This window comes from Streptomyces sp. NPDC046939, assembly GCF_040644575.1.
In the GTDB taxonomy this organism is placed as follows: Bacteria; Actinomycetota; Actinomycetes; order Streptomycetales; family Streptomycetaceae; genus Streptomyces.
This window is the reverse complement of sequence record NZ_JBEYWV010000005.1, coordinates 55,771-110,999: the sequence shown is the minus strand read 5'-3', so window position 1 is coordinate 110,999 and position 55,229 is coordinate 55,771. Positions and strand designations below refer to the sequence as shown.

The 55,229-nt window shown below is 69.7% G+C and carries 53 protein-coding genes and 3 pseudogenes (1 of these 56 running past the window's edge); 26 read left to right on the top strand and 30 right to left on the bottom strand.

Annotated elements, in window-relative coordinates; translation table 11 throughout:
• Positions 1 to 39 precede the first annotated feature (39 nt).
• From ABZ877_RS07450 to ABZ877_RS07430, 5 genes are all read right to left on the bottom strand, one after another.
• Entirely contained in the window at positions 40 to 1,011 is a 972-nt protein-coding gene (locus ABZ877_RS07450; protein WP_361065878.1) for a zinc-binding alcohol dehydrogenase family protein, read from the bottom strand.
• A gap of 120 nt (positions 1,012 to 1,131) precedes the next feature.
• Positions 1,132 to 2,307 carry a zinc-dependent alcohol dehydrogenase gene (locus ABZ877_RS07445; RefSeq protein ID WP_361065875.1) on the bottom strand — a complete coding sequence of 392 codons (1,176 nt, stop codon included), beginning with the start codon at positions 2,305 to 2,307 and terminating at the stop codon, positions 1,132 to 1,134.
• Positions 2,304 to 3,242, bottom strand: a complete 939-nt coding sequence (locus ABZ877_RS07440; RefSeq protein WP_361065872.1) for an SRPBCC family protein — start codon at positions 3,240 to 3,242, stop codon at positions 2,304 to 2,306. Before ABZ877_RS07440 ends, ABZ877_RS07445 begins: the two co-directional genes overlap by 4 nt.
• A 234-nt stretch (positions 3,243 to 3,476) precedes the next feature.
• Positions 3,477 to 4,652, bottom strand: a complete 1,176-nt coding sequence (locus ABZ877_RS07435; protein ID WP_361065869.1) for a glutathione-independent formaldehyde dehydrogenase — start codon at positions 4,650 to 4,652, stop codon at positions 3,477 to 3,479.
• A 220-nt stretch (positions 4,653 to 4,872) separates the two neighbouring features.
• Positions 4,873 to 5,988, bottom strand: a complete 1,116-nt coding sequence (locus ABZ877_RS07430; RefSeq protein WP_361065866.1) for a hypothetical protein — start codon at positions 5,986 to 5,988, stop codon at positions 4,873 to 4,875.
• A gap of 336 nt (positions 5,989 to 6,324) precedes the next feature.
• On the opposite strand from ABZ877_RS07430, the gene ABZ877_RS07425 reads away from it, so the two are divergent.
• Positions 6,325 to 8,823, top strand: a complete 2,499-nt coding sequence (locus ABZ877_RS07425) for an ATP-dependent Clp protease ATP-binding subunit (protein WP_361065863.1) — start codon at positions 6,325 to 6,327, stop codon at positions 8,821 to 8,823.
• On the opposite strand, the gene ABZ877_RS07420 is transcribed toward ABZ877_RS07425, so the two are convergent.
• Together ABZ877_RS07420 and ABZ877_RS07415 are read right to left on the bottom strand one after the other, a co-directional pair.
• A complete protein-coding gene (locus tag ABZ877_RS07420) occupies positions 8,810 to 10,033 on the bottom strand; it encodes a cytochrome P450 (RefSeq protein WP_361065860.1) in 1,224 nt (407 codons plus the stop codon). The two genes, ABZ877_RS07425 and ABZ877_RS07420, sit on opposite strands and share 14 nt — an antisense overlap.
• Before the next feature lie 155 nt (positions 10,034 to 10,188).
• Positions 10,189 to 11,400: a cytochrome P450 gene (locus ABZ877_RS07415; protein ID WP_361065856.1), complete on the bottom strand. Its 1,212-nt coding sequence runs from the start codon at positions 11,398 to 11,400 to the stop codon at positions 10,189 to 10,191.
• A 286-nt stretch (positions 11,401 to 11,686) separates the two neighbouring features.
• Between ABZ877_RS07415 and ABZ877_RS07410 the strand changes: the two genes are divergently transcribed.
• On the top strand, positions 11,687 to 12,529 hold the full coding sequence (locus ABZ877_RS07410) for a phosphotransferase (RefSeq protein ID WP_361065853.1): 843 nt from the start codon (positions 11,687 to 11,689) through the stop codon (positions 12,527 to 12,529).
• 49 nt (positions 12,530 to 12,578) lie between these two features.
• Here ABZ877_RS07410 and ABZ877_RS07405 read toward each other — a convergent pair whose 3' ends face one another.
• Entirely contained in the window at positions 12,579 to 13,421 is an 843-nt protein-coding gene (locus ABZ877_RS07405) for a helix-turn-helix transcriptional regulator (protein ID WP_361065850.1), read from the bottom strand.
• A 226-nt stretch (positions 13,422 to 13,647) separates the two neighbouring features.
• Here ABZ877_RS07405 and ABZ877_RS07400 point away from each other — a divergent pair, with 226 nt between their 5' ends.
• Positions 13,648 to 15,066, top strand: a complete 1,419-nt coding sequence (locus ABZ877_RS07400; RefSeq protein WP_361065847.1) for an MFS transporter — start codon at positions 13,648 to 13,650, stop codon at positions 15,064 to 15,066.
• 90 nt (positions 15,067 to 15,156) lie between these two features.
• Here ABZ877_RS07400 and ABZ877_RS07395 read toward each other — a convergent pair whose 3' ends face one another.
• Together ABZ877_RS07395 and ABZ877_RS07390 are read right to left on the bottom strand one after the other, a co-directional pair.
• On the bottom strand, positions 15,157 to 15,777 hold the full coding sequence (locus ABZ877_RS07395; RefSeq protein WP_361065844.1) for a histidine phosphatase family protein: 621 nt from the start codon (positions 15,775 to 15,777) through the stop codon (positions 15,157 to 15,159).
• Positions 15,778 to 15,794: 17 nt separating this feature from the next.
• Positions 15,795 to 16,163: a MerR family transcriptional regulator gene (locus ABZ877_RS07390; RefSeq protein WP_361065841.1), complete on the bottom strand. Its 369-nt coding sequence runs from the start codon at positions 16,161 to 16,163 to the stop codon at positions 15,795 to 15,797.
• 666 nt (positions 16,164 to 16,829) lie between these two features.
• Between ABZ877_RS07390 and ABZ877_RS07385 the strand changes: the two genes are divergently transcribed.
• Positions 16,830 to 17,255 (top strand): DUF3592 domain-containing protein, encoded by a 426-nt coding sequence (locus tag ABZ877_RS07385; protein WP_361065838.1) that lies wholly within the window; start codon positions 16,830 to 16,832, stop codon positions 17,253 to 17,255.
• 34 nt (positions 17,256 to 17,289) lie between these two features.
• On the opposite strand, the gene ABZ877_RS07380 is transcribed toward ABZ877_RS07385, so the two are convergent.
• Positions 17,290 to 17,829 carry a dihydrofolate reductase family protein gene (locus tag ABZ877_RS07380; RefSeq protein WP_361065835.1) on the bottom strand — a complete coding sequence of 180 codons (540 nt, stop codon included), beginning with the start codon at positions 17,827 to 17,829 and terminating at the stop codon, positions 17,290 to 17,292.
• A gap of 46 nt (positions 17,830 to 17,875) precedes the next feature.
• Between ABZ877_RS07380 and ABZ877_RS07375 the strand changes: the two genes are divergently transcribed.
• Positions 17,876 to 18,376, top strand: coding sequence for a hypothetical protein (locus tag ABZ877_RS07375; RefSeq protein WP_361065833.1), 501 nt, complete (start codon positions 17,876 to 17,878; stop codon positions 18,374 to 18,376).
• On the opposite strand, the gene ABZ877_RS07370 is transcribed toward ABZ877_RS07375, so the two are convergent.
• Positions 18,373 to 18,582, bottom strand: a complete 210-nt coding sequence (locus ABZ877_RS07370; RefSeq protein WP_361065829.1) for a hypothetical protein — start codon at positions 18,580 to 18,582, stop codon at positions 18,373 to 18,375. The genes ABZ877_RS07375 and ABZ877_RS07370 overlap by 4 nt on opposite strands.
• On the opposite strand from ABZ877_RS07370, the pseudogene ABZ877_RS07365 reads away from it, so the two are divergent.
• Positions 18,546 to 18,719, top strand: a pseudogene (locus ABZ877_RS07365) (hypothetical protein); the annotation flags it as partial. The gene ABZ877_RS07370 and the pseudogene ABZ877_RS07365 sit on opposite strands and share 37 nt — an antisense overlap.
• A gap of 181 nt (positions 18,720 to 18,900) precedes the next feature.
• On the opposite strand, the gene ABZ877_RS07360 reads toward ABZ877_RS07365, so the two are convergent.
• The 5 genes from ABZ877_RS07360 to ABZ877_RS07340 form a co-directional block, all read right to left on the bottom strand.
• On the bottom strand, positions 18,901 to 19,917 hold the full coding sequence (locus ABZ877_RS07360) for an NADPH:quinone oxidoreductase family protein (RefSeq protein WP_361065825.1): 1,017 nt from the start codon (positions 19,915 to 19,917) through the stop codon (positions 18,901 to 18,903).
• Positions 19,918 to 19,963: 46 nt separating this feature from the next.
• The gene (locus tag ABZ877_RS07355) at positions 19,964 to 20,329 is read right to left on the bottom strand and encodes a MerR family transcriptional regulator (RefSeq protein WP_361065822.1); all 366 of its coding nucleotides are present in this window, start codon (positions 20,327 to 20,329) and stop codon (positions 19,964 to 19,966) included.
• 109 nt (positions 20,330 to 20,438) lie between these two features.
• Positions 20,439 to 21,107 (bottom strand): Type 1 glutamine amidotransferase-like domain-containing protein, encoded by a 669-nt coding sequence (locus tag ABZ877_RS07350; RefSeq protein ID WP_361065819.1) that lies wholly within the window; start codon positions 21,105 to 21,107, stop codon positions 20,439 to 20,441.
• A 56-nt stretch (positions 21,108 to 21,163) separates the two neighbouring features.
• Positions 21,164 to 21,472: a hypothetical protein gene (locus tag ABZ877_RS07345; protein WP_361065816.1), complete on the bottom strand. Its 309-nt coding sequence runs from the start codon at positions 21,470 to 21,472 to the stop codon at positions 21,164 to 21,166.
• A 90-nt stretch (positions 21,473 to 21,562) separates the two neighbouring features.
• A complete protein-coding gene (locus ABZ877_RS07340; protein WP_361065814.1) occupies positions 21,563 to 23,758 on the bottom strand; it encodes an MMPL family transporter in 2,196 nt (731 codons plus the stop codon).
• 322 nt (positions 23,759 to 24,080) lie between these two features.
• On the opposite strand from ABZ877_RS07340, the gene ABZ877_RS07335 reads away from it, so the two are divergent.
• Positions 24,081 to 25,283 (top strand): histidine kinase, encoded by a 1,203-nt coding sequence (locus ABZ877_RS07335; protein WP_361065811.1) that lies wholly within the window; start codon positions 24,081 to 24,083, stop codon positions 25,281 to 25,283.
• Here ABZ877_RS07335 and ABZ877_RS07330 read toward each other — a convergent pair.
• Positions 25,258 to 25,938: a response regulator transcription factor gene (locus tag ABZ877_RS07330; RefSeq protein WP_361065810.1), complete on the bottom strand. Its 681-nt coding sequence runs from the start codon at positions 25,936 to 25,938 to the stop codon at positions 25,258 to 25,260. The two genes, ABZ877_RS07335 and ABZ877_RS07330, sit on opposite strands and share 26 nt — an antisense overlap.
• Positions 25,939 to 26,159: 221 nt before the next feature.
• A complete protein-coding gene (locus ABZ877_RS07325; RefSeq protein ID WP_361065807.1) occupies positions 26,160 to 27,491 on the bottom strand; it encodes an aspartate aminotransferase family protein in 1,332 nt (443 codons plus the stop codon).
• 90 nt (positions 27,492 to 27,581) lie between these two features.
• On the opposite strand from ABZ877_RS07325, the gene ABZ877_RS07320 reads away from it, so the two are divergent.
• On the top strand, positions 27,582 to 28,496 hold the full coding sequence (locus ABZ877_RS07320; protein ID WP_361065804.1) for a LysR substrate-binding domain-containing protein: 915 nt from the start codon (positions 27,582 to 27,584) through the stop codon (positions 28,494 to 28,496).
• On the opposite strand, the gene ABZ877_RS07315 is transcribed toward ABZ877_RS07320, so the two are convergent.
• From ABZ877_RS07315 to ABZ877_RS07305, 3 genes are all read right to left on the bottom strand, one after another.
• Positions 28,387 to 28,785 (bottom strand): prolyl oligopeptidase family serine peptidase, encoded by a 399-nt coding sequence (locus ABZ877_RS07315; protein ID WP_361066369.1) that lies wholly within the window; start codon positions 28,783 to 28,785, stop codon positions 28,387 to 28,389. The genes ABZ877_RS07320 and ABZ877_RS07315 overlap by 110 nt on opposite strands.
• 77 nt (positions 28,786 to 28,862) lie before the next feature.
• The gene (locus tag ABZ877_RS07310) at positions 28,863 to 30,113 is read right to left on the bottom strand and encodes an MFS transporter (protein ID WP_361065801.1); all 1,251 of its coding nucleotides are present in this window, start codon (positions 30,111 to 30,113) and stop codon (positions 28,863 to 28,865) included.
• A complete protein-coding gene (locus ABZ877_RS07305; protein ID WP_361065799.1) occupies positions 30,110 to 30,820 on the bottom strand; it encodes an FCD domain-containing protein in 711 nt (236 codons plus the stop codon). The genes ABZ877_RS07310 and ABZ877_RS07305 overlap by 4 nt, the downstream gene beginning before the upstream one ends.
• A gap of 48 nt (positions 30,821 to 30,868) precedes the next feature.
• Here ABZ877_RS07305 and ABZ877_RS07300 point away from each other — a divergent pair, with 48 nt between their 5' ends.
• Both ABZ877_RS07300 and ABZ877_RS07295 read left to right on the top strand, forming a co-directional pair.
• Positions 30,869 to 31,390, top strand: a complete 522-nt coding sequence (locus ABZ877_RS07300) for a CbrC family protein (RefSeq protein ID WP_361065796.1) — start codon at positions 30,869 to 30,871, stop codon at positions 31,388 to 31,390.
• A complete protein-coding gene (locus ABZ877_RS07295; protein WP_361065793.1) occupies positions 31,311 to 32,048 on the top strand; it encodes a glucose 1-dehydrogenase in 738 nt (245 codons plus the stop codon). Before ABZ877_RS07300 ends, ABZ877_RS07295 begins: the two co-directional genes overlap by 80 nt.
• Positions 32,049 to 32,100: 52 nt before the next feature.
• Here the strand turns inward: ABZ877_RS07295 and ABZ877_RS07290 are convergent, their stop codons facing one another.
• A complete protein-coding gene (locus ABZ877_RS07290; RefSeq protein ID WP_361065790.1) occupies positions 32,101 to 33,126 on the bottom strand; it encodes a hypothetical protein in 1,026 nt (341 codons plus the stop codon).
• 289 nt (positions 33,127 to 33,415) lie between these two features.
• Between ABZ877_RS07290 and ABZ877_RS07285 the strand changes: the two genes are divergently transcribed.
• Together ABZ877_RS07285 and ABZ877_RS07280 are read left to right on the top strand one after the other, a co-directional pair.
• The gene (locus ABZ877_RS07285; protein WP_361065787.1) at positions 33,416 to 34,090 is read left to right on the top strand and encodes a hypothetical protein; all 675 of its coding nucleotides are present in this window, start codon (positions 33,416 to 33,418) and stop codon (positions 34,088 to 34,090) included.
• 105 nt (positions 34,091 to 34,195) lie between these two features.
• Positions 34,196 to 34,969 carry an alpha/beta hydrolase gene (locus tag ABZ877_RS07280; protein WP_361065784.1) on the top strand — a complete coding sequence of 258 codons (774 nt, stop codon included), beginning with the start codon at positions 34,196 to 34,198 and terminating at the stop codon, positions 34,967 to 34,969.
• Between the two features lie 36 nt (positions 34,970 to 35,005).
• Here the strand turns inward: ABZ877_RS07280 and ABZ877_RS07275 are convergent, their stop codons facing one another.
• Entirely contained in the window at positions 35,006 to 35,557 is a 552-nt protein-coding gene (locus tag ABZ877_RS07275; protein ID WP_361065781.1) for an EF-hand domain-containing protein, read from the bottom strand.
• Between the two features lie 300 nt (positions 35,558 to 35,857).
• Between ABZ877_RS07275 and ABZ877_RS07270 the strand changes: the two genes are divergently transcribed.
• Positions 35,858 to 36,916, top strand: a complete 1,059-nt coding sequence (locus tag ABZ877_RS07270) for a chitinase (protein ID WP_361065778.1) — start codon at positions 35,858 to 35,860, stop codon at positions 36,914 to 36,916.
• A gap of 201 nt (positions 36,917 to 37,117) precedes the next feature.
• Positions 37,118 to 37,621: a hypothetical protein gene (locus ABZ877_RS07265; RefSeq protein WP_361065775.1), complete on the top strand. Its 504-nt coding sequence runs from the start codon at positions 37,118 to 37,120 to the stop codon at positions 37,619 to 37,621.
• A gap of 82 nt (positions 37,622 to 37,703) precedes the next feature.
• Here ABZ877_RS07265 and ABZ877_RS07260 read toward each other — a convergent pair whose 3' ends face one another.
• The 3 genes and pseudogenes from ABZ877_RS07260 to ABZ877_RS07250 all read right to left on the bottom strand — a co-directional run bounded on the left by ABZ877_RS07260 (position 37,704) and on the right by ABZ877_RS07250 (position 40,747).
• The gene (locus tag ABZ877_RS07260; RefSeq protein ID WP_361065773.1) at positions 37,704 to 38,774 is read right to left on the bottom strand and encodes an amidohydrolase family protein; all 1,071 of its coding nucleotides are present in this window, start codon (positions 38,772 to 38,774) and stop codon (positions 37,704 to 37,706) included.
• A gap of 224 nt (positions 38,775 to 38,998) precedes the next feature.
• Positions 38,999 to 39,416: pseudogene (locus ABZ877_RS07255) on the bottom strand (nuclear transport factor 2 family protein); the annotation flags it as partial.
• A gap of 404 nt (positions 39,417 to 39,820) precedes the next feature.
• Positions 39,821 to 40,747, bottom strand: coding sequence for a helix-turn-helix domain-containing protein (locus tag ABZ877_RS07250; RefSeq protein ID WP_361065770.1), 927 nt, complete (start codon positions 40,745 to 40,747; stop codon positions 39,821 to 39,823).
• Between the two features lie 298 nt (positions 40,748 to 41,045).
• Between ABZ877_RS07250 and ABZ877_RS07245 the strand changes: the two genes are divergently transcribed.
• The 3 genes and pseudogenes from ABZ877_RS07245 (at position 41,046) to ABZ877_RS07235 (ending at position 42,390) form a co-directional block, all read left to right on the top strand.
• On the top strand, positions 41,046 to 41,468 hold the full coding sequence (locus ABZ877_RS07245) for a glycosyl hydrolase (RefSeq protein ID WP_361065766.1): 423 nt from the start codon (positions 41,046 to 41,048) through the stop codon (positions 41,466 to 41,468).
• A gap of 157 nt (positions 41,469 to 41,625) precedes the next feature.
• Positions 41,626 to 41,847 (top strand): annotated as a pseudogene (locus ABZ877_RS07240) (chloramphenicol phosphotransferase); the annotation flags it as partial.
• A 66-nt stretch (positions 41,848 to 41,913) separates the two neighbouring features.
• Positions 41,914 to 42,390, top strand: a complete 477-nt coding sequence (locus ABZ877_RS07235; protein WP_361065763.1) for a hypothetical protein — start codon at positions 41,914 to 41,916, stop codon at positions 42,388 to 42,390.
• Here the strand turns inward: ABZ877_RS07235 and ABZ877_RS07230 are convergent.
• On the bottom strand, positions 42,347 to 42,985 hold the full coding sequence (locus tag ABZ877_RS07230; protein WP_361065760.1) for a histidine phosphatase family protein: 639 nt from the start codon (positions 42,983 to 42,985) through the stop codon (positions 42,347 to 42,349). The two genes, ABZ877_RS07235 and ABZ877_RS07230, sit on opposite strands and share 44 nt — an antisense overlap.
• A gap of 204 nt (positions 42,986 to 43,189) precedes the next feature.
• Here ABZ877_RS07230 and ABZ877_RS07225 point away from each other — a divergent pair, with 204 nt between their 5' ends.
• The 8 genes from ABZ877_RS07225 (at position 43,190) to ABZ877_RS07190 (ending at position 53,056) form a co-directional block, all read left to right on the top strand.
• Positions 43,190 to 43,741: a hypothetical protein gene (locus ABZ877_RS07225; RefSeq protein WP_361065757.1), complete on the top strand. Its 552-nt coding sequence runs from the start codon at positions 43,190 to 43,192 to the stop codon at positions 43,739 to 43,741.
• The gene (locus ABZ877_RS07220; RefSeq protein WP_361065755.1) at positions 43,738 to 44,157 is read left to right on the top strand and encodes a hypothetical protein; all 420 of its coding nucleotides are present in this window, start codon (positions 43,738 to 43,740) and stop codon (positions 44,155 to 44,157) included. The genes ABZ877_RS07225 and ABZ877_RS07220 overlap by 4 nt, the downstream gene beginning before the upstream one ends.
• A 329-nt stretch (positions 44,158 to 44,486) precedes the next feature.
• On the top strand, positions 44,487 to 45,713 hold the full coding sequence (locus ABZ877_RS07215; RefSeq protein ID WP_361065752.1) for a hypothetical protein: 1,227 nt from the start codon (positions 44,487 to 44,489) through the stop codon (positions 45,711 to 45,713).
• A gap of 92 nt (positions 45,714 to 45,805) precedes the next feature.
• The gene (locus ABZ877_RS07210) at positions 45,806 to 46,813 is read left to right on the top strand and encodes a diiron oxygenase (RefSeq protein WP_361065749.1); all 1,008 of its coding nucleotides are present in this window, start codon (positions 45,806 to 45,808) and stop codon (positions 46,811 to 46,813) included.
• Positions 46,814 to 46,921: 108 nt separating this feature from the next.
• Positions 46,922 to 47,923, top strand: coding sequence for a PDR/VanB family oxidoreductase (locus tag ABZ877_RS07205; RefSeq protein ID WP_361065746.1), 1,002 nt, complete (start codon positions 46,922 to 46,924; stop codon positions 47,921 to 47,923).
• A gap of 42 nt (positions 47,924 to 47,965) precedes the next feature.
• Positions 47,966 to 48,667, top strand: a complete 702-nt coding sequence (locus ABZ877_RS07200) for a glutamine amidotransferase (protein ID WP_361065743.1) — start codon at positions 47,966 to 47,968, stop codon at positions 48,665 to 48,667.
• A 332-nt stretch (positions 48,668 to 48,999) separates the two neighbouring features.
• Positions 49,000 to 52,038 (top strand): BTAD domain-containing putative transcriptional regulator, encoded by a 3,039-nt coding sequence (locus ABZ877_RS07195; RefSeq protein WP_361065740.1) that lies wholly within the window; start codon positions 49,000 to 49,002, stop codon positions 52,036 to 52,038.
• A gap of 673 nt (positions 52,039 to 52,711) precedes the next feature.
• Positions 52,712 to 53,056 carry a hypothetical protein gene (locus ABZ877_RS07190; RefSeq protein ID WP_361065737.1) on the top strand — a complete coding sequence of 115 codons (345 nt, stop codon included), beginning with the start codon at positions 52,712 to 52,714 and terminating at the stop codon, positions 53,054 to 53,056.
• A gap of 39 nt (positions 53,057 to 53,095) precedes the next feature.
• On the opposite strand, the gene ABZ877_RS07185 is transcribed toward ABZ877_RS07190, so the two are convergent.
• Positions 53,096 to 54,010: a LysR substrate-binding domain-containing protein gene (locus ABZ877_RS07185; RefSeq protein WP_361065735.1), complete on the bottom strand. Its 915-nt coding sequence runs from the start codon at positions 54,008 to 54,010 to the stop codon at positions 53,096 to 53,098.
• 122 nt (positions 54,011 to 54,132) lie between these two features.
• Here ABZ877_RS07185 and ABZ877_RS07180 point away from each other — a divergent pair, with 122 nt between their 5' ends.
• Positions 54,133 to 54,963: an oxidoreductase gene (locus tag ABZ877_RS07180; protein WP_361065732.1), complete on the top strand. Its 831-nt coding sequence runs from the start codon at positions 54,133 to 54,135 to the stop codon at positions 54,961 to 54,963.
• A gap of 55 nt (positions 54,964 to 55,018) precedes the next feature.
• Here ABZ877_RS07180 and ABZ877_RS07175 read toward each other — a convergent pair whose 3' ends face one another.
• Positions 55,019 to 55,229, bottom strand: partial view of an RNA polymerase sigma-70 factor gene (locus ABZ877_RS07175; RefSeq protein ID WP_361065729.1) — the 3' portion only. 689 nt of this gene lie beyond the right edge of the window; the window shows 211 of its 900 coding nt (coding positions 690-900); its start codon lies off the right edge, out of view; it ends in the stop codon at positions 55,019 to 55,021.

Here is a 55,229-nt window from a genome sequence, read left to right as displayed (position 1 = left end):
GAAAGGCCCTTCCATCGGAGAGGCCCTTCGCGCGGGCGGTCAGTGGCCGTCGCTCGTCATGTCGAGCACGATCTTGCCCACCGCCGCGCCCGTGCGGAGCCGGTCGACCGCCTCGCCGAGCGCGTCCATCCCGTAGCTCTCGTACGGCAATGTCAGCGCGCCCGAGGACAGCTCCGGCAGCAGGCGCAGTACCTCGGGGGCGACCGCCGCGCCGCGGCTGATCATGTTCACCGGGAGGAGGGAGACGTCGGCGAGGAAGAAGTCGGCGAGGTCGAGGGTGAGTTCGCGTCCGGCCGTGTAGCCGAGGAGTGCTGCCCGGCCGCGCGGGCGGACCAGGGTGAGGGCGTCGCGCAGGATCGGGCCGCCGACCGTGTCGATCAGCACGTCGACCTTGCCGCCGATCGCCTCCTCGGAGAGGTCCGAGGCGAGCAGCGCCTTGGCGACTGCGGGCACGTGTTCCAGCTTCGCCGGGCGGCCGACCGCGCCGACGACCTCCGCGCCGACCCGCGCCGCGAGCTGGACGGCCATGGCGCCGACCGCGCCGGACGCGCCGGTGACCAGGACCCGCTCCCCCGGCCTCACCTGGGCGATGGCGTGCACGGTCGCCCAGGCGGTGCCGACCGGCGAGAAATAGGTGCAGGCCAGCGCGGGGTCGGTGCCCTCGGGCATGACCTCGGCGGCGGCGTCGGGCACGAGCACGTGCTCGGCCCAGGCACCGTCCCGACTGAGGCCGAGCCCTTCGCCGCGCAGCCGGACGAGGGCGCCCTCGGGGTGTGTGTCCGAGGCGAGCACATGGCCGCTGCCCTGGGTGCCGGGGATGAACGGCAACTCGGGCAGGATGCCGAACTGTCCGTCGAGGATGTTCAGGTCCAGGTGGGCGACGGTGGCCGCGGCGACCCGTACGAGGGTGTGGCCGGGGCGCGGCTCCGGGACCGGCCGTTCCTGGAGCCGCGGCGGCGTGCCGAACTCCTCCAGGTACAGGGCGCGCGAGGTGTTGGAGGAAGTGCTCACGTGCGGTGCTCTCCGTTCCTCCCCCGTGGACGAGGGCGCTGACCCCGTTCTTGACACCTTAGCCCCGTACGTGTGCAGTACACGCACCGCGACCGGTCGATACGGCCGCGGCAGTGACCCTCAGGGCGTGAGGACGACCTTCTCGCAGTGTTCCTTCTTGTTCTTGAACAGGTCGTAGCCGGTCGGCGCCTCGCTCAGGGGCAGCCGGTGGGTGATGATCCGGGTCGGGTCGAGCTTGCCCTGTTCGATCATGCCGAGGAGCGGCTTCATGTACTTGTGCACGTGGCACTGGCCGGTGCGCAGGGTCAGGGACCTGTTCATCCAGGCACCCGCCGGGAACTTGTCGATCAGCCCGCCGTAGACGCCGATGACCGAGACCACGCCGCCGCTGCGGCAGGACATGATGGCCTGGCGCAGGACGTGGGGCCGGTCGGTCTCGGAGCGGACCGCCTGCTTGGCGCGGTCGTAGAGGTGGACGTGGGAGGCGCCGTGGGTGGCTTCCAGGCCGACCGCGTCGATGCACTTGTCGGGGCCGCGGCCACCGGTGAGTTCGAGGAGGGCCGACCGTACGTCGGTGTCCTCGAAGTTGATGGTGGTGTAGCCCTGGGCGGCGGCCATGTCGAGGCGGTAGGGCTCCTTGTCGATCGCGATGACCTTCTCGGCGCCGAGGACCCGGGCGCTGTCCATGGCGAACTGGCCGACCGGTCCGGCGCCCCAGACGGCGACGACGTCACCCCGTTCGATGTCGCACATGTCGGCGCCCATGAAGCCGGTCGGCAGGATGTCGGAGAGGAACAGCACCTGCTCGTCGGTGAGGTCCGACTCGATCTTCAGCGCGTTGGCGTCGGCCAGCACCACGCGGGCGTACTCGGCCTGGCCGCCGGCGAAGCCGCCGGTGAGGTGGGAGTAGCCGTAGATGCCGGCGGTGGGGTGGCCGAAGAACTTCTCCGACATCCCGGCGTTCGGGTTGGTGTTCTCGCAGCACGAGTACAGCTCCGCGCGGCAGGACGCGCAGGCGCCGCAGGCGATGGGGAAGGGTACGACGACCCGGTCGCCGACGCGCAGTTTGTCGGGGCTGATGCCGGGGCCGACCTCGACGACCTCCCCCATCCACTCGTGGCCCAGGATGTCGCCCTTCTCCATGGTGGGGACGTAGCCGTCGACCAGGTGGAGGTCGGATCCGCAGATCGCCGTCGAGGTGATCCTCACGATGGCGTCGCGGCTGTTCAGGATGGAGGGTTCGGGGACGTCGAGGACCTCGACGGAGTTGCGTCCAGTCCAGCAATTGGCCTTCATGCGAGGGCCTCCTTCAGTTCGTCCGCGGTCAGGGGTTGGGCCGGGTGCTGCGGGAACTCGCCACGGGCCCGCTTGCCGCCGGGTGCGCCTTCGGAGCGGACGACCTCGCCGGTCTCCACGATCTGCTTGAAGCGGCGCAGATCGTCGTCGAGTTGCTGGTGCGGCTCCTCGCCGAAGTAGCGCGCCACGGCCTTGCCCAGCGGCCCGGCGGGCACGTCGTAGCGCAGCTTGACCCGGACCTCCGTGCCCCGGTCGCCGGGGGCGGGTACGAAGCGGACCTCGCCGGAGTTGTCGATGTCGGCGCCGTCCACCGACCGCCAGGCGATCAACTGGTTGGGGATGTCCTCGGTGGTCTCGGCGTCCCATTCGACCGTCTTGCCGAACGGCGCGTCGGCCCGCCAGTGGCTGGTGCGTGGGCCCGTGACGCGTACTTCTTCCAGGTGTGCCATGAAGTCCGGCAGTCCCGCCAGGTTGCTCCACAGGGCGTAGACCTCTTCGGGAGGCCGGCCCACGGTGGTGGCCGCGGTGAGTTGCATGGGGGTCCTCCTACGGGTACGGGTCACGGCCGCGTAGACGTCCGTGGCCGTGATGGCGGTGACCGCGGCGGTCGCGGCGACGGTGCGGCCGAGGCCACGGCCGTCATGGTTCTTCAGGGCCCGGGTCAGCATCGTCAGATCCATGAGGTCGCCGCCGACACGGCCCCAGAGCCAGGCCGGGTGCGGCCGGGTCAGCAACGCGGTGGCCGCCGCCAGTTCGCGCACGCCGACGGCGGTCGTGGCCGCACGGTGCCGGGTGGCGTCACCGACCCCCAGGGTCCGGGCGAAGGCCGCCGGGGCCGCGACCTGGGGCACTCCCAGGAGCGCGCTGGCCCAGCCGAGTCCCCGGACGAGCGGGTCGTGGTGCGGGCGAGAAGTGGAGCGGGTGTCTGTCTTCATCAGTGCTCCCCACGTGCGGAGAGGTGTATGGACGGCCCTTCACCGGATGAATCGTGACGAAGTGGAGGGCGCGAAGCGGACAACACCGGGGGTTTCCACGTCGCACGGGTCTAATCCCGAATTGCCGCATCAAGTGACCCGTGTGCTCCGTCGGTTGCGGCCGTGGGGGCGCACTCCTACGCAACCGACCCCGGCCGGAACCGGGGTCGGGCATACTTCGTCGGATCCCTTTCGCTACTTGTGCCGGCCGTTGCCGTGGCCGTCGGGGTGCAGGACCACCTTCGTCCAGCCGTCGTCACGGGCGTCGAAGTGCTTGTAGGCGTTCGGGGCCTCGTCCAGGCCGAGTTCATGGGAGACGATGAAGCTGGGCTTCGCCTTTCCACCGGCGATCAGATCCCGCAGTGCCCGGTTGTACTTCTTCACCGGCGCCTGACCGGTACCCATGCACTGGCCCTTGAACCACATCTTCCCGAAGTCGAGGGGGACCTTGCCCTTCGCCTCCAGCTCGTTCTGGGCGTCCTTGCCGCCGGGGTCCTCCGGCAGGAACACGCCCACCACTCCGATGTCGCCCGTGAACCTGACCGTGTCGATCAGTCCGTTGAGCGTCAGACTCGCGTCCTCCTGTCCTTGGGGATCGTGCGCCTGGTAGCCGACGCATTCGCAGCCGTTGTCGGCGCCCAGGCCGAGGGTGGCCTCCTTGACGACCTCCGACGGGTCCTGCTCGGCGGTGTTGATCGGGATGGCGCCGATCTCCTCGGCCCTGCTCAGCCGGTCGGGCTGGTGGTCGGCCACCCATACGCGGCCGGCGCCCTTGAGGACGGCGGAGTAGGCCGCCATCAGCCCGACGGGACCGGCCCCGAAGACGATGGTCTGGTCACCCGGCTTGACGTGGGCCATCTCGGTGGCGTGATAGCCGGTGGGGAAGATGTCGGCGAGCATCACGTAGTCGCTCTGCCGCTCGGCTGCGTCCTCGCCCAGACGCAGCGCGTTGAAGTCGCCGTAGGGCACGCGCAGCAGTTCGGCCTGGCCGCCCTGGTAGGGGCCCATGTCGGCGAAGCCGTACGCGGCTCCGGCGAGGTCCGGTTCCGGCTGCATGGTCAGGCAGTAGTTGGTCAGTCCCCGCTCGCACTGCTTGCAGAATCCGCAGGCGATGTTGAAGGGCAGGACGACGTACTCGCCGACCTGCACCTTGCGGACGGCCGAGCCGACCTCCACGACCTGGCCCATGTTCTCGTGGCCCAGGGTGCGGCCGGTCTCGAACGAGGTACGGCCCTCGTACATGTGCAGGTCCGAACCGCAGATGTTGGTGACGGTGATCTTGACGATGATGTCGCAGGGGTGCTCGATCGTGGCGTCCGGCACGTCCTTCACTGTGACCGTGCGCGGTCCGTCGTATACCGCTGCTTTCATGTTGACTCCCCTTGGTGTCATGACGCGGCGATGACGGCCCGATGCGCCGTCTGCGAAAGATCTGGGGAAAGGGGTTCGCGGCTCAGGACTCTGGCGAACCTAGGGCGTGGATCGAAGGAACGGCCAATGCATGACGTCGTCTCGTCCCGGAGGGATCGCTCGGCCGATGTTCTGCTGTCCAACGGTCGGCACTGGATGCGCGTCCGGCCCAAGTCACCCGCTAGTCGCCGTGGTCACTTTCCAGCATACGGCGGCGTTCCTGTTCACGCTTGGAGTAGGCGGCCGCCCGGATCGCCTCGTCGCTCTCCAGGCCCGACCCCAGCGCACCGCCCACGGTGGCGATCGAGGCGACGAACCATGCCAGCGTCACGTAGTCCACCGGGTCCAGCGGGGAGCGCGTCATGGACGTGAAGACGCGGTCGTTCAGGATGAACAGCCCCCACACGTAGTTGATGACCATCAAGCCGGCGTAACAGACGAGTACGCCGATCGCGACGGTCACGACCGTCGAGGCGTTGAACAGCCTCGCCCGCTGCCTCGCCTCCCGCGAGCCCTTGGACGGGCGGTGCCACAGCTCCGCGTCCACGATCAGCCATCCGATCATGGTCGCGAGGGATCCGACCGTGGCGATGACCAGGCGGGGTGTGCTCAGTGCGCCGGCCAGACTCCAGACGGTCGAGTCCACGGTGGCGATGGCCCCGCTCGCCAGCGCGGCCGCCAGCGCCTTCGACAGCCCCGGCACCAGCCGCCAGGGCCGGTTGGCGCGGACCATCCCCATGAGCACCCGCAGACGTCCCTGGTGGCCGCTGACGACGTAATGGAGATCAGCCGCGTCCTCGTCACCGGCAGGGTCCGGGTCGACCGGCACGATGCGTCCGGCGAGCGGCGCCCTCAGCGGCCGGCGTCGCTCGTTCTCCTCGTCCTCACCTGCCTTCGCCTTCACCAGGCCGAGCACGGTTTCCTCCACGGCCTCCCGGGCCCTTGTCTGCAGCCGCCAGCCACCGAGCGACGGCAGGGACAGCAGGGCCAGGCCGTGCCCGCGGTGCACATCCACCACCAGCGTGTGCCCGTCGGCGTGCAGGGGGAGGTCGGTGAGAGCCACCACGACGTCCCAGTCCTCCGTGCTCGCGCGGTCCCTGATCCGCCTCATCAGCGTGGGCGGGTCCTCGCTGCCCGAGGTGAGGGGCTCGCTCACCACCTGGACGTCGAACTGTCGCCCCGGGCCGGATCTGTCGGCGAGCCGCGCCGGGAGGACGCGTGCCATGCGCTGCGCGACCTCTGTCGGCGCGTCCGGATCCGCGAGAAGCGCGACGACGATGACACTCGGAGACGACATCCGTACGACCCGACCCCTCACGGCTGCTGCTGAGGCACATGTGCCGCCAGGATGCCCCACCGGGGGCCGTGAAGCGCGGTGACACGCTTCCCCGGCCACGCGCGGCACCCAGGACGACGGACCGCACGCCCGAGCCACTCGCGTGGGCGAACGGTGCGGTGGCTGACGTGCGCGGAGACCGCTCGGCTTCCAAGGTGGGGAAAGGCGCGCGCACCGGCAAACCCTGACCCCGCCGGACAGCATCAGTTATCCCCCGCGAGCCACCTCCTTCTCGACAACGAACGCGGTGTCCGGTTCGTCAGGTGGACCGGCTGCCGTCAGGATCGGACAGCCGCTGTGACCACTTCCCCCTTCGGGTCCGGTGACCCTTTCTCGGACCTGTTCAACCGCTTCTTCGGCACGAGCCCCGCGGCCTCCCCGCCGGCGGTCCAGCGCGTGCCCATCGGTCGTCTGCTCAGTGACGCCTCGCAGGAACTCCTGGCGACGGCAGGCGGGCGTGCCGCCGAGGACGGCGCCGATCTCGACACCGTGCACCTGTTGTGGGCCGCGACCCAAGTCGATCCCGGTCGCCAGCTCCTCGCGCAGGCGGGCGCCGACCCCGACGCGCTGGCGGACCAGGTGGAACAGTCGCTGCCCACCGGCGGCACGGTGGAGGAACCGCGGCTGACCCCGGCGGCGAAGCGGGCCCTGCTCAGGGCCCACGCCAAGTCCCAGGAGGCGGGTGCGTCGTACATCGGGCCGGAGCACATCCTGGCCGCGGTCGTGGAGGACCCCTCGTCCGGCGCGGCCGGCGTCCTGGGCTCGGACAGTGGCGCGGGAACCCGCCGCGGACGCGGGGGCCAAGGCGGGGCGGGCGGTTCCGCGGCGGGCGGGTCCACCGCCACGCCCACGCTGGACGAGTACGGCCGTGACCTCACGGAGGAGGCGCGCGCGGGGCGGTTGGACCCGGTGGTGGGCCGGGCGCAGGAGATCGAACAGACGGTGGAGATCCTCTCCCGGCGTTCGAAGAACAACCCGGTCCTGCTCGGCGACCCTGGGGTCGGCAAGACCGCCATCGTGGAGGGTCTCGCGCAGCGCGTCGTCTCCGGCGACGTGCCCAAGACCCTGCGGGACCGCCGGGTGGTGGCCCTGGACCTGTCGGGTCTGGTGGCCGGTTCGAAGTACCGCGGCGAGTTCGAGGAGCGCCTGAAGAAGGTCATCGACGAGGTGACCGAGGCGCAGGAGAGCATCATCCTGTTCATCGACGAACTCCACACGGTCGTCGGCGCCGGTGGCGGCAGTGAGGGCTCCATGGACGCGGGCAACATCCTCAAACCCGCTCTGGCGCGCGGCGACCTCAGCCTGGTCGGCGCCACGACCCTGGACGAGTACCGCAAGAACATCGAGAAGGACGCCGCGCTCGCCCGCCGCTTCCAGCCGGTGATGGTGCCGGAACCGACGGTCGAGGAGACCGTGGAGATCCTCCAGGGTCTGCGCGACTCCTACGAGGCCCACCACGGCGTACGGTTCACCGACGCGGCGCTGGAGAGCGCGGCGACCCTCTCCGACCGCTACATCACCGACCGCTTCCTGCCCGACAAGGCCATCGACCTGATGGACCAGGCGGGCGCCCGGGTGGCGCTGCGCGGCGGTGCCGACAGCCCCGAGGCGGACGAGATCCACCAGGAGCTGACCCGGCTGAACCGGGAGAAGGACGAGGCCGTCCACAACGAGGACTATGAACGCGCCGCCGGGCTCAAGAGCCGGATCAGCGAGACGCAGGACAGGCTCTCGGGACTGGACGGCGGCGGACGGGAACCCGCGGCCGAGGTCACCGAGGAGGACATCGCCGAGGTCGTCGCCCGGCGCACGGGCATCCCCGTCGCCCAGCTGACCGCGAGTGAACGCGAACGCCTGATCCGCCTGGAGGAGACCCTGCACGAGCGGGTGATCGGCCAGGACGAGGCGGTCACCGCGGTGGCGCAGGCGGTACGGCGCGGCCGTGCCGGGATGGGCGACCCCGACCGCCCCACCGGCAGCTTCCTCTTCCTCGGTCCCACCGGCGTCGGCAAGACCGAACTCGCCAAGGCCATCGCCGACATCCTCTTCGGGCAGGAGGACCGGCTGATCCGCTTCGACATGAGCGAGTTCCAGGAGCGCCACACCGTCTCCCGCCTCGTCGGCTCGCCCCCCGGCTACGTGGGCTACGACGAGGCCGGCCAGCTCACCGAGGCCGTCCGCCGCAAGCCGTACAGCGTGGTGCTGTTCGACGAGGTGGAGAAGGCGCACCCGGACGTCTTCAACCTGCTGCTCCAGGTCCTCGACGACGGGCGGCTGACCGACGCGCAGGGCCGTACCGTCGACTTCCGCCAGACCGTCGTCATCATGACCAGCAACCTCGCCTCGCAGCTCATCCTGAGCCACCAGGGCGCCGTGGACGAGATCCGCGACGAGCTGATGGCCGAACTGCGCGGCCACTTCCGTCCCGAGTTCCTCAACCGCATCGACGAGGTGGTCGTCTTCCACGCGCTCACCCGTGAGGACCTCGTGCGGATCGTCGATCTGCTCCTCGAGCGCAGCCGCCGCAGGCTGCACGCGCAGCAGGTCACGCTCCAGGTGACCGACGCGGCCAAGGAGTGGCTCGCGGAGCAGGGCTACCAGCCGGAGTTCGGGGCCAGGCCGCTGCGCCGCACCATCCAGACCGAGCTCGACAACCGGCTGTCCACCATGCTCCTCGACGGCCAGGTGGACCCCGGCGACACCGTCGTCTGTGACGTACGGGACGACCGGATCGAGTGCACGGTCTCACCCGGCGACCACCGGGAGGCGGACGAGCCGGCCGTCAGCGCAGACTGAGGCGGCCATGGAAGTTCTCCGGTACGGGTGCGAAGCGCAGGGCCATCGTGACGTCCTTCGGCCGGTTCACGGTCAGGCGGTACCGCGTGCACAACTGGTGACAGAGCGCCATCAGTTGGACCGTGGCGATGTTCGCACCGATGCACTTCTTGGGCGCCCAGCCGAAGGGTACGTAGCAAGTGCGGTCCGCGGGGCCGTGTGGAGCGCCGGGCAGGAAGCGGTCGGGGTCGAAGACGTCGGGCTGCTTCCAGACCCGTTCGTCGCGGTGGATCATGTGCGGGCTGAGCAGATACCACTCCCCCGGCTCCAGCCGTTCCCGCCCCAGGTCGAAGGCGTACTTGGAGCGGCGTACGAGGAGGAGCGGCGGGCTCCACAGGCGCAGCACTTCCTTGACGAACCGGTGGGTCGCGGGTGCCTCGCTCGTCGGTGCCGTACGGAAGGCCACAGGGTCGACGGCGGAGAGTTCCCGGGTGAGGCGTTCCTGCCACTCGGGTTGGCGGGCGAACTCGTAGAGCAGGCTCGCGGCCGCGGTCCCCGGGGGGCCCGCGATGGCGGTGAGAACGGCGGTCACCACATCGAGGGCGCGGTCCATGCCGAGGTCGGGCAGCAGGTCGACGAAGGGGTCCGTGAGGTCGGGTTCGCGCTTGCGCCTGCCGTTGGCGCGCTGGCGCAGCACACGCCGTACGACGAGGCCGGACCGCACCTGGACCGCCATAAACCGGAGATGCTGCAAGGTGCTGCCCGGTTCGGTTGAGACCAGCCGCAGCAGCTTTCCCTCCAGGTCGCGGCGGACGAGATCGGACTCGGCGGCGGTGAGCCCCGCCAGGGCGAGCGGCAGCAGCGAACGGACCGCCACCTCCTGGGCGAGCATGGCCAGGTCCACGTCCTCGTCGAGCCGCGCGTCGATGATCCGTTCCATGCGCTCCATCAGGCGGCCGTGCTGCTCGGCGGTGGCGAGCGTGTGGAGCTGGGTCAGCCACGCGGCGCGGATCTGGCTCCATCGCACCGGCGGGCTCGAACGGCGCCGGACCACGTCGATCAGGCGGTCGTGCATGGTGAAGGCGTGCCAGTTCGTGGCACTGACGCGACGGGCCGCTTCCGGTTCGAACACGGCGAGCCGTTCGTCGTCGACCCAGAAGACGCCTCCCTCGTTCGCACTGCGCATCCGCATCATGTGCAGGAAGTCGTCCGGGTGCTGGGGGGTGGTCATCAGGCAGGTCCCCTCATGTGACGCGGGGAGCCGCCTGGCGGCGGGCCCCCGCGTCCGGCCGGTCAGATGTGGTGGTACAGGTACCAGAAGTATTCGTACTGGCGTCGGATGTTGAGAGCCGACTTCGCCTGGCGATACAGCGCGCGCATGGTGGTTCACCCCCCTCCGAGGTCGTGGTCACGGCGGCTCAGCGCCACGGTGAAGCGCGGCGGAGCCAGCGCCGGGCCGATCTGCGGCCCGGCGCCGTCGTGGGTGACCGACACCTGCCAGTCACGGGTGAGCAGTGCGACAAGGTCCGTGAGGAGACGCATGGTGACGACCGCCCCGGCACACGTGTGCGGCCCGTAGCCGAAGGGGAGGTACTCCCCGTCCGGCACGGCGTCGGCCCAGCGCTGCGGTATGAACGCGTCGGGCTTCTCCCAGTGCGCGGGATGCCGGTGAACCAGATAGGTGCAGACGGCGAGTCGGTCCTTGGGGGTCACCCGCATCCCGCCGAGTTCCTGCTCCCGGCTCGGCGTGCGGGCGAACAGCCACGCCACCGGCCACAGCCGCAACGCCTCGCGCACCACCCAGTCCGTCCGCGCCGGAGGCTGCTCGGCGTGCGTTCCGAGAACGAGGACCGACCAGCCGAGCGCGAACCCGATCGACCCGACCGTGGCGAAAAGGAAGGACAGGTAGACCTCGACCAGGTCCGCGGCGCGGGCGGCGGGACCGCACCCGTCGAGAACGACATCGAGCAGATCGCGCGGCTCACCGACCCCGCCGCCCCTCCCCCGCTCCCCCTGCCTGGCCGCCACTTCGTCGTGCAGCGCGGCGAACGCGCGGCGCCGAAAGCGCAGCCGGGACACCGCCGTATGGCGTTGCCGCGCACCCGCGAGCACCGCCCGGGTGACAATGTGCTCAAGCACTTCGTGCAGGGCAGGTGGTGCGCCGGGGTGCAGCAACACGTCACGCAGGTGCGCGAAGACAAGCAGGTTCCCGGCGTCGGGCCAGACGCTGCCGGACGCGAGGTGGTGCGCTACGAGTTGCGGCAGCCGCGACCGGTGCTCGTGGAGGTGACGGCTCATCAGGGCGCGGGACGCCCGACCGATCTCGATCTGTGCGCCGCGTGGTCCGAAGACTCCGTGGCGGGTCCGGTAGAAGTCGGATGTCTCGGTGACGACCGCGTGCCGGTTGCCCATCACCGCCCGGGCGGCGTCCGGATTGGCGACGCACACCAGCCCGGTGGCCGAACGCCACACATCCTGGGCGTCGTCGAACTCGGCGGCCAGACGCCCGAGCGGGTCGGACGGGCGGCCGAGTCCGGCATGGCCGTGCAGGGTGCGAGCGCGCTCGCCGTCCCCCGTGCCGGTCACAAGCGGCTCCATGACGCCTCCCCCTTTGCGCGCCGCGGTACCGTTCGGCCCGTGGGACACCGAGTACGGTTTCGATCGGCGCACACTGTTCATCCGGAACGATCCAGGGCCGCGGCTGGCACTTCCCCGTACTCAGCCTTACGAGCACCAGAGCCGACTGTTTCATGATCAACCAAATTTTTTCCCGACGCCCGAACGGTCGATGCGGCCAGTGTGACCAGCGGAAATTGACGGGTGGCCTGGGTCGCTGAGGGTGTACGCATGACCCTGGTGCACCAGTCCACATGAGGGGAACGACATGCGGCCTTCGATACTTCGTCGGGCAGTGGAGGCGGGCCAGACAGTCGCGTCGGCGCTCGGCCTTGAGGTCGACCAGGTGGCCGTCGTCCACAACTCGGACCGTGTAGCGCTGCGTCTGGTCCCGTGCGACGTGCTGGTCCGGGTCGCGCCGTCGGAGCAGCGGGCCGACTTCGCGTTCGAGGTCGAGGTCGCCCTCCGACTCACGGCCGTGAACGCCCCGGTGGCCGTACTGGATCCCCGGGTTGAACCCCGCGTGTACATGCGGGACGGTTTCGCCGTCTCGTTGTGGGCCTACTACGCACCGATGTCGGTGGAAATCACCCCGGCCGAGTACGCCGACGCGCTCATGCGGCACCACGCCGCCCTGCGCCAACTCGCTCTGGAAGCACCCCACTTCACTGAGCGCATGGCCCGCGCACTGCGGGAGGTAAACGACCCGGAGCGGACCCCGGACCTGTCCGACGCCGACCGGGAGCTGCTGTGCCGCACTCTGAGCGAGGTGAGCGAATCGATCGGCGCGGACCGGTCCGGCGGCCAACTGCTGCACGGCGAGCCACACGCGGGCAACCTCCTCGTCACCGCGCGGGGTCCGCTCTTCGTGGACCTCGCCACGTGCTGCCGCGGGCCGGTCGAGTTCGACCTCGCGCACGCTCCCGAGGGCGTGGAGGAGTACTACCCCGGGGCCGATCCGGATGTGCTGGCCCGGTGCCGTGCTGTGAACTGGGCCCTGTTCTCGGCCTGGCGCTGGCGCCGCGAGGACCAGATGCCCGACCGGGACCGCTGGAGAGCGGAAGGGCTCGCCCTGGTCCGCGCCTCGCTCGACCGCTGCGGACCGGGCTGACCAGGCTCCGGGCGAAGGAGCCGCCGGCCGTCCGCGGACCGGCGATGCCTCAGCCGCGCGCGGCCGGGTCGAGCTTCAGCAGCGCCTCCTCGTCCGGGGAGCCGGTCGGCGCCTGGTAGACGACCAGGCGCTGGCCGCCCGTACGGGCGAGCTGCATGATCTCGTACGTGAGCGTCATCCGGCCGGCCTTCGGATGGTCGAAGGTCTTCACGCCGCCGCTGCGTTCGCAGACGTCGTACCGGTCCCACATCCGCGCGAACTCCGGTGACTTGAGCAGCAGTTCGCCCACGAGCCGTACCAGCTTCGGGTCGTCGGGGTCGGCGCCGCCCACGGCCCTCAGGTGCGCCACCGACTTGGCGACGGTCTCCTCCCAGGGCACGTACAGGGAGCGGCCGGCCGGGTGCAGGAAGAGGTAGCGGGCCACATTGCGTTCCTCCGGCGGCAGGTCCCACATGCCGGGGAGCAGACGGCGGCCCGCCGGGTTCGCGGCCAGCATGTGGCTGTGGCGGCTGACCACGTACGCGGGCATGGGCCGCAGCGCCTCCAGCATCTGGAGCACCGACGGGCGGACCGTGTCGTCGCTCGTCGGGTGGGGCGCGGTGAGCCGCCCCGACGCCAACTCGGCCAGCTCGTGCAGTCGTTCGTGCCCGTCGCCGCGCAACCGAAGGGCGCGGCTCAGCGCGTCGATCACGGCGGGCGACGGGTTCTTCTCGCGGCCCCGCTCCAGCCGCGTGTAGTAGTCGACGCTCACCCCGGCGAGGGTCGCTAGCTCCTCGCGGCGCAGGCCCGGTGTGCGGCGCAGGCCCGTCCCGGCGGGCAGTCCCGCGTCGGCGGGGGTGACCTGCGCCCTGCGCGCCCGTAGGTATCTGCCCAGTTCCGTGGTGTCGGCCATCCACCCATTGTCCACGCGGGGCCGGTGGCGTGGGGGGCCGTGTCAGGGCCAGGAACGCGGGGCCCCGGCGGCGGGCGGTCTGTCACTTCACGCGGGGCGCGACGAGAGTGAGGTGTGTTGCGGGTGGCTGGGTCCACCGGGCCCAGGGAGTGCGCGTCACAGGTCCGCGGCCCGGAAGGACCCACCCACCCGCACAGCCCATGTCGTACGCGCTTCGGAGGTTCACGTGACGCTCACCCACACAGGCAGCCGTCCCACCGCACCGGCCCGGACGCGGGGCGCCACCCGGGGCGGCGGGACCGCGCTCGTGGCGGCGCTGCTCGGCTTCACGGTCATCACCATCGATGTGTCGGCGGTGAACATCGCACTGCCCGGCATCCGCGCGTCGCTGCACGGCGGCATGACCGGACTGCAATGGGTGGTGGACGCCTACACGCTGATGTTCGCGGGCCTGATGCTGTCCGCCGGGGCCCTCTCCGACCGGGCCGGTGCCCGCCGCGCCTACGCCTGGGGCACGGCGTGGTTCACCCTCGCGTCCCTGGCCTGCGCCCTCGCCCCGTCCATCGGGGCACTCGTCGCCGCCCGGATCGTGCAGGGCGGGGCGGCGGCGGTCCTCATGCCCGCGTCGCTCGCGCTGATCAGACAGGCGTACGAGGATGCGCGGCGGCGGGCGCGGGCGATCGCCCTGTGGACGGTGGGCGGTTCGGTGGCGATGGCGGCGGGGCCGGTCCTCGGCGGGGCCCTGACGGAGACGGTGGGCTGGCGGGCCGTGTTCTTCCTCAACCTGCCGGTCGGCGCGGCGATCGTCGTGCTGCTCGCGAGGGTGCCGGTGTCGCCGCGCAGGCCGGCACCGCTGGACCTGCCGGGCCAGGTGACAGCGGTGCTGACGCTCGCGGGACTGACCTTCGCGGTGATCGAGGGCGGACACACCGGGTGGACGTCACCGCCGGTCCTGCTCTCAGCGGCGCTGGCCGCCCTCGCGGCCGCGGGCTTCGTCGTGACCGAGAAGCGGCACCGGGCGCCCATGGTGCCGCTGCCCATGCTCCGCTCACACACCGTCTCCGTCGCGCTCGCGGTCGGCTTCGCGCTCAACGTGGCCTTCTACGGGCTCGTCTTCATGCTGGGTCTCTACCTTCAGCAGGCGCGAGGCATGTCGGCGCTCACGGCGGGGCTGGTGTTCGTGCCGCTGGCCGTGATCATCACGGGGACGAACCTGGTCTCGCCCCGGATGGCGGAGCGGTTCGGCCGCAGGCCGGTCATCGCGGCGGGCCAACTGGTCCTGGCCCTGGCCATGTTCGTACTGCTGCCCCTGACACCGCACACGCCGATGTGGCTGGTGCTGGTCATGCTCGTCCCCACGGGGCTGGGCGGGGCGTTCGCCATTCCGGCGGTGACCGCGATGCTGATGGACTCCGTCCCCGGGCCACGGGTCGGTACGGCGTCGGGCCTGCTCAACGCGTTCCGGCAGACCGGCGGGGCGCTGGCCGTCGCCCTCTTCGGCACACTCGTCGCCACCGGGAGCGGAGAGGGTTTCTCGATACCGGGCATGCGAGCGGGACTGCTGATCGCGGGCACCCTCCTGTGCGCAACCACCGCGCTGTCGGCCTGGCTGTTGCCTGGCTCGACCGACGCACGGTTGTCGTGAGGGGGCGCGCCAGCGGGGCCCTATGAGCCGGATGGCTTTTGCGACAAGCGCCCCCGGTGGGCCGTCGGCCGCGTGGCAGCGGACGGTCGGTCAGGGCGTGTGGAGCTGGGCGGGCAGGCCGGTCCAGCGCAGCTCGCCCGGGAGGTGACTCACGTCGTTGTAGGCGAGGAGGGTGGCGGACCGGCCCTCGGCGTAGCGGATCACGGTCAGTGCCGCGTTGCCGTGGGTGAGAGTCATCCAGCGCCAGGGCGGTGCGTCCAGCGCGGCACGTACCAGCCAAGCGACCAGGAAGGCGTGGGTGACGACGAGGTCGTGCCGGGGTGCGTCGCCGTGCTCCGTCGGACCGGTGAAGTCCTCCACGGCCCGGCGGGCCAACGCCGCGCCCCGCGCACACTCCTCCGCCGAGACCGACGCCAGACGCGCCAGCAGCGCGTCGGCCGACTCCGGGGGAAGCTCGTCCCGCTGCGGCACGTAGGGAACGTAGTCCCCGGCCGCCTCGCACTCGCGCAACGGAACCCCGCTCAACTGCTCCGCGATCAACTGGGCCGTCTGCGTCGCACGAGGCAGCGGGCCATGGTGGACGGCCGACAGCGGCACACCGCGCAGACGCCGTCCCAGCAGCTCGGCCTGCCGTCGGCCCGCCTCCGTCAGCCCGCCCTCCTCGGACGTGGCTTCACCATGACGGACGAGGTAGAGATACCGATCCTGCATGGGACAGCTCCGGGCTCTCACGACGCGGGCTGCGATCCGGGGCGCTCGGCAGTGCCCTGCGGCGGGTGGTCCGCTGTACGGGTGCGGCTCAGCTCGGCGTTGATGCGCTGGGCCTCTTCGAGCTGGTCCTCCAGGACGATGATGCGGCAGGCCGCCTCTATCGGGGTGCCCTGGTCGACCAGTTCCCGGGCGCGGGCGGCGATGCGCAACTGGTAGCGGGAGTAGCGGCGGTGGCCGCCCGGCGAGCGCAGCGGGGTGATGAGGCGGTGTTCGCCCAGAGCGCGCAGGAAGCCCTGGGTGGTGTTGAGCATGTCCGCGGCCCGGCCCATGGTGAAGGCGGGGTAGTCGTCGTCGTCAAGACGTCCGAATCTGTCGTCTGCTGTCATTGCACCTCTCTGTGTCACGCGTCGAGGGGCCCGGGTGCGTTTGCTCGCACCCGGGCCCCGAAGGAACTGCACCATCTGCCGACTTCGGAACGCTGTCGGCCTATTGTTTGCCGTCCGCCCGGGCGAACTGCCACCGGGGGTACGGGGATCGCGGTTGCTTGACCGGAGACCACCTCACTATCGATGTCCTGCGGTACCCGGGCTCCGCTTGCTGTGCCCGGGCGATCCTGATGGCGCTTCGCTTCCTCCGTTCCTATCCCTCTGATCTTGCTGTGTTACTGCGTACGGCAATGACCCTGACTTCGGTCCTGCCGTGGTGGCTCCTTGAACACTGCGAGCCACCCGGTGCGGTCGCCAGTCCCGTCGCCGTCCTGCAACAAACCTGGCTTCGAAACTCCGCCACCGCACCGTCCTGCACTTACGGGTACTACTGCCCGGCGGACCGTCCCGCCGGGCCTTGTTCGACCTTGTCTACGAGAAAAACCTTAGCCATGCCAGCGCCCAATGTCTACTCCCGCCGAGATAGATTTTTCGACGTGGCGGCATGCGCTAATCACCACCGCGGCAGCGGACCGACCGGAACCCCCGCCACCCCCTACGGCGTCAGGCAGGATTGACGTCTGCGACTGGAGATGCCACTTGGGCAGGCGCGCCATGGGAGGGTTCGTGCACATATCCGAGGAAGCCGCCATGTTCCTCACCACCGCAGCCGCGATGTCGTGTCTCCCGGTCGGCGGCATAGCCCTGCTCTCCATCCCGCACCAGATCCGGGACCGCAAGCTCCGCAGGAGGGGGGTGACGGCCGAGGCGGTGTGCGAGGAGCGTTTGTACCGAGGTGGGCTCACCGTCGTGAACGTCTCGTGCGTATTCAGCCCACGCCCCGGCGTCCACGTCCGGGCGACAGTGACCTCGCCCAGGCCCGCGCCCCGGGTCGGCGAGCCGCTCACGGTGGTGTACGACCCGGAGAATCCCGAGGTGGTGCAGAGCACGCATTACCTGCGCTCCTCCGCTCGCCTGGGACGTGTGTCGCAGCCCCTCTTCGCTGTCCTGCTGCTCGCCACTGTGATCGGTGCGGTGATCAGCACCGCCTGACCGCCGCGCCTGTTCCGATGCCGCGCGCATGCGCCTACTTCCGCACGTGGAAGCGCAGCATGGTGACCCCGCCCGACTGGACGTTGGCGAACGGTTCCAGGTCGATCCGGTCGAGACCGCCCGGCGGCGCGAAGCGGGTGCCGTCGCCGAGGAGCACCGGCAGCACGTACACCAGGATCTCGTCGACGAGGCCGCGCCGCAGGCACTGGGCGGCCACGTCCGCGCCGAGGATCTCCAGGTTCTTGCCGCCGGCGACGCGGCGTGCCGTGGCCACGGCTTCTTCTACGCCGCAGGTGAGGAAGGTGACGCCGGGGTCCGGCTCATCGGGGGGACGGTGCGTGAGGACGAAGCGCGCCCCGCCGTCGTAGGCGGTGTTCTCGTCGGACATACGCTTGCCGACCTCGTACGTGCCCCGGCCGATGAGCATGGCGCCGGTGGCCGCCATGACCTCCGGGAACGTCGTCGACGTCATGTGCTCGAAGACCCAGTCCATCGTGTGTCCGGGACCGGCGATGAACCCGTCGAGGGACATCACCCTGTTCACGACCACTTTGCCGCTGCTCGCATCCGTCATGCGTCTTCTCCAAGCAGGTGGAGGGCCGGGATCGCATCATAGGTCGGTGAGCAACATCTTCTCCGGCGGAGACCACGAGCTGGATCTGTCCAATGGCGCCACCGCGGTCTTCGTCGACGTGCTGATGCTGGCCGTTTCCGATCTCGCCGCCGAGCCCTGGGACTTCCGCTTCGCGGCGCTGCTGTCTTTGCAGGACCAGAACGTCATGGGGCGCGGTGCCGTCGGATTCGACCTGGCGGAGTTCGACTGGGGTGCGACGGACGAAGAACGCGCCCGCGCGAAGGACTTCGTACTGCGTGCCGCAGCACTCGCGGCGAGCGGACACCGCTGGAATGAGCTGGGCTACCACCCGCCCCGCGTGCACGGATACCTGCACCGCTTCACGACGATGGTGGAGTCCTTCACCCCGCCCGCCGGCAGCAGCGCCCTACACGACTTCCCCGGTCCTGAGGACGCCGCGATGGCCTCGTGCGTACGCCACCGCGTCCTCAGCGCGCTCCCGCTGTACGACGGCTGCTTCCTCTGCAATCGACCGCCGCACTGTTAGCCGAACTTCTGAGTCACCGGGAAGGAGATGGCCTCCATGAGCGGCTTGCGTTTGGTGGAGCCCTTGTAGGTGTGGCCCCGGCCGGTGACCAGGGCGGTGTCCGGGCCGTAGAAGCGGACGTCCAGGATTTCATCAGCGAGTTGCGTCCCCTTGAGGAACTTGGCGAACAGTGCCGGGTGGCTGTCGACGATGTCCCGGCGCTGCACGGCATGGCCGGGGCCGAAGCCGTGGGGCTCGGCGCGTCCGAGTGGTACGCGCTGAGCCCCACGGCTTCGGCCCCGAAGAACTGGCCGCACGTACGGGTCTCACCACAGGCGCGACCACCCGCCTGATCGACCGCCTGGAGCGGGCCGGGTTCGTCCGCCGGACCGCGGATCCGGGCGATCGACGCAAGGTCATCGTCAAGCCCGTAGCCGACTCCCTCGACCAGATAGAGCAGGGCGGCCACCGAGGAGCTCCGGGAGGCAGCAGTTCACCGTCGTCACCAGGAGAGGGGTCCGGCTGCCCGCCGCCCGTGAGAACATCTACCGCCAGGGATCAAGAGCCAGCTTCCCCCGGGTCCGGCCCGCTTCGAGTTGTTGGAACACCTCCGCTCCCTCGGCCAAGGGATGTACGCGAGGGGCGCCGGGCGGATAGACGCCGTCGGCGATGAGGGACTCGATCTCCGCGAGCAGCGACTGGTAGAGGGGCGGCGCCGCGACCGCCAGAGCGCCGATGTGCAGGCCCTTGACCTGGACCTGGTGGGTGAAGACCAGATCGTGAGTGGTCAGCGTGGCGTCGCCGGAAGCGGCTCCGAAGACAACGATGCGTCCGGTGAAGGGTTTGGTGACCGTCAGGCTGACCTTGAACGTGGCCCGGCCCACCGATTCGAGGACCAGGTCCACCCCGCCGGTCAGGCGGGTGATCTCCTCGGCCAGATCAGGACGTCGGCTGTCCAGCACCTCGTCGGCGCCAAGGGCCTTGACGGTGTCGTGCTTCTCCGGTGAGGCCGTCGCGATCACCCGCGCACCGTAGTGGTGGGCGAGGCGAACGGCGGCCTGCCCGACGCCCCCGGCCGCGGCGTGAACGAGTAGCACCTCGCCCGCCTTGATCTGCCCCAGCGGTTGCAGTGCCGCCAACGCGGTGGCCCAGTTCAGGACCAGGCCGAGCGCCTGGGCGTCGTTCCAACCGGAGGGGACGGGAAGCGCCCCCGCGGCCGGCATCGTCATGTAGGGGGCGAAGGCGCCCGGGCCGGTTCCGACGACATGCGTGCCGAGCGGCAGCGGATTGTCGACGTCCGGGCCCACCCCCACGATCTCCCCGGCGGCCTCGAAGCCCGCCACGTAGGGTGCCTGCGGGCCTCCGCCATATGTGCCGTACGTCTGCATGACGTCGGCGAAGTTGACCCCGGCGGCGCCGACGCGGATCAGATACTCGCCGGGTCCCGGGGCAGGGACGCGGTGTTCCGTCGCGAGAGTCAGGTCCTTCGGTCCCCGATGGGACTGCTGCACCAGGGCTCGCATGGTCTGTTCGACGGCGCTCTGCCGCTCGTTGGTGTTCATGCACCGACCGTAGGAACCTCACACTTGTGGCAAGGGCAAGCGGTCGTCAGAGATCAGTACGACGTGCCTCTTTCAGGTAGGCGTCGAGCGCCGCCTGCTGATCGCTGAGGACGGCGATGCGAGCGGCGATCCTGTCGCGATAGCCCTGCACCTCGTGCAAGAACTCGGAGCACACCATCTCGGTCGCGGCCTCCGTTCCGCCAGTGAGACCGGGCAGGACTTCCCTGATCAACCGCACGGGCAACCCGGACTCCAGCAACGACCGGATGGCAAGCACCCGGTCAAGGGTGGACTGGCAATAGTCACGGAACCCGTTGCCGCATCGACCAGGGACGATCAAGCCCTCGTCCTCGTAGTGCCGTAACGATCGCGCACTCACACCGCTGACCCTGGAAGCCTCGCCGATCCTCATACCTACGACCAACGTCCAGCCACATGGCAATCTTCCGGTGCTTGAGCCCCGTCGCGTCGCCACGGAAGTGTGGCAGCACCACTTCGAGGGCGCTCGCGTCGGTGTCACCTCACGGATGGAACCGCCACCGCCCCTCGGAGACGACATCCACCTCGCCGTTTCTGACGCGCACGGCCGACTCGTCGTCGAGGAAGTACAGGGGGAAGTCCGCTCGCGCGGCGATGTCATCCGCCCAGGCGTCGTCCCGTTCGGGGAAGTCGGGCGAGCAGAGGTGGGGCTTGAGATACCAGTCGAAGAGGCCGAACGGTGGCTCCACGCTCTTCGCGCCCAGCACGTGAAGGTCGGCGGTGTCGCCGATGACGTCGGCGGAGTGCGCGGTGAGGTGACGGCTGAACATCATCGACCCGGCGCTGAACCCCACGTAGACCCGGCTCTCCAACGCTTTCAGGATGCCGTCGGCCAGGCCGTTCGCCGTGATGCTGCGTGCGAGGTGGTAGTGGTTGCCGCCGCTCACATAGATCACGTCGGCGTGGAGCAGACGGTCGAGCACCGACTGCCGGGGCAGGCCGTTCAGTTCCAGGACGTCGAACTCCCGCCAGCCCAGCCCGTGCAACCGGTTCAGGTCCGCGACGAACCACCCGTGGTCCCCCGGCTCGGCGAGCGAGGCCGTGGGGATGTACACGGCGTTCGCCGATCCGAACGGCTTGTCCAGCATGTCCCGCAGCGCCTCGCGCAACGTCTCGTTCCGCAGGCCGGCCGCCGTCAACAGAAGGTTCATCCGGCGAGCCAAGCACGACGCACTCGCCCACGCAACGAACACCCGGTCGCCCGGCCCTAGCCAGGGCAGCGTTCGCCCTTCTTCACCACTCGCACCGTGACCGCCGTGGTGACGGCATAGTGTGCGGGCGGCGGCTGCTGTGCGCAGACCGTCCAGTTGCTGGCGCGCAGTGGGATGCGGTGGTCGGCGTGGATGTCCTGGCCCGCCAGTCGGTTGAAACCGGCTCTTTGCGCGGCCAGTTGTGCCTTGTCCATGGTCATGCCGCGTAAGTCGGGCAGATCGGCGCTCTGTTGGCGACTGTGCTCGGAGAGGGCGAGCAGGGCGACGATGACGGCGAGGGTGAGGACGGCGGGGCCTTTGCGCATGGGTGTCCCAGGGGAGGAAGAAGGGCGGGGGCTGGGTGTGCAGGTGCGCGGCGATGCGCCCGCACAGGTGGTGCGGGCGCATCGTGGAGGTCAGCGGGTGTTGCTCAAGTCGCCCTGCGGGGCGACGGGTTCACCGGCCGGGGAGGCGGTCAGCTTCTCTCCTTCGATGTCGACATGGGGCAGCCTGCGGTCCACCCAGCGCGGCAGGGACCAGGCGCGGCGGCCGAGGAGTGCGAGGACGGCGGGGACGATGGTCATGCGGACCACGAACGCGTCGATGAGGACCGCAGTGGCCAGGCCGAAGCCCAGCGACTTGATCATGGCGTCGTGGCCACCGATGAAGCCGCCGAAGACGCCGGTCATGATGAGCGCCGCGGCGATGACGACCTTGCCGCTGTGGCGGAACCCCTCGATGATCGCCTGACGGGGGTCGGCGCCGTGCACGTACGCCTCGCGGACCCTGGTCACGAGGAAGACCTGGTAGTCCATGGCGAGGCCGAACACGATGCCGACCAGGAGGATCGGCATGAGGCTCATGATCGGGCCGGTGTTCTCCAGGCCGAACAGGTCCTTGAACCAGCCCCATTGGAAGACGGCGACCACGGCGCCGAGGGAGGCAAGGATGGACAGCAGGAAGCCGAGGGCCGCCTTGAGGGGCACCAGGATCGAGCGGAAGACGAGGATCAGGACCAGGAAGGCCAGGCCGACGACGAGTGCCAGGTAGGGGATGATCGCGCTGGTGAACTTGGCGGCGACGTCGATGTTCATCGCGGTGGTGCCGCTCACCAACGCCTCGGCCCCGGTGGCGGTGCCGGTGTCCTTGGCCTGGTCGCGGATGGCGTGGACGAGGTCCTCGGTCGCTTCGCTCGCAGGCGCGCTCTTGGGCACCACCGTGATCGTCGCGGTGTCACCGGCCGGGTTGTAGGTGGCCGGTGACACCGCCGCGACGTCCGGCAGCGTCTTGACGTCGTCGGTGAGTCGCGCGGCGGCCGTCCGGGTGGCCGACGGGTCGGTGTCGGTGACGACCAGGGTGAGCGGACCGTTGAAGCCGGGCCCGAAGGACTCGGCCAGCATGTCGTACGCCTTGCGCTCGGTGGTCGAGGCGGGCTTGGAGGAGTCGTCGGGCAGGCCGAGTTGCAGCTTGGCCGCGGGCAGGGCGATCACGCCGAGCCCCAGGACGGCGAGGACCAGGACCTTCCACGGGCGTCGCAGGACGAAACCGGCCCAGCGCTCGGCCAGGGGCGTCTTGGCGCGGGAGGTCTGCTTGCGGGCCGTGCGGCCCAGGACGCGTTCGGGGGCGAGGGCGAGGAGCGCCGGGACCAGGGTGATGGCCACCAGCACGGCGACGACCACGGCTCCCGCGGCGGCCATGCCCATGGCGGTGAGGATCGGCAGGTTCACGACGGCCAGGCCGACCAGGGCGATGACCACGGTGAGACCGGCGAAGACCACGGCGGAGCCCGCCGTGCCGTTGGCGCGCCCGGCGGCTTCCCGGGCGTCGTACCCCGCCGCTCGTTCGGAGCGGTAGCGGGAGACGATGAACAAGGCGTAGTCGATGCCCACCGCGATGCCCAGCATGGTGGCGAGGGCCGAGGTGCTGCTGTTGAGGTCGAAGGCGGCGGTGAGCGCGGTGATCGCGCTCGCCGTGACGCCGACCCCGACCAGCGCGGTCAGCAGTGGCATCCCGGCCGCGACCAGCGAGCCGAAGGTGAGGACGAGGATCACCGCGGCGAGCAGGAACCCGATCGCCTCCGCGGAGGCGCCGGCCTCGTCGGGCGCCAGCGCGCTGCCGGACGCCTCGACGACCAGCCCTCGCTCACGTGCTTCGTCGAGGGCCGCGTCGAGGTGCTCGTGGTCGGTGTCGGTCAGGTCGGCGGGCTTGGCGCGGTAGGTGACCTGGGTGTAGCCGGTGGTGCCGTCGGCGCTGATCGCCTTGGCCCGATACGGGTCGGTGACCGAGGCGACGCGCGGTGAGGACGCCTTCACGTCGTGCAGCAGCGTGGCGACTTCCGAGCGCGGGCCGTGCTCGCTCAGCTTGTGTCCTTCCGGCGCCCGTACGGCGATACGGGCGCTCGCCCCGTCGGCGTTGGCCGCGGGGAACTTGCGGCCGAGCACGTCGTAGGCCTTCTGCGCCTCGATGCCGGGCAGGGTGATGCTGGAGTTCGCGCTGCCGCTGCTGCCCGCCGCGGCGGCGCCCGCGACGCCCAGCACGATCGCCCAGAGCAACAGGGTCAGCCAGCGGCGGCGGAACGCGCCACGGCCGACCCGGTGCAGGAAAGTAGCCATGAGAAAGACAGACTCCGTTACGCAATGACTCGGACGAGGAGCGGCGGCACGTTGGCGGCCCGCTCGTTCTTCGGGCGTCGGCGGCTGCCGCGCGGCAGGTGTCGGACACCGTGAACGGCGAGCGAGCCTGGTGGCGCTCCGTGTGCCGTGATCGGAAGGGACTGGTGGGACACCGACGTCTCGGGGGAGGGACGCCGGTGCCCGGTTCCATGCTGTGCCACGGCGTGTCGTCGTCGCGTCAGCCCTGGGTACGGGCCGGGACCTGGCGTGTCGGTCATCCGGTTGACAGCGCCGCAGTACACCGGCTTCTTAGGCTGACTCCGTGGACTGGAAACTTCCGCTCTCCCCGGCGGTGCGGCGAATGATCATCACCGCCGTGGTGCTGACCCTGAGCCTGATGTGGCTGGGCGACATCCAGGTGCTGCGCACGACCCCGGCGCCCCGGACCGCCACCGACTGGCTGCCGGTGTTCGTCACCGGCCCGCTGCTGACGATCATGCTGCCCAGCACCCGGTTCTCGCCCGCGCTGCCGGTGCGCGCCGTGGCGGCGGCCGGCGTCTCCACCGTCTTGACCTGCGTGTGTCTCGTCGTGCCGCAGACCAGCACGGACTTCGGTTTCCTGGAGGCGTGCGCGCTGCTGTTCCTGATCGTCCGCGTTCTCGCCCAGACCCGGGCGGCCCGTACCGCCGTGCAACTGTGCGTCGCCCTGATCGCCGCCGCGCTGCTGATGCCGCTGCGCAGCCGGACCCTGGACACGTTCGTCTCCGGCAGCTATCTCCTGACCACCGTCTTCTCCCTGGGCGTCGCCACCGGCTGCGCCATCCGCGCGCTCGAACTGCGCAGGCAGCGCGCCGTGCACGATGTACGCCAGGCCGAGCGGCTCGCACTGGCCCGGGATCTGCACGACCTGATCGCCCACCACATGACCGGCATCATCGTGCAGGCCAACGCGGCACGCGCCGTGCACGCGACGGCGCCGCAGAAGGTGGATCCCGCCCTGGAGGCCATCGCCCGCGCCGGCACCGAGACCCTGGAGTCGATGCGCCGCCTGGTACGCGTCCTGCGCGAGGACGATCATCAGGCCCTGCGCCCGGGGGATCTGCTCGCCGAGCTGGCGGAACTCGTCGCCGCCTTCTCGGAGCAGCAGCCGCAGGCCCCGGCGGCCCGCCTGGAGGCCACGGCGGCGGCCCGCACCAGCCAGTACAGCCCGGAGGTGGAGACCTCCGTGCACCGGGTGGTGCGGGAGGCGCTCACCAATGTGCACCGGCACGCCCCCGGCGAGCGGGTGACCGTACGCCTGGACGCCGATCCCGACTGGCTGTACGTCACCGTCGTCAACGGCCTCGGGCAGCGCCGCGCGGGCGCTCCCGCGGGCGGGCGCAGCGGCTTCGGCCTCATCGGCCTGAAGGAGCGTGTCGAGGCTCTCGACGGGACGTTCAGGGCCGGGCCCACGGGCGACGGCCGGTGGGAAGTCCGCGCCGGACTTCCCCGCACCACCGCTACCCGTGCTCGTCCCGCGAGGTGACCACCCCGTTCTCCCACGCCCAGGCCGCGATCTCGACCCGGTTGCGGGCCTCGGTCTTGGCCTGGATCCGGCCCAGATACGTCTTCACCGACGACAGCGACAGGAACAGCCGGTCGGCGATCTCCTGATTGGTCCGGCCCACGGCCACCAGCCGCATGATCTCCGTCTCCCTGCTGCTCAGCCCGGCGGCCTCCCGCTGCGCCGCGTCCACCGAGCCGCCCTGCAAGGTGCGCAGCAGCCGTACGGTGACCGACGGCGAGACCAGCGCGTCCCCGCGCGAGGCCGCCCGTACCGCCTCCACGAGCAGTGTCGGCGGCGCGTCCTTGAGCAGGAAGCCGCAGGCGCCGTAGCGCAGGGCATCGCGCACATAGTCGTCCTGGTCGAAGGTGGTGATCACGACGATGTTCGGGGCGCGCCCGGATCGCCTCTCCCCCACCAGGACGCGCGTGACCTCCAGGCCGTCCATGCGGGGCATGCGGATGTCGGCAAGGACCACCTGGGGTTCGAGCCGCCGGGCCAGTTCGACGCACTCGACGCCGTCCCGCGCCACGCCCACCACCCGGATGCCCTGCTCGGCCTCCAGGATCATCTCCAGGCCGGCCCGCACCAGCTCCTGATCGTCCGCGATCACCACGTCGATCGGTTCATCGGCCACTCTTGTCTTCCTTCCGTCCCCGGACCCGGCTCCCCCTGACCCAGGGACGCACCTTTCGGCGTCACACCTGTGTCGCGGGGGCGCGAAGCCGACCGGAGGGCTGTGCGTATGCGCACGCGGGCGGTGTTCGCGCCCCGTGCGGCGCCGGGACCGCGATGTCGTCCCGCCGGGCCAATCCTTCCACGATCGGCTCGGTGGGGTGGCCGCACACCGCCGGACCGTCAGTCCAGCTCCCCCAAGGCGGTGTCCAGGATCGACAGACCGAGCGCCAATTCGTCCTTGGTCGCGGTGAGCGGGGGCGCGATACGGAAGACGCCTCCCATGCCGGGGAGCTGGACGATGTTCATGTGCAGGCCGAGTTCGAGGCACCGGCGTGTGACCTGGGCGCCCATGGCGTCGGAACTCCGCTTGGTCGCACGGTCGGTGACGAGTTCCAGGCCGACCAGCAGTCCGCGGCCACGGATGTCACCGATGGCTTCGTGGCGCATGGCCAGATCTTCCAGGCCGGTGCGCAGGAACGCGCCGAGGGCCCGCGCACGCTCGTCCATGCGGTTCTCCGTCAGGACGTCGAGGACGGTGTTGCCGACGGCGGCCACCAGCGGGTCGGAGACGTGGGTGGTGAAGAACAGGAATCCGCGGTCGTACGCCTCCTGCTCGATCTCCGCGCTGGTGACGACGGCCGCGAGCGGCAGGCCCGCGCCGAGGGTCTTGGAGAGGGTGACGATGTCGGGGACGACCCCGTCCCGTTCGAAGGCGTACCAGGTGCCGGTGCGGCACAGGCCGGTCTGGGCCTCGTCGAGGACGAGGAGCATGCCGCGCTCCCGGCACTTGTCCTTGAGCGCCGCGAAGTAGCCGGGCGGGGGTTCGATGATGCCGCCCGAGCTGAGGATCGGCTCCACGAGGCAGGCGGCGAGGCTGCCGGTGGACTGGGCGTCGATGAGGTCGAAGGCGAAGTCGAGCTGGCGGCGCCAGTCGAGGTCTCCGTCGGGGGTGGTGAAGTCGGGGCGGTAGGCGTGGGGCACCGGGATGGCGAAGTTGCCGGGGGCGGACGGCCCGTACCCCTTGCGGCCGGCGCTGTACGTGGCCGAGGCGGCGGCCTGGGTCATGCCGTGCCAGGACCGGGCGAACGACACGATCTCGTGCTTGCCGGTGACGAGCTTGGCCATCCTGAGCGCGGCCTCGTTCGACTCGGCGCCCGTGGTCAGGAGCAGCACCTTCTCCAGGGGCGCCGGCAGTGTCTCCGCCAGGCGCCGGGCCAGATCGACGACCGGGCGGCTGAGCATGCCGCTGTAGAGGTGGTCGAGGCGGGCGATCTGACGCTGGACAGTCTCCACGATCGCCGGGTGCGAGTGGCCGAGGATGGCGCTCATCTGGCCGGACGTGAAGTCGAGGATCTTCCTGCCGTCCGCGGTGTGCACAAAACTTCCGGAAGCGTGCTCGATGATCTCCCGGGTGAAGTCTCCGCCGTAGCGGACGAGGTGCCGGTCCGCATCGGCCCAGAACTCGGACTCACCCGTCGCGAGGGAGCTGGACGTGGCTGGCGCAACTGTCATGACGCCGACGGTAGGAGGACGACGAGCGCCGCGTCCATCACACATTCCCGGTCTTGCTGTTCGGAACATCCGCACAACAATGGAACGGTGATGAACCCCTGGAGGCTGCGGCTGCTGACGCAACTGGAGGCCCTGGGCACGGTCAGGGCGGTGGCCGCGGCGGCCCATCTCAGCCCATCGAGCGTGTCCCAGCAGCTCGCGGTCCTCGAGAAGGAGACGAGCACCCAGCTCCTCGAACGTACGGGCCGCCGCATACGTCTGACCTCCGCGGGCCTGATCCTGGCGCAGCGCGCGCGGGTGATCCTCGACCACATGGACGCCGTGGAGGCGGAGCTGCGCGGGTTCGGTGAGGAGCCCTCGGGGCTGGTGCGGCTCGGTGCGTTCCAGAGCGTGATGCACACCATGGCCGTACCGGCGATGACGCGTCTGGCCCGCACCTACCCCCATCTCGACGTGCAGCTCCTGGAGTTGGAGCCGCACGACAGCGTGCACGCGCTACGGGCGGGCGACGCCGACCTCGTGATCACGACCACCGACTTCGGCGAGCAGCAGCTCGGCCCCGACCTCGACCTCGTGCCGCTGGCGACGGACCCGATCCTGCTGGTGCTGCCGCCCGACCATCCGGCCGCCGAGCGCGGGCCCGCGGACCTGGCGGCCTTCGCCGATGAACCGTGGGCCCTCGACATCCCCCAGTCCTACATGGCGAACCTGGCGCTACGACTGTGCAGGCAGGCGCAGTTCGAGCCCCGGGCGGTGAGCCGGTTCAGCAACTACATGCTGGCGCTGGAGCTCGTCGAGGCCGGGCACGCGGTCACGCTGCTGCCCGGCCTCGCCGTGGAAGCCGGGCGCTATCACGTCGCCACCCGGGAGCTGGCCGTCCCCGTGACACGGACGATCACCGCGGCGACCCGCGGGGGTGCGCCGGCTCGCGCGGCCGTACGGGTCGTGCTTGACGCTCTGGGTGCGGGTGCGGGTGCGCGTACGTGTGCCGAGGGCGATGCGTGACCGGGGCGCCAAGCGTGATCCCCCGTAGGAGCGGGCGATCTACGCTGTCGCCGTCGGCCGGTCCTCGGCCCGGCGACGGCCCAGGTGACGAGCGATACTTGACCTCCACCCCACGGGCGCGGACGTCATTGGACCAGCGGGCCAGCATGTCGGCCTCCTGCTCCGGGACGCCCGGGGTGAAGGTGGCACCGGCGGGCGCCGAGTAACCGCCGTACGAGCCACCGCAGATGGCGACCCGGTCCGGATCGGCGTAGCCCTGCTCGACAGCCCAGTCGACCGCGTCGAGCAGGTCGTCGTGCAGCCGGCCCAGTGAACGCCTTGCCGTAGCCGGGGGAGCCGCGCATGCTGACCTGGGTCATCGACCGGTCAGGCGGCGGGACGGCCCACGTGGCGGTCCCGTCCCGCGCCGTGTCCGGCGGCCGCCGTGACGACGCCGAGGGCGGCCAGGACGGCGAGCGGCAACGTCCAGCTGTGCGTGGCGTCGTGCAGGATGCCGAGGAGCAGAGGACCGGCCGCCGCCACGAGGTAGCCGATGGACTGTGCCATGCCCGCCAGGGCAGCCGCTTCACCGGCGCTACCGGCCCGCTGACTCTGAAAGGTCAGCGCCAGCACGAGGCTCGCGCCACCGCCGAGGCCGAGCAGGGTGCACGCCACGACGGACAGCCCGGGCGCGGCGACGAGGACGGTGAACCCGCCCGCCACAAGGACCGAGGCCCCGACCGCCGTCCACCGCTGGTCGTGCCGACCCCGTGTGAGCAGGGGCAGAAGGCTGCTGGCCGCCAGGGACATCACCTGGTAGTAGAACAGCATCCAGCCGGCCGTGGTGCTGCTCAGCCCGCGGTCGATCAGGATGCTGGGCAGCCACGCGACGGCGGTGTAGAAGGCCAGGGATTGCAGGCCCATGAAGAAGGTGACCTGCCAAGCGAGCCACGACCGCCAGGGGACCGGGCTGTGGGTCCCGCCCGTGGACGCCTGCGGCTTGTCTCCCCGTATCCGGGGCAACCAGGCCAGGAACGCCGCGACGGTGAAGACGAACCCCCAGGCCAACGCGGTGTGCCAGGAACCAGGCACCGTATGGGCCAGCGGCGCCGAGATCCCCGAGGAGACCGCGGCCATGAGGCCCATGACGGTCACGTAGAGAGCACTGACGCCCTGGATACGATGCGCGGGCATGCTGTGCCTGATCAGTGCGGGCAGCAGCACGTTGCCGAACGCGATGGCCGCGGAGAGGATCACCGTGCCGGCGAACAGGCAGGCCACCGAGGGGAGGGAGCGCACCACCGTGCCCACGGCCAGCACCCCGAGGGACACCACGAGCAGGCGGGCGTTGCCCCACCGGTGGGAGGCCCGGGCGACCAGCGGTGAGGTCGCGGCGAACGTCAGCAGCGGCAGGGTGCTCAGCAAGCCGCCCCAGCTCGATGTCAGGCCACTGCCACGTTCGATCTCCGGCAGGAGCGTGCCGACACCCGTGAGGGTGGTGCGCAGGTTCGCCGCCACGAGACAGATCGCGACCACGAGTCCGGCCGACACGGCACGTGGCACCGGGTCGATCAGGCCCGCGTCCGTCGCCCCGGAGACGGAGTGCCGCGAGGACACGGAGGAAGGCCGGGCACTCACTGCTCCTCACCCGCTTCCGACCGGTCGCTCTCGTGGTCACGGGTGCACCGGACGATCGCCGCTGCCGCCTCACGAGCCGCGCTCGCGTCCTGGGCCTCGATCGCGGCGACCAGCCGCCGGTGCAGGCGCGCGTGTTCCTCGGCGTGCGCGGCGTCCCAGGGCAGGCCGCCCAGGGACGAGCTGAGCGCTGTGCCGAGGTGGTCGTACACCTCGATCAGCAGGTCGTTCCCGCTCGCCCGGACCACGGCCCGGTGGAACAACGCGTCGACGCTCCTGGCCGCGGCCGGGTCCTGGCTGTCACCGGCCGCGTCGGCATCGGCAAGGAGCTCCCGCAGTTGCTGGAGCTGCTCCTCGTCGCGGCGCAGCGCGGCGGCTCCCGAGGCGTACTCCTCCAGTACGGTCCGCAGCTCCAGCACGTTGTCCCGCTTCGCGGAGCTAGCCCGCCGCACCATGACCGACTGCAACTCACTCGCCGAACGCACATAGGTTCCGTCCCCGGCCCGGGGCTCCAGCAGGCCCAGGTGCACCAACGCACCGATCGCCTCCCGCAGCGTGCTGCGTCCGACCCCGAGCTCCTCGATGAGGGCCTGCTCCGGCGGGATACGCGTCCCTACCGGCCAGCCGCCCGACTCGATGTGCGAGCGAAGACTTTGTACGAGCTGAGCGGACAGGCTGGTGGCCCGTCGCGGTGCGCTGATCCGTTCCATGACGCCCACCCTATACAAACATCAGACGTTTGAACATCATGCGTCTGTGTGAGGCATGCGGCTCTCGTACGGCCTGCCTGCACCTGCTGCGGGTGCCGGCGCGGCTACATCTACCGAGGGCCGGTCTGGGCCGAGGAGGAACTCAGCGAGCGGCTGTGCCCGTGGTGCATCGCGGACGGCAGCGTCGCCGAGCGGTTCGACGCCCATTTCACCGGCGGGTCAGCCCTCGGCGAGGACGTGCCGAGGGGAGTCTTCGCCGCTGTCGACCGGCGCACTCCGGGCTATTTCGCGTGGCAGGAGCCTTCGTGGTTCTTCCACTGCGGCGACGGCACCGCGTTCGTCGGCCCGGCCGGGTTCGCCGAGCTCGCCGCTCATCCTCTTTCGATGCCGGGTCTGCGCGACCCACCTCGCTCACACCGACCTTCCCTAGTCTGTCGCCGCATGCCACAGTTCGAACGCCCCGGATCATCCTTCACGGCGCGGAGGAACAATGCTCAAGGACAAGACGGCTGTCGTCACGGGCGGATCCCGAGGGATCGGGCGGGCGATCGTGGAGCGCCTGTGCCGTGACGGAGCGAACGTCGTCTTCAACTACGCCACCAGCGAGGAAGCCGCCGCCGAGGTCGTGCGCGTAGTCGAGGCGGAGGGCGGCAAGGTCCGGGCCGAACGCCTGGACCTCAAGGAGCCAAACGCGCCGGAACGGCTGATGGAAGCCGCCGAAGCGCACTTCGGCGGCCTGGACATCCTGGTCAACAACGCCGCGATGTCGTTCACTCCCACTCCGCTCGCCGACACCGACGTGAAACTGTTCGACAGCGTGATGGCGGTCAACACCAGATCCGTCTTCCTGACCTTGCGTCACGCCGCCAGGCGGATGCGCGACGGCGGACGGATCGTGAACATCTCCACCCTGAACACCGTGCACCCCGCCCCTGGCATCGCGCCGTACGCCGCGAGCAAGGGCGCCATCGAGCAGTTGACCGCCGTCGCCGCCCAGGAACTCGGGCCGCGCGGCATCACCGTCAACACCGTCTCCCCGGGCGCGACCGACACCGATCTGCTGCGCGGGACCAACCCCCCACAAGCCCTCGAAGCGGTGATCGACATGACGCCTCTGCGCCGCCTCGGGCAGCCGTCCGACGTGGCCGATGTCGTCGCGTTCCTCGCGGGTCCGGACGGCCGATGGATCACGGGCCAGAACCTACGAGCGACGGGCGGCCTGGGCTGAGCCGCACCGCCCGGCGGGCAGGTCCAGGGCGGCGCGGACTCATGCCACTTGGTCAGCGCAGGGTGCGGAGGAAGATGTCCGCCTTGCCGTTCGTGTCGTCGGGAACGAGGTCGTCGGCCGTGGACCGGAAGACCACGTGGCGCCCATCGGCGCTGACCGCGTCGATCTCGGCCGTGGCGGGGCGGTCGGTGACGGTCTCGTCGGTGCCCGTCTCCAGGTCGCGCAACGTGAGCGGCGCCGGTCCGGTCGTCCCGGACGGGGTGTGCAGGAGGTAGCGGCCGGTGGGGTCGATGGCGATGCCCTTCACGCCGGATACCTGCACGGCGGTGCCGGAGGCGACGTCGTGGACGTACGTGTCGGAGCCCGAGCGGTAGACGACCTTGCTGCCGTCGTCACTGAGCTGGACGAGCTCGGCCGCTCTGCCTTCACCCTCGATCGGGTAGACGACGCTGTTGCCTGCCCAGTCCCACAGAAGAATGTCCTGCTCACCGCCGTCCTGGTAGGCGAGACGGGTCCCGTCGCCACTGATGGATGGCCGGATCGGTGCGGTGTTGTGGATGACGTCGATAATCTGCAACTCGCCGGTGTCCGGTCTGCGGACCTGGACGCGCTGATTCTGCTCCGGGTACCTGAAGCGGACAGTGATCGCCTGATGCCGTTCGCTCGAACCCATGGACGCCTCGCAGGTCAGGAGCGAGCAGGTGTAGGGAGACGACCATCCCAGGCTCAGATGCTTCTGATACAGGGCCATACTGTCGAACCTGTCTGCCAGATACGCCAGGACCTGCCCGTCGCTGCTGAGCATGGGCGGCCCAATCGAAAATCCGTCGAACTGCCGGTTCTCTCCCGTCGCCAGATCGCGGACGAACACCCGATTGTTCCTGCCCGTGTTGCCGGGGGTGAGGTTGTTCGCGTACGAGGTGAAGACCACGCGGTCGCCGGCCGGTGTGATCGACGCCTGGGCGGAATCGTCGTTGGCCTGGGTGCCGTCGGCCGCGACGCTGATCCTCTCGACACCGGCCGCGCGTACGTCGGCGGGCTGAGCCTGGGCCGCCTCAGGCAGCACCGCAGCGATCACACAGGCCACTGCCGCTGAGCTCAGGGCAACCCGTCCACGTCTTGGTCTTGCTGCCGACCCGTTTCCTACGTCCCCGCATGTTCCCCCCAGACAACTTCGGCCTCGGTACCCCGTTCGGGGAACCATCGACATGCAAACGTCACAGAGCGATACGGTCAACGCATAAATGCGCCAGATGACTTGATTGCGGGTCAAGCTGAGCCGAGCCGTCGTCAGCAACGGCTTGTACCCTGCACTCATTCGACGAGCGGACGATCACGACACGGGCATGCGGGAGCGCGGGGCCTCGATGAGTGACGCACAGCCGATACGAAGCCGCAGACGGGGCCTCGCTGCCGGCGCCCTGATCACCGTCGGGCTCGTCCTCGCCGCGCTCGGGGCCGTCGGCGCCGCGCTCCAGCACGACGATCGCGGACAAAGCGCTGAGCCGCGCAAGGAGTTCACCGCGACGAACCCGCCCGCCGATCTGCCCACCGCGCTCACCACCGGCCAGCACCTCCGCTGGTCCCGCTGCACCTCGCCGCGCACCGCGCGTACGAACTATGACTGCGCCACCATGAAGGCCGCGCTCGACTACCGCAGACCGGACGGCAGAACGATCGACGTCGCCCTCATCCGCCGCAAGACCACCGGCCCGAACGCCCGGCGCATCGGCTCGCTCGTCCTCAACTTCGGCGGTCCCGGCGTCTCCGGTGTGATCGGACTGCCCGAACTCCTGAACCAGTACGAGCCACTCCTCGACCGCTACGACCTGGTCTCCTTCGACCCGCGCGGCGTCGGCGCGACCATCCCCGTGCACTGCGGGAAAACCGCGGAAGACACCGGCTACGATGATGCCGACGCCTGCGCCGAGCACTCCGGGGCGCTCCTCCCGTACGTCGGCACCTCACACACCGCGCGCGACCTCGACCTGCTGCGCTACCTCCTCGGCGACGAGCGGCTGCACTACTTCGGCGTCTCATAAAGGACGACGCTCGGCGCGGTCTACGCGCACCTGTACCCGTCGCACGTCGGACGGCTCGTCCTCGAAGCGCCCGTCGATCCGACCGAGGATCACGACGAGGCGCAGGTGTCACAGGTCAAGGCGGTCCAGGCGGCGTTCGACCGGTTCGCCACGCACTGCGCGGCCCGTGTCCGCCGCTGCCCGACCGGCGACGGTCCCGAGGAGGCCGCGCGTCGCATGGCGCGCCTGGCCGACCGCCTGAAGAAGAAGCCCGCCCCGGCCGGTGGAGGACGCAAGCTCGACGCCGACGACCTCGCGTACGCCGTCAGCGACCATCTCGTCCTCGGCACGGACGGCTGGTCGCCGCTGGCGAAGGCCCTCACCGCGTTGATCGACCACAACGACGGCGGTCCGCTGAGCAAGGGTGCGGACCTCCTCGGTTCCGCCGAACGCGCGGCGCCCCCGAGCGACAGCAGCCGTGCCGCCCTCTCCGCGATCACCTGCGCGGACTCCAGCCTGCGGCCCGGCTTCGAACGCCTCGACAGGGACGAAGCCCGTGTCAAAGCCGCTTCGCCCGTCTTCGGCGCGGCCTGGTCCAGCGGCGTCTACCTCTGCTACGACTGGCCGTTCGACGGCGAGCGCGTGACACCGCAGGTGAACGCCGACGGCGCGGCCCCCGTCCTGGTGGTCGGTGGCACCGGCGACCCGACCACGCCTTATCCCGGCGCCCGCCACATGGCCCGGGCTCTGGGCGACGGGGTCGGCATGCTCCTGACGGCCGAGGAGGAGGGCCATGACACATACCCGCGGAACCGTTGCGTCACGAAGGCGGTCGACACATATCTCCGCACGGGGCACACCCCGGCCGCCGGGACGGTGTGCCGGGGAACCATGTCCTGAGCAACGTACGGACTCGTTGCGGTGGTTGACCGGACCTCACCCCTGCGGCAGCGGCGAGCCGAGCAGCCAGTTGCCGGGGGCCTCCGTGTCGGTGCTGAGGTAGAACTCCTCGATGGCGGTACGGAACTCGTCGTGGGTGATGGTGCCGCTGCCGTCGCGGTCGAGGCGCCGGAAGGCCGCACCGGAGGTGGCCGGGTCGATGCCCAGCGCCTCATACATACGGACGTACTCGTCAGCGGTGAGTGTGCCGCTCCTGTCGGTGTCCAGGGCCCGCATGAGGGCGTCGATGATGGGCATCACCAGGCGTTCCACGGTCTTGGCGTCGGCGGCTATGTGGGACCGCATGGCCGTGATGAACTGGGCGGGCGCGATCCTGCCCTGCGCGTCCGGCGCCCCGGCCTCGCCCAGGACGTCCCACCAGACCACGAAGGCCTCGCGCAGCGCGCTCTTCTCCGCCTCCTGCGGCGCCACCGCGGCGAACACCTCGCCGAACTCCTGGAAGTCGTCGCGAGTCAGATAGCCGTCGCCGTTGCGGTCGAACCAAGCGAACAGGGTGGTGAACTTCTGCTCGATGCTGGTCTGCGCCATGGTCACCTGCCTCCTGAAACACCAGTGAACGCGGCGTACGCGCGGCGCGCCGCCCTCTTGCCCTGTGCGCGGCCCGTCTTGGCGCACGGTAGGTGCGAGTCGGCGGTTCGACTAGGTGCATTCCCGGCCGCGAGGACGGGGGTGAAGCAAAGCCCGGGTCCCCTGGGGGAGTTGCCGAGCCCACCCCTGATTGGTCCAGACCCATTGACGAAAGGTCTGGACCTGCTAGCGTGCGTCATGTTCGCGACATCCAGACACCCCACCCCTGTCCGGCGCTCAGCGACCCCACGGGAGCCCCCCATGCCGTTCCGCCCGCGCAGCCGTCGCACGTCCCGTCTGCTCGCCGCCGCGCTCACCGCGGCCGCGACCGTCACCACCCTCCTGGTCGCCGCACCGGCCGCCCCAGCCGCCGACACCTGTGCGACCAAGCCAAGGCCATCCGGCAAGGTCCTCCAGGGCTACTGGGAGAACTGGGACGGCGCCGCCAATGGCGTCCACCCGCCGTTCGGCTGGACCCCCATCACCAACCCGGCGATCGGCCAGCACGGCTACAACGTCATCAACGCCGCCTTCCCCGTGATCCGCTCCGACGGCACGGCGCTGTGGGAGGACGGCATGGACACCGGCGTGAAGGTCGCCACCCCGGCCGAGATGTGCCAGGCGAAGGCCGCGGGCCAGACCATCCTCATGTCGATCGGCGGCGCCACGGCCGGCATCGACCTCAACTCCACCGCGGTCGCCGACCGGTTCGTCGCCACGATCGTGCCGATCCTGAAGCGGTACAACTTCGACGGCATCGACATCGACATCGAGACCGGCCTCACCGGCAGCGGCAACATCTCCCAGCTGTCGACGTCCCAGGCCAACCTGATCCGCATCATCGACGGCATCCTCGCGCAGATGCCGTCCGGATTCGGCCTGACGATGGCCCCCGAGACCGCCTACGTCACCGGCGGCAGCGTCACGTACGGCTCGATCTGGGGCGCGTACCTTCCCGTCATCAAGAAGTACGCGGACAACGGCCGCCTGTGGTGGCTCAACATGCAGTACTACAACGGCTCGATGTACGGCTGCTCCGGCGACTCCTACTCCGCGGGCACGGTCCAGGGCTTCACCGCCCAGACCACCTGCCTGAACAAGGGATTGAACATCCAGGGCACGACCATCAAGGTCCCCTACGACAAGCAGGTCCCGGGCCTGCCCGCGCAGCCCGGCGCGGGCGGCGGCTACATGACGCCCAGCCAGGTCAAGCAGGCGTGGAACACGTACGGCGGCGCGCTGAAGGGCCTGATGACCTGGTCCATCAACTGGGACGGCTCGAAGAACTGGACCTTCGGCGACAACGTGAAGGCTCTCTAGCCCGTCCGCCGACCGCATCCCGCGCGAATGTCACGCCAGGGGTTACCGCGAGAGACGACGTGCCGAGTGGGCAGGCGGACGCCAACTCGACTGACGCCAACTCGGCTGTCTCATAGGGCACTTCACAACGTGGGGGCACCGGCCCACACTGTGTCGCGCAGACACCTCGCTGTCCCTGACAATCACCGCGGAGGATCAAGCATGGTCTTACGTCACAAGGTAGCGGGACTCATCGCAGGAGTGAGCCTGGTCGTCGGCGGCCTCATGGCCACCACACCGGCCCAGGCCGCCCCGTCCGTCGACCGGGCGGCCGGCACCACCACGCAAACCGTCCGCACACCTGCGACCGGCGCGGAACACAAGGCCGGGACACTCGCCACAGCACCGTCGATCAGCCCCGCCGCCAGAAACGTCCGCTACGTCAGCGGCGGAACCTACAGCTGCGACTACGGATACCTGTGCGCTCGCGTCTGGGACCCGACCCGCGGTCAGTACAAGGTGTTCGACCTGTACTACTGCGACACCTACTCCCTGTCCTACTGGGGTTCCGGTGGCGACGGCGGAGGCTTCTACAACAACCAGACGACCGGCACCGTAGCCACGTTCTACAACTCGACCGGTGGCGTCTACCACTCGTCCACCGCCTATGGCGTCGCCCCGACCTGGTTCAACTGGGACCCGGTCTGGAAGATCAAGAACTGTTGACACGGCGGGACGCCGACATGGTCGTACCCGCACAGCACAACCGCGCCGCTTCCTGATCCGTGTGCTTGTGTGCGAGCGCGGGTCAGGAGCGGCACACGTGTGGGGCAGTGTCATCCAGGCCGAGAAGGTCGAAGTAGCTCTGCCCCAGCGCGATGTCGCGGAACGCCTCGTCATCGAGGTACCGGTTGACGCGGCTGGTGATGTCCAGTTCCTCCTTGTAGGTCTTGAAGTTCTTGTCACGGGAGGCGACGAAATCGGTGCCGGGCAGGATCCGCTCCGCGTACCGGTTGAGGAACGGTACGTACTGTGCCCGCGCTTTGGGGTGGGAGAAGTACTGGTCGTACAGCACCCTCCAGCTGATGTCCAGGCCCAGGTTGGGGTATCGGTCCATCAGGTGCCGCAGGATGTCGATGTGCTGCGCCGGGTCCATCGTCGACAGTTCTTTGGACAGTCCCATGTGTGCCCAGACGATCCGGTTGTCGGGGTAACGCTTCAGCACCTCTTCCATCAGGTTCAGGAATTCGGTGTGGTCGTCGTTGTTGCCGAGGTCGGAGTGGATCGTCAGCGGGATGTTCCGCTCCCGCAGCTGCTCCATGAAGGGCGCCCAGCCCGCGATGTCCTCCCTGTCGGCAGGCTCGTGGTCGTTCCGCAGCAACGCCTGCTTGACGAGGTTGACCTCCCCCATCCAGCGGAAACGCCCGGGGTACTCCTTGTCCAGCAACCGCATCCGCTGCAGCACGCCGTCCGGGTGGGCGAGATCGGGAAACGTCATCGACAGGGTCAGGTGCACGTCCTTCGGGGCGTTCTCCACCATGTCGCGGGCGTTGGCGAAGTCGTTCTTCATGCTGGGTTCCACCGGTGTGCCCGGACAGTCGAGATAGTAGGTGCAGGTGGAGTCGGACGGCAGGGTCTGCCCGATGCCGTACACGTTCGCGTACCGCACCCCGGAGCGGCGCAGATAGCCGGTGAGCTCCTTGAACGGGATGGCGGGCCCGCCGAAGGGCCGGAAGTGCAGATGGCTGTCGACAACGGAGGTGTACGGGCGGCTGTCGCGGTCGAAGCAACCGGGATCGGCGGGCACGGCACCCGCGGGGGAAGCGGTGAGAGCGGTGAGCGCGAGGAGCGCGCCGGCAATGACGGATGGTCGGTCCACGAAGGGCTCCCGAGGGACGAGGGACTGCATCGCCTACGCCGCCGAGCATCAGGGACGCGACGCCCCGTCCGCCGGATCCCGCAACGCCGATACCGCCCCTTGGAGCAACCCATGGACCTTGAACCGCCCGTTCAGCGCATCCCGATGGCGCCGCGCTGACCGTGAGACATGTTGCCGACCGGGCGGGAACATTCGACGAGCTCAGTCCGCCGGCATGACACGGTGCAGGCGTCGGCGACAGCCCGCGTGTCCCAGTAGAACGGGCGGACCTCAGTGATTCGGCCGTCCTTGACTGTGATCGCTTGTAGGAGGGGGAAACGGAGTTCTCGGCCGGGCGCGAGCACGGACCTGTGTGAGCACGACCGCGGTCTCACCAGTGGCAAGAAACGTCTGCTCCATCATGTCGAACGACTCCCACACCTCCTTCATCTTGAGGAAGAACTGCCTCATGCCGGTGTGCCCACGCCAGACGCCTCCATAGGGCAGGCCATCTGCTTGATGCAGCTCGACATTGGGCGCGAAGAAGGGGGCGAGCAGGTCGAACGAAGCCTCGTCGGGGCCTCCGGCCGCCAGGTATTCCGCCTCAGCCGCATACATGCCGGTGAGAACTGTCGCTGACTCCGTAGTGGGTGACATCGTCATGCCGCCAGCATGATCACCTCTGGAGGACCTTGCTGGCGGTAAGCAGACATCGTTGTGCGGCGCCGTCATCACGCCCGCAACACGCCCTGGAGCGCCAGCAGCACCTGAACACGCTCACCCCCTGCCACCAGCCGTTCAGAACACATCCCTGTCCGAAGGCGAGCGAACAGGAAAGCAAGCAAGAGCTCACTTGTCAGCCAACTCCTGGGGCCGGCATGGCCGTTGTGTCACATTCGCCTCTTCAGTGCCGTGGGCACGGAAGCCGATGTCATCAGAAAGATCGAGGAACCTCGTCGGGACTGACTGAACCACCGAGCATACCCAGGTATATGGGGCGGTGAGCGCATACTCCTCGACGCCGACCATGCCGCGCCTCCACGGCCGAGAGCGGCGACGCCTCCCGGTCAACCCTCCTGCCCATGGCGCAGATCGCTGACGGTCTGGCCGAACTCGCGCTTCATGGCTCTGGCCAGGTGTTTGGTGTCGTGCACGCCCCACCGCGCGGCGATAGCGGCTGTGGAGATGTCCGCAGAGGCGGGGTCGAGGAGGTCCCGGCGGATCCGCAGCAGGCGTTCGCGGCGGACCCAGGCGGCGAAGGTGAGGTCGCTTCCCTTGAAGAGCGCGTGCAGGTGGCGTACGGAGATGTGGTGCTGCTGCGCCACCCGTTCCGCGCAGAGGCGGAAGTCGTCGAGGTGGGCCAGGACGTAGGCGCGGATGCGGTCGACGAGGTCGCTGGCTACGGAAGCCCGCTCGGGAGTGGTGTCGGCGAAGGCCGCGAGGAGGAGCGCGGTGAGCGCGTCGGCCAGATACGTACGTGCCACCCCCTGACGTGGACAGTCTTCCCCGATTGCGGACAGTGCGTGGCCGAGGAGTCGGCCCACCCCTCCCCCGGCGCAGATGGGAAGCGCCGTGCGCCGGCCGATGGAATCGGCATGCCTGCCCAGAGTCGCCCGAGGAACACAAAGGACGGTCATGTCACTGGAGTCGGCACCGACGAGCCGGTACGGCCGGGTGTTGTCACAGGCGAACAGTTCGCCGGGCCTCACCGTCGTGGTGCGGCCGTCCTGTATGGCCGTGAGCGAGCCGTGGTGATGCAGATTGAAGTGCATCCACTCCACGTCGCTGGAAGTAATGCAGCGGTTGTCCCGCGTCACCGTCGCGGCAGTGGCCTGGATCCGAGCGACGACCACGGGCCCGACGACCGTGTGGTCGACCACAGCCTTGAACACCTGCGGGCCGCCGTCGGTCACCCGTAACGGCGCGAACAAGTCGGAAGCAACTGCCTCGAAGGACTCGGTCCCCGTCAACCGGGAATTCTTGCAGTCTGTCATACGAAGCCCCCCAGCTCACTGCTTGCACAACAACCGTACTGCCGCACTGTGGGCCCGCCGTGCACGAACTGGAGAGTCATGGTGCGCGTAGTGGTGCTCGTGCACGGCGGGCCGCTCCTAGAGTCGTCAGCGAGCGCCGCACCATGAACGGCATCGGGAAGCCGGACAGCGAACGTGCGGCGCTCAAGCAGAGCGGTTCCTGACCTGTTCCGCTCCGCAACCAACCCGCCTTCAGGACGGCTCACACGGGCCGGAACCGACTACGGGAGTCCCGGAACTCCAAGGGGGAACAGAACACATGCGCATCAAGAAGAAGGTCGCGTCCGCTGTCTCGGCGCTGGCCATGACCACGGGGCTGCTGGCCATGTCCGGAGCCGTAACCACTGCCAGTGCCGCCGAAGGCTGCAACACCGACCCCGTACTGGGAACCGCTCGCTCCGCGACCGGGGCCAGGGGGCAACTCTTCGAGCTGCGGTACCACGGTTCCGGCAACAACACCTGCGCCTGGGGCCGAGTCACCAACGGAGCCGTCGGCATGCACGTCTGGGTCGACCGCAGTCACGATGGCGGCCGCACTTGGGAACCGCAGTTGGGCATCCGGCGGGTCGACGCCGGAACCAGCGTCCACACCGAGGCGTGGCCGGACCGCAACGGCTCCTTGATGCGGGCCTGCGGCGACTCCGGCGACAACACGGCCATCACCTGCACCGGTTGGTACTAGGAAGCGGGCCGGCGTACGGGTTGCGCCCCTCTCGGAGTCGGTCCCTCAGGGGCTGCCTCCGAGAGACGTGGCGCGGGAACACCGTGTGATCATGTCCGCATGACGACACCTGGTCGGATCATCTTCCTCAACGGCACGACCAGTTCGGGGAAGTCAGGAACTGGCTCGCAGGAAATCGGTGCGCGGCGACCGCCCCTCGGGGCTCGCGGCGCTGCAGTTCGAGCTGGTCCATGCACATGGTGACTACGACATCGAGTGCGACACCAGCGCAGCGGACCCACGTGAGTGCGCTGAAGCGATCAAGAAGCGGCTGCTGGACTGGCCGACGCGCACTGCCTTCACTCGCCTCCGTGCTCGATACCTGCGAGGTGCCTCTTGAAGCGCCCAGGTGGTTCGCTCGCCGGGTCATGGGGTGACCTCGGTTGGCTGGCGATACGGTTGGCTGGTGGAGTCCGAGAAGGTGGATCAGTGCCCGTTGCACGGAGTCGGCGCACGTCCTGAGGTCCTGGTCGGACGTCGGCTTGAGGAAGTCATCGCCGCGTGGCATTCGAGCGAGGATGATGGCGAGGCCGAGAGTCCCTTGGACGTCTGGCTGCTCTGCAGCGAAGGCAGTCCGTTGCACATCACCACCGGCTCGGACTGGTGCCTGATCGTAGAGTCTGCAGGCCCGCACACGGGGTACGACATGGGCGGCTGGGGGCGCGTCGAGGTGGCTCCGGTCGGTGACCGGACGCCGTTCGCTGCCCACCTCGGGGAAGTCGTTCTGGCGGTGAGGGAAGAGTTCGAGCGCGAAGCCGGTCGCATCGCTGTCGAGATCGACTTCGCCTCCGGCCGAGTACGTTGCGACAGTTGGGCCGGTGACCTCCGCCTTTCCGCGCTCACTCCGGTGGCAGATCGAGATGGCGAGTGTCACCGAGGCTGACGACTTGGCGATTGTGGAAGAAGTCGTCCTCGCGCAGCGTGGTGATGCTGCCGGAGGGGGCCCGGAAGCTGACGTAGCCGGCCGACTCGATCGGCATCTTGATCCAAGACGCCAGGACGAAGGTCAGCGAGCCACCGTGCGTCACGATGATCTGGTGTTCACAGGACCGTCGCAAGATGTCGTCCATGGACGCGTAGATGCGTTGCACCCACTGAGCCTTCGTCTCGGCGCCTTCTACGCCCTCGTCATGGTCCATCCGCTCCCCCACGGCCGGAGGCGGAACGAAGCGCCGGTCCAGCCACTCCTGCGGCCTCCCGCCTGCCTCGCCGTAGGACTTCTCCCGCAGTCGCCGATCAAGAACGGGCTTCACGTCGAACCGTGCGGCTACCGCTTCGGCGGTTTGACGTGTGCGTTGCAGATCCGAGGAGAACAGTTCGACCTCGATGCCGTCCGGGATCTGAGCTCGAAGCGCCTCGGCGATGGAGGCCGCCGCACGAACTCCGGCAGGTGTCAGGTGCGAGTCGTGCCATCCGCCTACGACTCCTTCGACGTGATGCGTTGCTTCCGGGTGCGTAACGACGTAGAGAGTGCGCACAAGAGCCTGCCCTTCGTTGACGGGACGGTGTCCTCGAACACGGCCCGCCACCCTAGCCGGAAGCGATCACTACGGCGGACACGAAGCCAGCGAGCAGGCACACTCGCCACAGGTTGGCAAATTCGATCGTCACCCCCTCTGACCAGTACGATCTTGCCTGTTGCGGCTACTGACCATGGCCGCCGGTCATCAAGGGGGACTGTTATGTCACATGCAATCAATCTGCGAGCGCTCGGCGTCGCGGTGGTGTTTTTGCCCACCGTTCTGGGAACGACCGCTGCTCATGCGGACAGTGGTGAGTCTTCGTCTGCCGCTGACCTCCATAAGCCGAGTGGGCAGATATCGACCCGAGCGGCTGTCGGCCACTACAGCAAGCTCGTCCAGAAGACGTCGAAGAAGAACTACACGAACACCAAGAACGAGATCGCCCGCTGCACGGCGCAGACCGCGGGCATGACCTGCATGATCAACAAGACGGCGTCGGCGACACGCACGATCGACGCGGGTTTCGGTATGACGTACAACGGCGTCGCATCGAGCCTGAGCATCAGCAAGGCCAAGACGCAGTCCGTGTCGGTGACATGCAGCGCGAAGGTCGGCAAGGGGCACTCGCTCGTCGCCTACCCGATCGGTACGCGGTACAAGTACAAGATCGAGAAGCACATCACCACGCCCATCGACTACAAGACCGACACGAGCGGGTGGAAGTACGCCTTCGACCCCTCACCCGCGAAGGTGAGTTGCACGGTCATATGAGTCGCCGCCATCGTCATTACTCGTTTCCCTATGTCCGTGTCAGCGCTGTGGTCGGCGCAGCGGTAACAGCAGTGCTTCTGGCGGGTTGCGGGGCGGAGGACGAGGTGCGGACGACGCCCGTCGCCTCACTTGTCGGCCGATCCGTTGCCCAGGTGGAAGGCGCATTGCCGTCGGAGGCTTCCATGGTTTCGTACGATCTGTCGAAACCGGTCACGGGAGCGGAGTCCAAGCACAGCCTCTCGGATGACACGTACCGCACCGAGTGGATCGTGGTGGCGGCCTGCGCGAATACGAAGAGAGTCGAGGACGACACCCGGCTCGCCGTCGGCGTACTCAACGCTGACGACTACTCCGGAAACGTAGAACGCAAAGCGAAGAAGCACGCCTTCGACCGATACCTGTCGGAGTGCAAGTGATCCGGTGATCTCGTGACCCGGATACCGCGCCACCCCGGTCGACGCCTGACAGCAGCCCCTGCCGAATTCTCTCCGGCAGGGGCTGCCCCTGTAGTGGTGCCGTCCGTGGCACCGAGGTGCGGTTGATTCGCCCCGAGCGCGCCTGCAACGGCCCTGCAATGGGTGGTGCAACGAGTCCTGCAACGCGGGCCTGCACGATGAATCCCACGTCCCGTCAGCGGACGCGGACGCATGCCCGGCCGCGCGGTTCGGTCATCGCGTGACCGAGAGACGTGCGAGGGAAGCAAGAGCGCCCCGGGGAAACCGAGAGAAACGAGGAGAGAACAGGAATGCACATCCTCACCGGAGTGAACATGTTGTCCAAGGATCTCGTCCTGGTCCATTCCGAGCAGGACAAGTTGGTCAGGGTGCCACTCGCGGACATCGACGGCTGGTTGCCGGCGACTCCCCAGCACACGTGGATCGCCTCCGACGAGGTCACCGTCTACATAGCGACCGACGCCATCCCGCCCTTCAACGCCTCCATCGTCACACTGCACCTGAACGACGTGAACTGGGACGCCGGAACCGCCGACGTGGAGCTCCGGCAGATCGTTCCGCTGGACGTCTCCGGCACGCCGTCCGACATGCCGAACCTCAGGCAGACATCGCCGAACCAGCCGATCATGCCGTGGACGAGGCCCTTCTACACGCAGACGCACGGCCCGACCTTCCTGCCGCGCTCGAAGTTCACGTACGTCACGCACTACACGGACGACCGCGTGCGCGGATTCAGGATCAAGTCGGACGGCACCCTCGAGCAGCGCGTCCTGTACTCCCAGCGCGAACTGACCCGGCAGACCCATGGCGTCAACTTCAACGCCGAGGGCACCGTCGGGCTCGGTGTCGGCTACGACTACGACATCGGTGAGGTGCGCGTCTACCGTCCCGACCGCCACACCGGCAAGGTCGAGGCGACCCACACCATCACCCTGGGGACGGAGACCGAGTACGGGGCGTTCGCGCACTACGCCTCATGGCTGGACAACCGCTACGCCTACATCGGGGCCATGCAGATCGGGCCCACGTCGAGGACGCCCCTGGGGGCCACGGTCGTCGGACCGAGCGTCTGGCTGATCGACACGGAGCTCGACACCGCCGTACGCGTCATCGGCCCCACCACCAAGCCGGGTGGCGCGGGCATGTACAGGTCGCCGTCGGACCTGACCATCGCCAAGGGCAAGTTGTACGTGGCGGAGGAGGACTCGTGGGGCGGCCGGACGGACAACCCCGCCGACTACGGGCGCGACGGCTACATCTCGATCTGGAACCTCTACGACCGTGACCGCCCGAGCTTCATCAAGCGACTGCGCCCCGGCCGTGAACTGCCCGCCGACTTCCGCAACGCCCACACGGCCACGGCCATGTTCAACGAGGAGTCGGTGCTCGTCTCCAGCTTCGTCAGCGATCACCTCATCCGGATCGACACCTCAACCGATCAGGTGGCGAAGGTCTACGACGCCGACGACGGACTGAGCATGTTCCACGGGGAGTTCGCGACCGGAAGGAACCGCTGACCGACAGACCCGGTCACCGACAGACCCGGTCACCGACGGAACCGGTGACCGAAACGCACGATCAGAGCCGCAACCACATCGGAGTTGACCCCTTGAGCACGGACATGGGAGGCCCGGCACTCCGGGCCGATCAGAACGACGACCTGTCGCACACCAGGATCATGCTGAGCCGGCTCGCCGCCAACTGGCCGAGGCGCGCCTACGTGAAGAAGGACGAGCTCGATCCCTTCTTCGAGGCGGGCCGGCCGGGTGAGCAGGGTGCGCCGGGCAAAGAGGACTTCCTCGAAGGGCTCCTGCCCTTCAAGGACCTGCCGCAGTACCAGTCCAGTTCACCCGAGATGAAGTCCCGCGTCCTGAGCTGCGGCTGGCTGATGTACAACGCCAAGACCACGCAGATCGAGACGGAGATCGTCAATCCGTCCTGTCTCGACATCATCGCGGGGGCGATGCCGGGGCTGCGTACGGCCGATGCGCAGAAGGCCGTCTGCGAGACCATGGTCGACGAGGCCTACCACGTACACCTCGTGGAGCAGGCGAGCCGCCTGACGCGCAGCCGGCGCGGCCTGGAGAACCTGCACATCCCGCAGTTCAACCTGGTCCGGCACATGCGCGAGCGCCAGCGGACGGGCACGGACCCCTGGCACGGCCAGATGGTCCAGTTCGCCACGGCGGTGGTCTCGGAGATCTTCATCAGCGACTATCTGCACCTGCTCAGCGAGAGCGAGGAGATCCAGCCCTTCAACCGCATGACGGTGGCGGCCCACCGGCACGACGAGATGGTGCACAGTCCCCTGTTCCGGTCCATGGCGCAGCTCTTCTCCCATGACCTGACGGTGGAGCAGCGCGCCGCGTTCGCCGATGTGCTGGCCGAACCCGTCGTGTGGTTCGCCGACCGCGAGCTGGACATCTGGCTGTCCATGCTGCGGCAGATCGGCTTCCCGAAGGCCGAGGAGATGATCCGTGAGTGCCGGTCCCTGGGCGCCGCCGACCTGACCTCCCTGGACTACTCGGAGATCGTCACGCTGGCCGAGGAGATCGGCCTGCTCGACTCCGCCGCGGCCCGCGACAGCTTCGCCAGGCAGGGTCTGATCACCGCCTGAGAGCACCCGAGTGGTGGGCCGGGCGCGTCACCGCGCCCGCCCCGCCGCTCCCGTAACCCCATACCCGTACGACATCCGTACGAAGGAAGTGCAGGAGCTGAGCACGTCATGTCAGTCGACATCGCGGCACCGACGCTGCGCGGGGCGCCCGGGCCCCGTCAAGAAACCACCACCGTCCTGCGCGTGAGCGGACGGACCGAGGGAGCCGACGGAGTGGTCACCCTCACCCTGGTCGACCCTTTGGGCCGGGAGCTGCCCGAGTGGTCTCCGGGGGCCCATATCGATCTGATGCTGCCCGAGCTGGATCTGGTACGGCAGTACTCGTTGTGCGGCGACCCGGCGGACCGGTACACCTGGCGCGTCGCCGTCCTGCTCGAACCGAACGGCCGAGGCGGCTCGCGCCATGTCCACCAGGCGCTCCACACCGGCAAGGGCGTGCGGGTCAGGGGCCCGCGCAACCACTTTCCGCTCGAGCCCTCGGCCCGCTACCTCTTCATCGCGGGCGGCATAGGCATCACACCGATTATGCCGATGGTGGCCGCCGCCGAGGCCGAGGGCCGGGACTGGCAGTTGGTGTACGGCGGGCGGTCCCGCGCGTCGATGGCCTTCCTGGAGGAGTTGGAGGCCTACGGGGACCGGGTACGGGTCCATCCCCAGGAGGAGAGCGGTCTGCTTCCGCTCGCCGAGCTCCTCGACACCCCGCGCCAGGACTGCCTGGTGTACTGCTGCGGGCCCGAGGCCCTGCTCGGCGCCGTCGAGGAACGCTGCGCCGGATGGCCGTCCGGCGCGCTGCGCACGGAGCGCTTCGGGGCCCGGCCGACACCCGCCGACGACGACGGTGGCACCGCCTTCGAGGTGGAATGCCGGCGCTCCGGCCTGACGCTGGCGGTCGCACCGGACGAGTCGATCCTCGACGTGGCCGACCGGGCGGGTGTGCTGACGTTCGCCGCCTGTCGTGAGGGTGTGTGCGGTACGTGTGAGACGAGCGTCATCAAGGGGGCCCCCGAGCACCGCGACTCCGTGCTCACCGAGGAGCAGAGGGCCGCCGGGGAGTCCATGATGATCTGCGTCTCGCGCACCCGTGGCCGCCGGCTCGTCCTCGACCTCTGAGCGACCGACCCCTACCACCTGACATGAGCGAGGCTGATCGAGATGACAGAGGCGCTGGCCGTCCGGCACGTCGCCTTCGAGGACCTGGGCTTCTTCGAGGAGGTGCTCAAGGAGCGGGACATCCGGGTGACTTACGTGGAGGCCGGACGCGACCGGCTCAGGGAAGAGGTCGAACGGCGCTCTCCCGAGCTGCTCGTCGTCCTCGGCGGTCCCGTCGGGGCGGGTGAGACCACCGCGTACCCCTTCCTCACGGAGGAGATCGAGGTGGTCAGGGCCCGGCTGTCCCGCGAGGAACCATTGCTGGGCGTCTGCCTGGGTGCGCAACTGATCGCTGCGGCGGTCGGCGCCAAGGTCTACCCGGCCGCGGCGCAGGAGATCGGCTGGCAGGGCGTCGACCTGACCGCAGCAGGGGCCGATTCGCCCCTCGCCGAGCTGACCGCGCCCGTACTGCACTGGCACGGTGACACCTTCGACCTGCCGACGGAGGCCGTGCACCTCGCCTCCACGCCGCAGTGCGCGAACCAGGCGTTCGCCCTCGGGCGGAACGCCCTGGGGGTGCAGTTCCACGCGGAGGTCCGAGGCGCGGCCATCGAGTCCTGGCTGATCGGGCATGCCCACGAGATAGCGCACGCGCCCGGGGTGTCCGCCAGCGGCATCCGGGAGGACACCCGCCGCTACGCGGGCCTCCTCGAGAGTCAGGGCCGGAGGTTCTTCGGCCGCTGGCTCGACGGCGTGGGCCTGTAGAGGAAGCAGGGGCCCGTGGGTCGCACGAGTTCGCGGACGGCATGGGCATGTTACGGAAGACGACACCGCCTACGCACCCCGTACGCGGCGCGGCACCCACCGCTTACCGGCCACGCCTGGTCCAAAAGCCCTACGCCCACCTCTTGCCGGAGGACCTCCCTGCCCCGTACGGCGGCCGCGCCGGGTGAGGCGGTGGTTCCGCCGTGCGGGGCAGTGGGGCAGAACGGGCGCCCGCAGCGGACACAGCGGTGCGTGCGCCCGTCCTCCAGCCGGTAACCGGCGTGCGGCGCGCCGGTTAGGTTGGGGGCAACTGCTTCACGGGGGAGGCGGTGATGGGCGACCCCATGACGTCCGCCATGCTGCGATTCGAGGTGCTCGGCCCGTTGCGGGTCCGGCGGGACGGCCTGGAACTGGACGCCGGGCCGGTGCAACAGCGGGTCATGCTCGCCGTGCTGCTGCTGTCCGCCAACCGGCCGGTGTCACGGGAGAGACTCATCGACGCGATCTGGGGTGAAGCGGCCCCCGGGCGGGCGGTGAACCTGTTGCAGCGTCATGCCGCGGGCCTGCGCCGCGTCCTCGAACCCGAGCGCAAGGCCCGTACACCGTCACAGACGCTGACCTGGACCGAGGCGGGCTATCTGCTGAGGGTGGCGCCCGGCGGACTCGACCTGGACACGTTCACCGCGCAGGTGGACGAGGGCCGGTCGGCGCGGATCGCAGGGGACCTGCCCGCGGCCGCCGAGGCCCTGCACGCCGCCCTGCGGCTGTGGCGGGGCAGGCTGTGCGAAGGGCTCGCCGGACCCCTGCTGAGCGCGGAGCGCGACCGTCTGGAGGAGGACCGCCTCGGCGTCGTCGAGGAGCGCATCGAGGCCGACCTGGCGCTCGGCGCCGACACTGGCCCCGTCGCCGAACTGCGCCGCCTGATCGACGCCCACCCCTTGCGCGAGCGGCCGTACGGCCTGCTCATGCGCGCCCTGCACCGCTCGGGACGGCAGGCGGCGGCCCTCCAGGTGTACCAGGAGGCGCGCCGCCTGCTGGCCGACGAACTCGGCATCGAACCCGGTGCGGAACTGCGCCGGGTGCACGAGCAGATCCTCACCGCCGACGCCGCCCTGAGCCCACCGGCCCCAGCCCGCACGGAGGCGGCCCAACCGGTGCGGAACGACGACGACGGCCCCTCCGTCGGCGTCGCCGCCACCACGGGCCCGTCCACAGCGGACAACCTGCCCGCCGAACTGACCAGCTTCGTCGACCGGCAGCGGGAACTGTCCGAGATCCGTGAACTGGTGCCCGCCACGCGCCTGGTGACGCTCACCGGGGCCGGCGGCGTGGGCAAGACCAGGCTCGCGCTGCGCGCCGCACAAGACCTGCGGCCGGGCTTCCCCGACGGCGTGTGGCTGGTGGAGCTCGCGGGCCTCTCCGACCCCGGGCTCATCGCGCACACCGTCGCCACAGCGCTCGGCATCCAGGACCAGTCCGGCCGGACACCCCTGTCCGCCCTGATCAGGCACCTGCGGAACCGGCGAGTCCTGCTGGTGCTCGACAACTGCGAGCACCTGCTCAGCACGTGCTCACCGCTCGTCGACCATCTGCTGCGCGCGGCGGAGGGCCTGCGGGTCATCGCCACCAGCAGGCAACCGCTGGCCATCGACGGCGAGCGCATCTTCGCGGTGCGGCCGCTGGGGGTGCCGCCGGATGCCGCACGCCCGCGCGCACCGGGCGCGGGGCGCGCGCCCGCGTCCGAGGAGGACGGGTCGGCCGTCACTCTGTTCACCCACCGGGCGCGCGCCGCGGTGCCCTGCGGGTTCTCCCTCTCCCCCGAGAACCAGGAGATCGTGGTCAGGATCTGTCGGCGGCTCGACGGTATCCCGCTGGCCATCGAACTGGCGGCCGGACGCCTGCGCGCCCTGTCGCCCGCACAGCTCCTCGCGCGCCTCGACGACCGCTTCCGGGTGCTCTCGACGGCGCGGCCCACCGCGCTGCCGCGCCACCAGACGCTCCAGGCGACGGTGGACTGGAGCTTCCATCTGTGCACGGAGCAGGAGCGGTTACTGTGGGCCCGCCTGTCGACCTTCACCGACACCTTCGACCTCGAAACGGCCGAGGCCGTCTGCGCCCTGGACGACCTGCCCGCCGAGGAGGTCCTCGACCTCGTCGACGGTCTGGTCGACAAGTCGGTGCTCATCCGCGAGGAATCCCCGGGCGGCGTCCGCTTCCGGCTCCTCGAGACGCTCCGCGAGTACGGGCGGCAGCGGCTCTCGGACAGCGGCCTGCGGACGGCGCTCCGCCGTCGTCACCGGGACTGGTACCTGGCCCTGGCCGAACAGGGTGAGGCGGAGTGGTTCGGCCCCAAGCAGGCGGACTGGGCCGCCCGCATGCGCCTGGAACACGCCAACCTGCGCGAGGCCCTCACCTTCTGCCTGACCACGCCGGGAGAGGCCCGGGCCGGTCTCCGCCTGGCGGCCGCGCTGTACTTCTTCTGGGTCGGCTGCGGCCACGTCGAGGAGGCGCAGCACTGGCTCGGCCGGGCGCTGGCCCTGGACCGCGAACCCTCCCGCGAGCGCGCCAAAGCCCTGTGGGTGCTGGCCCGGATCGCCTATCTGCGCGGCGACATGCCCGGCAGCACCGCCAGGTCCCAGGAGTGCTGCCGACTGGCCAGGACGCTCGGCGACGACGCCGCCCTGGCCTACGGCACACACATGGCGGGTGCCGCCGCCCTGCTCGGCGACGACCCGCAGCGCGCACGGGACCTCCTGGAGGACGCCCTGCGGCGCTATGTCGCGCTCGGCGAGCTGAACAGCGTGGTCATCATGGCGCAGGTCCAGCTCGCCATGGCCGGCGTCGCCCTCGGCACACCGGACCGCGCGGTCCGCCTCTGCAGCCGGGCGCGGGCCATCTGCGACGTCCACGACGAGACCTGGACCCTCGCCTACGTCCTCTACGTGCAGGCCTTCGCCGAGTGGGCCAGGGGCGACCGCGGCGCGGCGACCCGCCACGCCCGCGAAAGCCTGCGCCTGAAACGGGACTTCCGCGACAGCCTCGGCATCGCCATGGCCGTGGACCTCCTCGGCTGGATCGCCGCCGCCGAGGGCCCGAGCCGGCGGGCGGCGGTGCTGCTCGGCGCTGCCGAGGAGGAGTGGAACACGATCGGGCTGCCGTGGTTCGGCTCCACACTCTGGCGGGACCCGCACGAGGAGGGGGAACGGCTGGCGCGCCAGGCCCTCGGCCATGAAGCCTGCGAGGAAGCCTTGCGCACGGGCGCCTGCCTCACCCCGGACGAGGTCGTCGCGCTGGCCCTGGAGCCGGCACCCACGCCGAGCACGGGAGACCGGGCCGCGCATCACGCCATGGGAACAGGCGGGTACGGGTGAGCCGCAGGTACGGGTGAGCCGCGGGGCCGGGGGCGTGGGGGTCTCCCGGTCCCGCGTCTTTCTGTGGTGTGCCCGGGGTGGTCGGTCGCGAAATGGGGGGAGAGGTAAACCACCCGGATTGGTGGTTGCCTGTGGGTGAGAGGCCGGGGGACTTGGCGATTCACGAGTGAGTGCTGAGGTGTGGGGTGTCCCCATGGTGCGCCTAAGCATGCCTGGTCGGCTGTGGGGGTGATGGTGATGGTGTGACAGGCATGTACGCGCGAGGACTTCACTAGGTGCGGGGGGCGTAGTGAGTGACCGGGAGTCGCATGCGGCAGCGGTCGTTCGTCACGGCCGAGGGGGTGAACCCGTCGAGGGCGGTCGGCAGAGCGCCGCTGCTACTCCCCCGCCTTGTCCGTCGCCACGGCCGCCGGCGCGCAGAGCACACCCCATCCTCCGGCGACCGCAGGGGCCTTCCCGCCGCGCGGCCGGTTCCGGCAGGAAGGTACCGGAGAGTGCGGCGTCGGCGAGGTCGGACGCGACCCGGCACGCGGTCGCGGTGCGTCGCGCGGAGACGGTACCGGCCAGCAGCATGGCGGTGCCGACCGCGGTGTCCCTGGCACCCATCGATCCATCGAACCCTGTCGAGCACCCGCGTACGGCTTGTCAGTGACGTCGACTACCGTTTCGGCGCATGGGCTACGACCTCCACATCACCCGCCGCGACGACTGGTACGACGAGGCAGGACCAGAGATCACCGCGGCGGAATGGGTGGCCCTGGTGGAGACGGACCCGGACCTCGCAATGGTTCCACCGTCACCGGACTGGAGCGGACCGCCGCAGTGGATCGCCGACATGGTCACGCATCCGCCCGAGGGGCGAATGGGCACTGCTCTGCGCTGGGACTCCGGCGAGATACGCGCCAAGAACCCCAGCGAGGTCTTGATCGGCAAAATGCAGCAGGTCGCAGCCGCGTTGAACGCGCGGGTACAGGGGGACGACGGGGAGCTTTATGGAGCTGATGTCCCGCACGGATGAGGAAGGAAAGGCGGCCATGCCGCCACTCCCTTAACGCCGTCACACCTGCTGCGGCGCCGTCCCGGTCGCCAGTTCACATGCCCGTACGTAATCCCGCAGGATCGCGCGGTTGTCGTCCGCGCGCCAGGCCAGCGCGAACCGGCTGGGTGAGATGCCGCGTACCGGGCGGGTGACGACTCCGCCGAGGGTGATCAGCGGGGCGTTCCCGGCGGCCAGGAGGACCACCCCCAAGTTCGCGACCAGCGCTTCGTAGGTTTCCTCGGTGCTCGCCACCTCCGCGCCGATGCGCGCGGGCCTCCCGTCGCGGGCGTCGGTGGCGAGCCAGTAGTCGCGCAGGGGGCCGGCATGGTCGGGCAGGGCGAGGAACGGTTCGTCCAGAAGGTCGGCGAAGTCGATGGTGTCCCGGTCGGCGAGGCGGTGGCCGTCGGGCATGGCGACCAGGCGGGGCTCCTCGGCGACCACCCTCCACCGGTAGCGGTCCGGGTCCGGCAGCGGGAGCCAGACGAAGGCCGCGTCGCAGGTGCCCTCGGCGAGTCCGGCGGTCGTGTCGTGCCAGGTGATGTGGCGCAGGGTGATACGTGTCTCGGGACGTATGGCGGTGAAGCGGGACCGGATCGCGGGCAGCAGTCCCCCGCGTCCCGGGCTGGTGCTCATCCCGACCACGAGGACGGCCGCCTCGTCGGCCACGGCCCGGGCGATCGTCTCCTGCGCCGACTCCCATTCGGCGAGGATGTTCCGGGCATGCGGCAGCAGCGCCGCGCCGACCGCGCTCAGCCGCACATCGCGCCGGTCGCGCTCGAACAGCGCGGCCCCGATCTGCTTCTCCAGCATCCGTATCTGCTTGCTCAGCGCGGGCTGCGAGACGTAGAGCCGTTCGGCCGCGCGTGTGAAGTGCAGTTCCTCGGCCACTGCGGCGAAGTACCGGAGATCCCGTCCGTGAACATCCATAACCATCGGCTATCACAGCGGGTCTTGGACCGGCAACTGGCTTGTGCAGCAGGGTGGTTCACACCAACGGGACACCGACGGACGGCCGCCGAAGGGCCGCAAGTCACCCGGAGCGCGAGGAGACGAACATGAACAAGGTATGGCTGGTCACCGGGGCGAGCAGCGGGTTCGGCCGGGCGATCACCGAGGCGGCGGTCGCCGCAGGTGACGTCGTGGTCGCCGCCGCCCGCCGCACGGCGCCGCTCGACGATCTGGTCGCCGCGCACCCGGACCAGGTCGAGACACTGTCCTTGGACGTCACCGACGTCTCGGCCGCCCAGGCCGTCGTGGACGGCGTGGCAGCCCGGCACGGCCGGATCGACGTCCTGGTCAACAACGCCGGGCGGGGCATGGTCGGGGCGGTCGAGGACAGCTCCGACGAGGAGCTGCGGGACCTGATGGATCTGCACTTCTTCGGCCCGGCCGCGCTCACCCGGGCCGCGCTGCCGCACATGCGCCGCCGGAGTTCGGGCGCGATCGTCCAACTCACCAGTATGGGCGGACGGTTCGCGTTCGCCGGGGTCGGTGCCTACTGCGCCACGAAGTTCGCTCTGGAAGGGCTCTCCGAGGCCCTGGCCGCCGAGGTCGCGCCGCACGGCATCCGGGTACTGATCGTCGAGCCCGGAGCCTTCCGTACGGGCTTCGCCGGCGCCGCCGACCTGCGCTCCACGGCCCCGGACACCTACCAGGACACCGTCGGCCCCGTCCTGTCCGGGCTCCCGGAAGGCGGTGGCCAGGAGCCCGGGGACCCGGCCAAGGCCGCCGCGGCGATCCTCACCGCTCTGGACGCGGAGGAACCGCCGCTCCGGCTGCCGCTCGGCAATGACGCCGCCGACGCGATCACCGACCACCTAGACCGCTCCCGTACCGAACTCGCCTCCTGGGAGAAGCTCATCCGCTCCACCGATTTCGACGACTGACACCCCGGCCGCTTCCGCACCCGCCGCCGATCGCCTTCACCCTGCTGTGCATGGCTCAACGCAGGGTCAGCGGCGTCTCGGATCCGATGCGTGACAGCTTCGCCGGGTTGCGGACGACGTAGAGCCCGGCGATCCGGTCCTCCTGCACGTGAGCCGCGACGACGCCCTCCAGCTCCCCGTCGAGGTGGATCGTCAGGGCCGGGCTTCCGTTCACGACGGTATGACCGAACGCGACCGGGGTCCTGTTCTTGCCGAGGCCGCCCGTC

What these genes read in the sequence shown, in the direction of transcription:
- ABZ877_RS07185 (WP_361065735.1), bottom strand. Translation starts at nt 54,010, where the DNA reads ATGGTTATGGATGTTCACGGACGGGATCTCCGGTACTTCGCCGCAGTG.
- ABZ877_RS07285 (WP_361065787.1), top strand. Translation starts at nt 33,416, where the DNA reads ATGAGTGACGCACAGCCGATACGAAGCCGCAGACGGGGCCTCGCTGCC.
- ABZ877_RS07265 (WP_361065775.1), top strand. Translation starts at nt 37,118, where the DNA reads ATGGTCTTACGTCACAAGGTAGCGGGACTCATCGCAGGAGTGAGCCTG.
- ABZ877_RS07415 (WP_361065856.1), bottom strand. Translation starts at nt 11,400, where the DNA reads ATGGAGCCGCTTGTGACCGGCACGGGGGACGGCGAGCGCGCTCGCACC.
- ABZ877_RS07320 (WP_361065804.1), top strand. Translation starts at nt 27,582, where the DNA reads ATGAACCCCTGGAGGCTGCGGCTGCTGACGCAACTGGAGGCCCTGGGC.
- ABZ877_RS07200 (WP_361065743.1), top strand. Translation starts at nt 47,966, where the DNA reads ATGACAGAGGCGCTGGCCGTCCGGCACGTCGCCTTCGAGGACCTGGGC.
- ABZ877_RS07180 (WP_361065732.1), top strand. Translation starts at nt 54,133, where the DNA reads ATGAACAAGGTATGGCTGGTCACCGGGGCGAGCAGCGGGTTCGGCCGG.
- ABZ877_RS07345 (WP_361065816.1), bottom strand. Translation starts at nt 21,472, where the DNA reads ATGCGCAAAGGCCCCGCCGTCCTCACCCTCGCCGTCATCGTCGCCCTG.
- ABZ877_RS07430 (WP_361065866.1), bottom strand. Translation starts at nt 5,988, where the DNA reads ATGTCGTCTCCGAGTGTCATCGTCGTCGCGCTTCTCGCGGATCCGGAC.
- ABZ877_RS07340 (WP_361065814.1), bottom strand. Translation starts at nt 23,758, where the DNA reads ATGGCTACTTTCCTGCACCGGGTCGGCCGTGGCGCGTTCCGCCGCCGC.
- ABZ877_RS07410 (WP_361065853.1), top strand. Translation starts at nt 11,687, where the DNA reads ATGCGGCCTTCGATACTTCGTCGGGCAGTGGAGGCGGGCCAGACAGTC.
- ABZ877_RS07325 (WP_361065807.1), bottom strand. Translation starts at nt 27,491, where the DNA reads ATGACAGTTGCGCCAGCCACGTCCAGCTCCCTCGCGACGGGTGAGTCC.
- ABZ877_RS07195 (WP_361065740.1), top strand. Translation starts at nt 49,000, where the DNA reads ATGGGCGACCCCATGACGTCCGCCATGCTGCGATTCGAGGTGCTCGGC.
- ABZ877_RS07360 (WP_361065825.1), bottom strand. Translation starts at nt 19,917, where the DNA reads ATGAACACCAACGAGCGGCAGAGCGCCGTCGAACAGACCATGCGAGCC.
- ABZ877_RS07435 (WP_361065869.1), bottom strand. Translation starts at nt 4,652, where the DNA reads ATGAAAGCAGCGGTATACGACGGACCGCGCACGGTCACAGTGAAGGAC.
- ABZ877_RS07275 (WP_361065781.1), bottom strand. Translation starts at nt 35,557, where the DNA reads ATGGCGCAGACCAGCATCGAGCAGAAGTTCACCACCCTGTTCGCTTGG.
- ABZ877_RS07220 (WP_361065755.1), top strand. Translation starts at nt 43,738, where the DNA reads ATGAGTCGCCGCCATCGTCATTACTCGTTTCCCTATGTCCGTGTCAGC.
- ABZ877_RS07390 (WP_361065841.1), bottom strand. Translation starts at nt 16,163, where the DNA reads ATGACAGCAGACGACAGATTCGGACGTCTTGACGACGACGACTACCCC.
- ABZ877_RS07245 (WP_361065766.1), top strand. Translation starts at nt 41,046, where the DNA reads ATGCGCATCAAGAAGAAGGTCGCGTCCGCTGTCTCGGCGCTGGCCATG.
- ABZ877_RS07355 (WP_361065822.1), bottom strand. Translation starts at nt 20,329, where the DNA reads ATGAGGATCGGCGAGGCTTCCAGGGTCAGCGGTGTGAGTGCGCGATCG.
- ABZ877_RS07405 (WP_361065850.1), bottom strand. Translation starts at nt 13,421, where the DNA reads ATGGCCGACACCACGGAACTGGGCAGATACCTACGGGCGCGCAGGGCG.
- ABZ877_RS07305 (WP_361065799.1), bottom strand. Translation starts at nt 30,820, where the DNA reads ATGGAACGGATCAGCGCACCGCGACGGGCCACCAGCCTGTCCGCTCAG.
- ABZ877_RS07270 (WP_361065778.1), top strand. Translation starts at nt 35,858, where the DNA reads ATGCCGTTCCGCCCGCGCAGCCGTCGCACGTCCCGTCTGCTCGCCGCC.
- ABZ877_RS07445 (WP_361065875.1), bottom strand. Translation starts at nt 2,307, where the DNA reads ATGAAGGCCAATTGCTGGACTGGACGCAACTCCGTCGAGGTCCTCGAC.
- ABZ877_RS07225 (WP_361065757.1), top strand. Translation starts at nt 43,190, where the DNA reads ATGTCACATGCAATCAATCTGCGAGCGCTCGGCGTCGCGGTGGTGTTT.
- ABZ877_RS07395 (WP_361065844.1), bottom strand. Translation starts at nt 15,777, where the DNA reads ATGCAGGATCGGTATCTCTACCTCGTCCGTCATGGTGAAGCCACGTCC.
- ABZ877_RS07295 (WP_361065793.1), top strand. Translation starts at nt 31,311, where the DNA reads ATGCTCAAGGACAAGACGGCTGTCGTCACGGGCGGATCCCGAGGGATC.
- ABZ877_RS07420 (WP_361065860.1), bottom strand. Translation starts at nt 10,033, where the DNA reads ATGACCACCCCCCAGCACCCGGACGACTTCCTGCACATGATGCGGATG.
- ABZ877_RS07350 (WP_361065819.1), bottom strand. Translation starts at nt 21,107, where the DNA reads ATGAACCTTCTGTTGACGGCGGCCGGCCTGCGGAACGAGACGTTGCGC.
- ABZ877_RS07250 (WP_361065770.1), bottom strand. Translation starts at nt 40,747, where the DNA reads ATGACAGACTGCAAGAATTCCCGGTTGACGGGGACCGAGTCCTTCGAG.
- ABZ877_RS07215 (WP_361065752.1), top strand. Translation starts at nt 44,487, where the DNA reads ATGCACATCCTCACCGGAGTGAACATGTTGTCCAAGGATCTCGTCCTG.
- ABZ877_RS07190 (WP_361065737.1), top strand. Translation starts at nt 52,712, where the DNA reads ATGGGCTACGACCTCCACATCACCCGCCGCGACGACTGGTACGACGAG.
- ABZ877_RS07380 (WP_361065835.1), bottom strand. Translation starts at nt 17,829, where the DNA reads ATGACGGATGCGAGCAGCGGCAAAGTGGTCGTGAACAGGGTGATGTCC.
- ABZ877_RS07440 (WP_361065872.1), bottom strand. Translation starts at nt 3,242, where the DNA reads ATGAAGACAGACACCCGCTCCACTTCTCGCCCGCACCACGACCCGCTC.
- ABZ877_RS07205 (WP_361065746.1), top strand. Translation starts at nt 46,922, where the DNA reads ATGTCAGTCGACATCGCGGCACCGACGCTGCGCGGGGCGCCCGGGCCC.